48 protein-coding genes and 1 riboswitch (2 of these 49 cut by a window edge) are annotated in these 57,671 nt (G+C 41.1%); of the genes, 10 read left to right on the top strand and 38 right to left on the bottom strand.

What is annotated here, in order from left to right:
• On the top strand, positions 1-127 hold the end of the coding sequence (locus DWV68_RS01075; RefSeq protein ID WP_117699060.1) for a metallophosphoesterase family protein. The gene continues 326 nt to the left of window position 1, outside the view; 127 of the gene's 453 nt are visible here — the last part of the coding sequence; its start codon lies beyond the left edge, outside the window; the stop codon is at positions 125-127.
• A gap of 78 nt (positions 128-205) precedes the next feature.
• Here the strand turns inward: DWV68_RS01075 and DWV68_RS01070 are convergent, their stop codons facing one another.
• The 3 genes from DWV68_RS01070 to DWV68_RS14855 form a co-directional block, all read right to left on the bottom strand.
• A complete protein-coding gene (locus tag DWV68_RS01070; protein WP_118056588.1) occupies positions 206-1,153 on the bottom strand; it encodes a tRNA dihydrouridine synthase in 948 nt (315 codons plus the stop codon).
• A 200-nt stretch (positions 1,154-1,353) separates the two neighbouring features.
• Entirely contained in the window at positions 1,354-1,446 is a 93-nt protein-coding gene (locus tag DWV68_RS14935; RefSeq protein ID WP_330408422.1) for an MscL family protein, read from the bottom strand.
• Between the two features lie 20 nt (positions 1,447-1,466).
• The gene (locus DWV68_RS14855; protein ID WP_256385586.1) at positions 1,467-1,595 is read right to left on the bottom strand and encodes a hypothetical protein; all 129 of its coding nucleotides are present in this window, start codon (positions 1,593-1,595) and stop codon (positions 1,467-1,469) included.
• Positions 1,596-1,952: 357 nt separating this feature from the next.
• Here DWV68_RS14855 and DWV68_RS01060 point away from each other — a divergent pair, with 357 nt between their 5' ends.
• A complete protein-coding gene (locus tag DWV68_RS01060; RefSeq protein WP_118056589.1) occupies positions 1,953-3,599 on the top strand; it encodes a SulP family inorganic anion transporter in 1,647 nt (548 codons plus the stop codon).
• Between the two features lie 144 nt (positions 3,600-3,743).
• On the opposite strand, the gene DWV68_RS01055 is transcribed toward DWV68_RS01060, so the two are convergent.
• The 11 genes from DWV68_RS01055 to DWV68_RS01005 form a co-directional block, all read right to left on the bottom strand.
• Positions 3,744-5,099 carry a sodium-dependent transporter gene (locus DWV68_RS01055; protein ID WP_118056590.1) on the bottom strand — a complete coding sequence of 452 codons (1,356 nt, stop codon included), beginning with the start codon at positions 5,097-5,099 and terminating at the stop codon, positions 3,744-3,746.
• Positions 5,100-5,177: 78 nt separating this feature from the next.
• A complete protein-coding gene (locus tag DWV68_RS01050; RefSeq protein ID WP_118056591.1) occupies positions 5,178-6,623 on the bottom strand; it encodes an alanine/glycine:cation symporter family protein in 1,446 nt (481 codons plus the stop codon).
• 57 nt (positions 6,624-6,680) lie between these two features.
• Entirely contained in the window at positions 6,681-7,061 is a 381-nt protein-coding gene (locus tag DWV68_RS01045) for a DUF4186 domain-containing protein (protein WP_118056592.1), read from the bottom strand.
• A gap of 35 nt (positions 7,062-7,096) precedes the next feature.
• Positions 7,097-8,605, bottom strand: coding sequence for a ribosomal protection-like ABC-F family protein (abc-f, locus tag DWV68_RS01040; protein ID WP_117841348.1), 1,509 nt, complete (start codon positions 8,603-8,605; stop codon positions 7,097-7,099).
• 274 nt (positions 8,606-8,879) lie between these two features.
• Positions 8,880-9,890, bottom strand: a complete 1,011-nt coding sequence (locus tag DWV68_RS01035; RefSeq protein WP_118664799.1) for a hypothetical protein — start codon at positions 9,888-9,890, stop codon at positions 8,880-8,882.
• A 38-nt stretch (positions 9,891-9,928) separates the two neighbouring features.
• Positions 9,929-10,774, bottom strand: a complete 846-nt coding sequence (locus tag DWV68_RS01030) for a GIY-YIG nuclease family protein (protein ID WP_242988679.1) — start codon at positions 10,772-10,774, stop codon at positions 9,929-9,931.
• 195 nt (positions 10,775-10,969) lie between these two features.
• A complete protein-coding gene (gene rlmD / locus DWV68_RS01025) occupies positions 10,970-12,220 on the bottom strand; it encodes a 23S rRNA (uracil(1939)-C(5))-methyltransferase RlmD (protein ID WP_118664797.1) in 1,251 nt (416 codons plus the stop codon).
• Positions 12,221-12,569: 349 nt separating this feature from the next.
• Positions 12,570-12,707 (bottom strand): hypothetical protein, encoded by a 138-nt coding sequence (locus DWV68_RS14850; RefSeq protein ID WP_279222408.1) that lies wholly within the window; start codon positions 12,705-12,707, stop codon positions 12,570-12,572.
• A gap of 208 nt (positions 12,708-12,915) precedes the next feature.
• A complete protein-coding gene (locus DWV68_RS01015; RefSeq protein ID WP_118664795.1) occupies positions 12,916-14,208 on the bottom strand; it encodes an ATP-binding protein in 1,293 nt (430 codons plus the stop codon).
• Positions 14,209-14,344: 136 nt separating this feature from the next.
• Positions 14,345-15,544, bottom strand: coding sequence for a class I SAM-dependent rRNA methyltransferase (locus DWV68_RS01010; protein WP_117946160.1), 1,200 nt, complete (start codon positions 15,542-15,544; stop codon positions 14,345-14,347).
• A gap of 1 nt (position 15,545) precedes the next feature.
• The gene (locus DWV68_RS01005) at positions 15,546-16,499 is read right to left on the bottom strand and encodes a DMT family transporter (RefSeq protein WP_118664793.1); all 954 of its coding nucleotides are present in this window, start codon (positions 16,497-16,499) and stop codon (positions 15,546-15,548) included.
• Between the two features lie 163 nt (positions 16,500-16,662).
• Here DWV68_RS01005 and DWV68_RS01000 point away from each other — a divergent pair, with 163 nt between their 5' ends.
• Together DWV68_RS01000 and DWV68_RS00995 are read left to right on the top strand one after the other, a co-directional pair.
• Entirely contained in the window at positions 16,663-17,691 is a 1,029-nt protein-coding gene (locus DWV68_RS01000) for a glycosyltransferase family 2 protein (RefSeq protein ID WP_118664791.1), read from the top strand.
• 78 nt (positions 17,692-17,769) lie between these two features.
• Positions 17,770-19,110 (top strand): butyryl-CoA:acetate CoA-transferase, encoded by a 1,341-nt coding sequence (locus DWV68_RS00995; protein ID WP_118664789.1) that lies wholly within the window; start codon positions 17,770-17,772, stop codon positions 19,108-19,110.
• Between the two features lie 98 nt (positions 19,111-19,208).
• Here DWV68_RS00995 and DWV68_RS00990 read toward each other — a convergent pair whose 3' ends face one another.
• The 5 genes from DWV68_RS00990 to metK all read right to left on the bottom strand — a co-directional run bounded on the left by DWV68_RS00990 (position 19,209) and on the right by metK (position 24,687).
• A complete protein-coding gene (locus tag DWV68_RS00990) occupies positions 19,209-20,285 on the bottom strand; it encodes an AI-2E family transporter (RefSeq protein WP_117698664.1) in 1,077 nt (358 codons plus the stop codon).
• 18 nt (positions 20,286-20,303) lie between these two features.
• Positions 20,304-21,077, bottom strand: a complete 774-nt coding sequence (locus tag DWV68_RS00985; RefSeq protein ID WP_118664787.1) for an RluA family pseudouridine synthase — start codon at positions 21,075-21,077, stop codon at positions 20,304-20,306.
• 9 nt (positions 21,078-21,086) lie between these two features.
• Positions 21,087-21,776 carry a response regulator transcription factor gene (locus tag DWV68_RS00980; RefSeq protein WP_022243614.1) on the bottom strand — a complete coding sequence of 230 codons (690 nt, stop codon included), beginning with the start codon at positions 21,774-21,776 and terminating at the stop codon, positions 21,087-21,089.
• Positions 21,769-23,256: a sensor histidine kinase gene (locus DWV68_RS00975; protein ID WP_022243615.1), complete on the bottom strand. Its 1,488-nt coding sequence runs from the start codon at positions 23,254-23,256 to the stop codon at positions 21,769-21,771. The genes DWV68_RS00980 and DWV68_RS00975 overlap by 8 nt, the downstream gene beginning before the upstream one ends.
• A gap of 243 nt (positions 23,257-23,499) precedes the next feature.
• Entirely contained in the window at positions 23,500-24,687 is a 1,188-nt protein-coding gene (gene metK, locus DWV68_RS00970) for a methionine adenosyltransferase (RefSeq protein WP_022243616.1), read from the bottom strand.
• A gap of 153 nt (positions 24,688-24,840) precedes the next feature.
• A riboswitch (SAM riboswitch) is annotated at positions 24,841-24,942 on the bottom strand.
• Positions 24,943-25,191: 249 nt separating this feature from the next.
• Here metK and DWV68_RS00965 point away from each other — a divergent pair.
• Positions 25,192-26,322 carry an HD-GYP domain-containing protein gene (locus tag DWV68_RS00965; protein WP_117698661.1) on the top strand — a complete coding sequence of 377 codons (1,131 nt, stop codon included), beginning with the start codon at positions 25,192-25,194 and terminating at the stop codon, positions 26,320-26,322.
• 275 nt (positions 26,323-26,597) lie between these two features.
• Here DWV68_RS00965 and DWV68_RS00960 read toward each other — a convergent pair whose 3' ends face one another.
• From DWV68_RS00960 to DWV68_RS00915, 10 genes are all read right to left on the bottom strand, one after another.
• Complete coding sequence (locus tag DWV68_RS00960; RefSeq protein WP_117841358.1) at positions 26,598-27,890, bottom strand: UDP-N-acetylglucosamine 1-carboxyvinyltransferase; 1,293 nt, start codon at positions 27,888-27,890, stop codon at positions 26,598-26,600.
• 150 nt (positions 27,891-28,040) lie between these two features.
• The gene (locus tag DWV68_RS00955) at positions 28,041-29,672 is read right to left on the bottom strand and encodes a M23 family metallopeptidase (RefSeq protein ID WP_243089414.1); all 1,632 of its coding nucleotides are present in this window, start codon (positions 29,670-29,672) and stop codon (positions 28,041-28,043) included.
• A gap of 3 nt (positions 29,673-29,675) precedes the next feature.
• Positions 29,676-30,179 (bottom strand): shikimate kinase, encoded by a 504-nt coding sequence (locus DWV68_RS00950; RefSeq protein ID WP_117946148.1) that lies wholly within the window; start codon positions 30,177-30,179, stop codon positions 29,676-29,678.
• 89 nt (positions 30,180-30,268) lie between these two features.
• Complete coding sequence (locus tag DWV68_RS00945; protein WP_022243620.1) at positions 30,269-31,366, bottom strand: peptidyl-prolyl cis-trans isomerase; 1,098 nt, start codon at positions 31,364-31,366, stop codon at positions 30,269-30,271.
• A gap of 75 nt (positions 31,367-31,441) precedes the next feature.
• A complete protein-coding gene (mfd, locus tag DWV68_RS00940; protein ID WP_118664785.1) occupies positions 31,442-34,990 on the bottom strand; it encodes a transcription-repair coupling factor in 3,549 nt (1,182 codons plus the stop codon).
• A gap of 12 nt (positions 34,991-35,002) precedes the next feature.
• Positions 35,003-35,563: an aminoacyl-tRNA hydrolase gene (gene pth, locus DWV68_RS00935; RefSeq protein WP_117698657.1), complete on the bottom strand. Its 561-nt coding sequence runs from the start codon at positions 35,561-35,563 to the stop codon at positions 35,003-35,005.
• Complete coding sequence (locus DWV68_RS00930; protein ID WP_022243623.1) at positions 35,551-36,303, bottom strand: sugar phosphate nucleotidyltransferase; 753 nt, start codon at positions 36,301-36,303, stop codon at positions 35,551-35,553. Before DWV68_RS00930 ends, pth begins: the two co-directional genes overlap by 13 nt.
• Before the next feature lie 435 nt (positions 36,304-36,738).
• The gene (spoVG, locus tag DWV68_RS00925; protein ID WP_117698655.1) at positions 36,739-37,008 is read right to left on the bottom strand and encodes a septation regulator SpoVG; all 270 of its coding nucleotides are present in this window, start codon (positions 37,006-37,008) and stop codon (positions 36,739-36,741) included.
• A 39-nt stretch (positions 37,009-37,047) separates the two neighbouring features.
• Positions 37,048-38,166 (bottom strand): glucose-1-phosphate adenylyltransferase subunit GlgD, encoded by a 1,119-nt coding sequence (gene glgD / locus DWV68_RS00920; RefSeq protein ID WP_117698654.1) that lies wholly within the window; start codon positions 38,164-38,166, stop codon positions 37,048-37,050.
• Positions 38,163-39,437 (bottom strand): glucose-1-phosphate adenylyltransferase, encoded by a 1,275-nt coding sequence (locus tag DWV68_RS00915; RefSeq protein WP_118664783.1) that lies wholly within the window; start codon positions 39,435-39,437, stop codon positions 38,163-38,165. The genes glgD and DWV68_RS00915 overlap by 4 nt, the downstream gene beginning before the upstream one ends.
• A 292-nt stretch (positions 39,438-39,729) precedes the next feature.
• Here DWV68_RS00915 and murC point away from each other — a divergent pair, with 292 nt between their 5' ends.
• The 4 genes from murC (at position 39,730) to DWV68_RS00895 (ending at position 44,707) form a co-directional block, all read left to right on the top strand.
• Entirely contained in the window at positions 39,730-41,109 is a 1,380-nt protein-coding gene (murC, locus tag DWV68_RS00910) for a UDP-N-acetylmuramate--L-alanine ligase (protein ID WP_118664781.1), read from the top strand.
• Positions 41,110-41,392: 283 nt separating this feature from the next.
• On the top strand, positions 41,393-42,421 hold the full coding sequence (locus DWV68_RS00905; protein WP_022243628.1) for a DnaD domain protein: 1,029 nt from the start codon (positions 41,393-41,395) through the stop codon (positions 42,419-42,421).
• A 34-nt stretch (positions 42,422-42,455) separates the two neighbouring features.
• Positions 42,456-43,448: an ATP-binding protein gene (locus tag DWV68_RS00900; protein WP_118664779.1), complete on the top strand. Its 993-nt coding sequence runs from the start codon at positions 42,456-42,458 to the stop codon at positions 43,446-43,448.
• A gap of 71 nt (positions 43,449-43,519) precedes the next feature.
• Entirely contained in the window at positions 43,520-44,707 is a 1,188-nt protein-coding gene (locus DWV68_RS00895) for a ribose-phosphate pyrophosphokinase (RefSeq protein ID WP_022243630.1), read from the top strand.
• A gap of 63 nt (positions 44,708-44,770) precedes the next feature.
• On the opposite strand, the gene DWV68_RS00890 is transcribed toward DWV68_RS00895, so the two are convergent.
• The 9 genes from DWV68_RS00890 to DWV68_RS00850 form a co-directional block, all read right to left on the bottom strand.
• Positions 44,771-45,253, bottom strand: coding sequence for a DUF6465 family protein (locus DWV68_RS00890; protein WP_117698652.1), 483 nt, complete (start codon positions 45,251-45,253; stop codon positions 44,771-44,773).
• A 20-nt stretch (positions 45,254-45,273) separates the two neighbouring features.
• A complete protein-coding gene (locus DWV68_RS00885) occupies positions 45,274-45,528 on the bottom strand; it encodes an HPr family phosphocarrier protein (RefSeq protein ID WP_117698651.1) in 255 nt (84 codons plus the stop codon).
• A gap of 185 nt (positions 45,529-45,713) precedes the next feature.
• On the bottom strand, positions 45,714-48,248 hold the full coding sequence (locus DWV68_RS00880) for a hypothetical protein (RefSeq protein ID WP_117841364.1): 2,535 nt from the start codon (positions 48,246-48,248) through the stop codon (positions 45,714-45,716).
• A 194-nt stretch (positions 48,249-48,442) separates the two neighbouring features.
• A complete protein-coding gene (locus tag DWV68_RS00875) occupies positions 48,443-48,832 on the bottom strand; it encodes a hypothetical protein (RefSeq protein ID WP_117946135.1) in 390 nt (129 codons plus the stop codon).
• Positions 48,833-48,905: 73 nt separating this feature from the next.
• Complete coding sequence (locus tag DWV68_RS00870) at positions 48,906-50,213, bottom strand: patatin-like phospholipase family protein (RefSeq protein ID WP_118664777.1); 1,308 nt, start codon at positions 50,211-50,213, stop codon at positions 48,906-48,908.
• 41 nt (positions 50,214-50,254) lie between these two features.
• Positions 50,255-52,558, bottom strand: a complete 2,304-nt coding sequence (locus DWV68_RS00865; protein WP_118056607.1) for a glycoside hydrolase family 31 protein — start codon at positions 52,556-52,558, stop codon at positions 50,255-50,257.
• Between the two features lie 21 nt (positions 52,559-52,579).
• The gene (locus tag DWV68_RS00860) at positions 52,580-53,431 is read right to left on the bottom strand and encodes an EamA family transporter (protein WP_118056608.1); all 852 of its coding nucleotides are present in this window, start codon (positions 53,429-53,431) and stop codon (positions 52,580-52,582) included.
• Positions 53,432-53,660: 229 nt separating this feature from the next.
• Positions 53,661-54,578 carry a SufB/SufD family protein gene (locus DWV68_RS00855; RefSeq protein WP_117698645.1) on the bottom strand — a complete coding sequence of 306 codons (918 nt, stop codon included), beginning with the start codon at positions 54,576-54,578 and terminating at the stop codon, positions 53,661-53,663.
• Between the two features lie 14 nt (positions 54,579-54,592).
• A complete protein-coding gene (locus tag DWV68_RS00850; RefSeq protein WP_117698644.1) occupies positions 54,593-55,318 on the bottom strand; it encodes an ABC transporter ATP-binding protein in 726 nt (241 codons plus the stop codon).
• Positions 55,319-55,580: 262 nt separating this feature from the next.
• On the opposite strand from DWV68_RS00850, the gene DWV68_RS00845 reads away from it, so the two are divergent.
• A protein-coding gene (locus DWV68_RS00845; protein ID WP_197420789.1) for an LTA synthase family protein crosses the window boundary here: on the top strand, positions 55,581-57,671 show its 5' portion. 174 nt of this gene lie beyond the right edge of the window; only the first 2,091 of its 2,265 coding nucleotides appear in the window; it begins with the start codon at positions 55,581-55,583; the stop codon falls past the right edge of the window.

Here is a 57,671-nt window from a genome sequence, read left to right as displayed (position 1 = left end):
AAGGGGAACCACTACTTTCATCAATCCGGGCAGTGCCGGTCGAAGCCGCAGTGGTTCCTCCTGTACTATCGCTATTCTGACTTTGGATGGGGACGATGTTTCTATTTCACCCATTTATACCGAATAGCAATTTATATCGTGTGATAATTTTTATTGCATATCAATTGATATTACATCATGATTCTATGTCATTTGACTCTTTCGGTTATTTTCCAGCACCAGTTGAAAATATCTCTGAAACAGCAGCCTGGTATTCTATCAGGCTGTTTGCTTTCTTTATCTTCTTCAACGGTTTTTCAATTCCGGTAAACTGTGTGCCAAGATAAAACCACAATTCTTTCATTTTAAAGAGGACATTTTTCTCCCCGGACATTTCTTCCTGATAGCCGGCAACCAGCTTATTGTGAAATGTATAAAGCCGCTTTAATTCAGCAGCCCTGTCTATTGTGCTACCGGAGCGGATTTTCTCTATGAGTGCCGGGTCTCTTATAACACCACGCCCTAACATAATGGCATCTATCGTTGGAAAACGTTCTGTAAACCGCTCATAATCTTCCACTGTAAAAATATCTCCATTGTAAACCAGCGGATTCCTGCTGTACTCCAGTGCATACTCTACCATCGTCCAATCCGGCTTATTTTTATAATAATCTTCTCTGACACGGGGATGTAAAATCAGCTCCTTTATCGGGAAACGATTGTATATTTTTAAAATGCCTTCAAATTCATCCGGATATTCCATGCCAAGTCTTGTCTTAATGGAAATCTCTGCATCCGTCTTTTCAAACATTTCATCCAGGAAATGAAGCAAGGCTCTTTCATCATCTAAAAGTCCGGCACCTCTTCCCTTCGATACTACCGTTCCGGAAGGGCATCCGGCGTTGATATTAATTTCCTGATAGCCAAATGCTTTCAGCTCTTCTGCAATTGCTGCCACATCTTCTCCGCTCTTTGACAGCACCTGTGGCACGGTATACATGCCAGCATTATGCTCTGGGATTAAATCATTTCTTTCTCTGGCATTGAAGCTTCGCTTCGTATGTGGAGCTAAAAATGGTGTAAAATATTTGTCGGCATCTTCATAGCATGCATGGTAAGCCTGCCGGTATACATATCCTGTAATTCCCTCTAAGGGAGCTAAATATAGTTTCATTGGTACATCCTGTTTTTTATTTCATTTTTCAATTCTGTTTTCAAATTCTGCTTTTTATCTTACCCTTCGATTTCAAGCATGCTTGTACAATGTGGACAGCGTGTTGCTTCCAGTGGAATAAACCAGTTACTGAAATCCAGTCTTCCAACTACAAGACTAAGAATCGGCATAATTACATTGTCTACCAGCGAGCTTACCAGTTAATTAAAAGCACCACCGATAATCTCACCGACTGCAAGGTCTAACATATTTCCTCTTACTGCAAACTTCTTAAACTCTTTCCACATCTTCATTCTCCTTTGTTCCTGGCACACTATTTAGCAGTTCTTCCTTCTGCTTTTCCATTGGACATATAATGCATATAGTAACTCTTCAAATCATTTCCAAAGGCTGCCTTTATATCACCATTGTTACTAATATAATAATTATAATCAAAAACCATACTATAGTCTACTCCATTATGTAAACTTCTGATTTTTGATATCCTCTTTTGCCATCGTTATAAAAGTTTCCCTCTCATGCATTGCTCTTCCTCCTTTCACTTGCTAGACGGATGAAAAATGGATGAGGTTTTAAAATTTCCAAAAAAATTTTATTTTTTCAAATTTGTTGACCAAATGGCTGAAACTTGGATTTTGTCATTGAAATAAGACTATAAGAGTGCTAAACTTTTGAATTGCGTGTTTAGTGGGGGAAAGTGAAGTTTTCGCTGTATTCTGGAATATCTGTGCAGATATCCTGACAAAACAGAAATTTCATCTTCCACTATAAACAAAGGAACAAATGAGGAGATTTTATTATGAACGAACTACGACCAAAGCTCTTTGATGTGATGAAGGGCTACACGAAGGAGCAGCTGATGAAGGATATCATTTCCGGTATCATTGTTGCCATCATCGCTCTGCCACTATCGATTGCCCTTGCGATTGCATCCGGTGTTGGTCCGGAACAGGGGCTTTATACTGCAATTATCGCAGGATTTTTTATTTCATTCTTTGGCGGAAGCCGTGTACAGATTGGCGGTCCGACTGCCGCTTTCGTTGTTATCATCTATGGCATCGTTGCAGAGTATGGAACCGACGGTCTGATTGTTGCTACCATTCTTGCCGGTATTATCTTAGTAATTATGGGAATCTGCCGTTTTGGCTCCCTGATTAAATACATTCCCTATACCATTACCACCGGATTTACCTGTGGAATCGCAGTTACTTTATTTGTAGGACAGTTAAAGGATTTCTTCGGTATGGATATTGCCTCTGTTCCTTCTGAATTCTTAGATAAAGTAATTGTATATGCAAAAAATATCCGCTCCATCAACCTGACTGCAACCCTGATTGGCATTGCGGCTGTTGCAATTATGCTGCTCTGGCCGAAGGTTACCGATAAGATTCCGGGGTCTCTGATTGCGATTATCGTAACAACAGCAGTGGTTTATTTTGCCAAGCTTCCGGTCAATACCATCGGAAGTGTTTACGGGGAATTAAATTCTGCATTTCCAGGTTTTCATGTTCCATCCCTTTCCATGAAGCTGGTACAGGAAATGTTGTCCCCGGCATTTACCATTGCAATCTTAGCTGGAATTGAGTCCTTACTGTCTGCTGTTGTTTCCGATGGTATGATTGGCGATACCCATAAATCCAATGCTGAGTTAGTGGGACAGGGGCTTGGAAATATTTTCTCCGGTCTCTTCGGCGGAATTCCTGCCACCGGAGCCATTGCCAGAACTGCTGCCAATGTCCGAAACGGTGGACGTACTCCGATTGCCGGAATCACCCACTGCATCACTTTAACCATTATTCTTCTGGTGTTGATGCCGCTGGCTGCACTGATTCCTATGACAACACTGGCTGCCGTACTTTTAGTAGTTGCCGCTAACATGGCAGACTGGTCCTCTTTCTTCCGCCTTTGTAAGATGGCACCTAAGAGTGACATCATCGTTCTGGTTGCAACCTTTTTCTTAACAGTATTTTTCGACCTTGTGGTTGCCATCGAAATCGATGTTGTATTAGCAGCTCTGCTCTTTATGAAACGTATGGCAGAAACAGCTGATATCAAAGCATGGAAATACACAGATTCTCCTGACATTACACCGGGTGAAGCGGAAAAACTGCGTGACATCCCGCATTCCATCAGTGTTTTTGAAATCTGCGGTCCGATGTTTTTCGCCGCAGCAGACCAGATTCTTAATATCAACAGTAACCATCATACGAAGGTTGTTGTCATCCGTATGCGTAGCGTTCCTGCCATTGATGCCAGCGCAATGCGTTCTCTCCATGAGCTTGCCAACCGTGCAAAACGCAAAAATATCACGCTGGTATTCTCCCATGTCAATGAGCAGCCAATGCGCGTGATGGAAAAAGATGGTTTTATTGAATTAGTTGGAAAAGAAAATTTCCATCACAATATTGTGGATGCACTGGATTATGCAGAAGCACTGGTAAAATAAAATTTGAGAATAAAGAATGTGCCCTGGCACCTTCTTGCGCCTGCGGCGGTCGCTTGCGACATCTACCTTATACGCCGCAGTGCACACTTTATTTTTAATGATGCAATCGCATATGCTTCCTGTAATTACAATCTTTTTCCTCTTTTATAACAATCCCTGAATCAAAATAAACAGAATCAGTATCGGAAGGATAAACTGGAAATATGGCTTTAATCTTCTTGCAATCTTAATGCCTTTTCCGGTATTTGCTTCCTCTAAGTAGTTGTCAAATCCCCAGCCCCACTTCGTCACACAGAACAGCAGGTAAACAAGAGAACCGATTGGCAGCAGCAGGTTACTTACAATAAAATCCTCGCTGTCCAGCACATCCCTTCCGCCAATCAGATGGAGATTGCTCCACACATTGTATCCTAAAACACATGGCAGACTGGCAATAAGAATAATGATTCCATTTACCAGTGCCGCTTTGTTGCGTTTCCAGCCAAACATATCCATGCAGAAGGACATGATATTTTCAAATACGGCAATTACCGTAGAAAAGCTTGCAAATGTCATGAACAGGAAGAACAGTGCGCCCCAGATTCTGCCGCCACCCATATTTACAAAGACATTTGGCAGTGTCACAAAGATAAGGCTTGGTCCTACGCCTACTTCCACGCCATAGCTGAAGCATGCCGGAAAAATAATCAATCCTGCCATAATCGCCACAAAGGTATCCAGTGCACAGATACGTACTCCTTCTCCTGCCAGCGTATGGTCTTTTCCCATATAGCTTCCGAAAATCTCCATTGCTGCCACGCCAAGGCTCAAAGTAAAGAATGCCTGATTCATGGCAGAGGTTATTACATTTTTCAAACCGACTTCCCGGACACTGTCCATATTTGGCACCAGATAGAACTTTAATCCCTCGCCGGCTCCGGAAAGTGTCAGGCTGTGTACTGCAAGGACAATAATCAGTATCAGCAATGCACTCATCATAACTTTACTGATTTTTTCCAATCCGTTCTGCAAGCCGCGGCTACATACAAAGAATCCAACCACAACAGTCAGTATCATCCAGAATGCCATCTGTTTGGGATCTGCCAAAAGATTGCTGAACACAGCTCCGGTCTGCTCGACATCCATTCCCGGGGTAAATTCACCTTTTACAAACTTATAGAAATAAGTTACCATCCAGCCGGAAACCGTTGTATAATACATCATCAGCATATAACAGCCGAAAATTGCCACCCAGCCATGAATATGCCATTTACTCTTTGGCTTCTCCAACGCCTTATATCCTAAAACTGCACTTTTTCTGCTGGCTCTTCCGACTGCTAATTCCATTGTCAGTACCGGAAGCCCCATGGCAATCAGGAATATAAGATAGAACAGTACAAAGATTCCTCCGCCATTCTGTCCTGCCACATACGGAAATCTCCACACATTTCCAATTCCGATTGCGCATCCTGCGCTTACCAGTATAAATCCCAGACGGGACTTAAATGATTCACGACCCATATCTATAAATTTCTCCTTTTGTAGTTTTCTCCCTAGTATAACATGGAATCACCGGTTTTGATAACTACTTCTTTTTTATTACTTTTCTTTTTCTAAAAAGATAATTCCCGGTGCCGGATTTTGATTACTGTCTTTTTCTGTCTTTTTCTCTTTCTCATACTCCGACAGTGCCTTCAATGCCTGTCCCCCCATAAGATACAGCATTCCGATATTAAATATCGTCATCAGTCCGATTCCCACATCGCCTAAATCCCATACGAAGGTATAGGTTGCAATTCCGCCGATAAAAAGCATAATCAGTGCAACGACTTTATAAAGGGTCTGCCAGATCCATTTATCTCCAAATAAATATGCCACATTGCTTCTGGCATAAAACAATATTCCAAGAAATGTGGAAAAGCTGAACAGAAATAAGGTCAGTGCAATAAAGATAACTCCGAATCTGCCCAGATGATACTGCATGGTGGACTGCAGCAAATCCATACCAGCTTTTCCTGCAATTATCTTTTCCGGTGCAATAAGCATAATCATAGCGGTACAACTGCAAATGATAATCGTATCGATAAATACGCCCAATGCCTGTGTCAGTCCCGCACGTACCGGATTATCGCATTCCGCTGCTGCCGCTGCACAAGGTGCAGAACCGGAACCTGCTTCATTAGAAAACAGTCCTCTCTTAACTCCATTCATAAGCACTGCTCCAAATCCACCGGATACTACCTGCCGGATACCAAATGCCTCTTCAAAAATCCTGCCAAATACGCCCGGAATACTGCGGAAATTTACGATAATAATAAATAATGTAATAAAGAAATAGCACACTGCCATAATCGGTACTATCATATCCAATACTTTTACAGTTGCATTTTTCCGCAATACAATCACCGCCGCAACTGCCACCAGTACAATTGTTGTATACAAAGGTGGAATATGAAATGCATTTTCAAAAGAAGATACCACCGAATTACTGATTACCTGGCTGATTCCACACCAGCAAATCAGACCGGATATGGCAAATAACACTGCCATCAGCACATGTTTTTTCTTCTTTCCAAGCTTTTCTTCAAAAAAATGATGGATATAATATGCCGGACCACCGCGGTAACCGCCATACAGCGGATCTTTTTCCTTATGCAGCTGTGCCAGAGTTGCTTCAATAAACGCTGTAGCAGAACCGATCAGCGCTGTAATCCACATCCAGAATACCGCTCCGGCTCCACCTGCCGACACTGCTGCAACTACACCTACCAGATTTCCCATTCCCACACGGGTTGCCGTGGACACAATCAGCGTCTGAAAAGTTGACAGACTGTCTTTATGCTCCTTCTTTGCTACCAGTGCCCGCACCATATCCGGGAACAGTCTTATCTGTAAAAACTTTGTCCGAATCGTAAAATAAATTCCTGTCGGAATCAACAGAATAATCAGCAGTGAAATGCCAAGACTTCCTCCCCCCGGAAGCGGAATTTTAATCCAGTCTCCCCATAAAAATGAATACACTTTTTCAATAATTGAAACTACCATTATAAAATACCTTTCTCTCTTCGTAATAACCTTATTGTGGTATTTTAACATTTAATTTCACATTTGGCTATCATAATGTGACAACTCTTTTTCTATCCAGGTCATAATCACATCCACCAGATAAGCCTGCTGCACCTGACTCAGTTCTTTCCCCGGCTGTATCTTGTGCCACTTCCGAATACACTCCCGGCAGCAGGTTGCCGTTGCATGCTGGGCGACAAAAACCGGATGTCCCCGCATGGGCGTCTGCTTTCCATCGTTTGGAATTACTGCCGGTGCCTCCCTTTTGGCAATAAAATCCCTGGCATGCTCCCGGATTACATCCAGTCCTTTTTCCTTTATATATGCAATATCTTTTTGTTTTAAATGAAAGCTGCTTCTGAATTTAGAGGCTGATAAATGTTCAAAAAGCTGCCGGTACCATTCTTCTTTGGTCATATGGTGGGTCCTCTTTTCTAAACTATAGTTACATTTTACAACCAGACTGTTTTCGTTGCAATCTTCTCCCGAAACCGCACATCATGGTCTACCACCAACATAGTTGGCTGATATTTAAGAATCAGATTTTCAAGCTGCATTCTTGAAAAAACATCAATATAATTCAGCGGTTCATCCCAGATATACAAATGCGCCGGTTTCAAAAGGCTGGCTGCAATCACTACCTTTTTCTTCTGTCCTTCGGAATATTCTTCCAGCTTTTTGACAAATTGTTCCCGTCCGATATCAAGCTGCCGCAAAATACTGCAAAGCAGACTTTCCTCTAACTGGTGCTCCATGCAAAAAGAGTGCACGGTTCCTCTAAGATGCGAAGTGTCCTGATTGATATAAGAAATCTCTATTCCGGACGCAATTCTTAAATCTCCCTGTTCCAAAAAATTTTCTTTTTCTCCTAAAATTGCTTTTATCAGGCTGGTCTTTCCGCTTCCATTTTTTCCACTGATAAATAAACGGTCTCCGTTTCTGATTTCAAAGGTCTGGTTTTCAAACAGCATTTTATCGGCATCTTGATACCGCAAACCATACTGATATGCCGACACCAGTACTTCTTTATGATGTGTCAGGGGATTCAGTTTCAAATCAATGGGCTGTTCTAAATCCACCAGCAATCCCTCTTTTTCCGCAATCTCAGTCTGTATCCGCTGCTCCATCTGCTTTACTCTTGCCTGCATTTTCTTGGTTTTCGAACCGATATATGCCCGGGTGCTGATGCTCCGGTCATTTTCCTTTATGGGGTCAAAACCGATTTTGCTGTTCTCGCTCCTTTCCGACCAGTTGCGCACTCTCTTTGCTGCTTCGTTGAGCTTACTTATTTCCTTTTTATGCTTTTCATTTTCCGCTACTGCAAAATTGTCTTTCTTCTCTTTATTTTCCCACCAGGAGGAAAAGTTGCCCGCCTGCACCTCAATGGTACTGCGATTCAGCACCAGCACATGGTCTACGCAGGCATCCAGTAAATCCCTGTCATGGGAAACAAGGATAAAGCCCTTTTTCGATGCAAGATACTGTTTTACCATTTCCCGGCTCCCATCATCCAGATGATTGGTGGGTTCGTCTATCAGCAGGAAATCATTTCCTTGCGAAAACAGGACTGCCAACATAACTTTGGTCTGCTCTCCAAAGCTTAGTGTTTTCCATGGCCGATACATGATTTCTGCATCTGCCTGCAGCTTCGAAAGCTCCGCATAAACTCTCCACAATTCAAGATTTGCCTTGAATTCTTCTACAAATTCCGCCGCCGGAAATTCCCATTTTTCCTCTGAAATATCATATGGGAAATAATCAAAAACGGCATTCGAAGTAATAGAACCGGTATATTCATATTTTCCCATCAGTAAATTTAAAAACGTGGATTTTCCTTTTCCATTTCTTCCGATAAATCCAAGTTTCCAGTCCGTATCAATAGAGAAAGAAACATTTTCGAAAATATTATCAAAGCTTCCCTCATATGCAAATGTTAAATGATTTACTCTAATCTGTGACATATAGCCTCCTATCTGTCACCAAATAGTGGTTACGTTCTGTCACCAGCAGTTTCTTATAATATGCTAATTAAGTGCAACAAAAAAAGAGTGGTCATGAGAACATAATCCACTTTTGGCAACACGAAATAGCGGTACGATTACCGCAGTTAAAATCTTCATGCTCTCAAAAGTCAATTATTTTCTCATTGGACACTCTCCCTTCAAAATTAAATCTAGGGTTAGTATACGGCAGGGTGGGGTGATTGTCAATGCAAACTCTTAATGCTATTATAAACTAAACATGGTATGCTAATAATTTATATTTATTTAAAATATTTACAAGCATTACATATTCCTTATTTATCAAATCTCCCTCTCCCTTATCATTATCTTTCGGTTCTTTTTCTTTATTATATACTAAATATGCCTTATTCCCATTAATATATACTTGTTGCTCCCAGCAATTGTAATTATCATAATTAGTTAAATCCAACTTACTAATTTCAACAATATCTTTTTCAACAACTTTTTTCTTTTTTCTGTCTTTTTCCCCATCTTTAATCTTAATAAGTTCTTTTAATACCATATTTTGCATTTTTATAATTTTTTCATTTTCAGGAGAAAACACTAATTTATTTGACAATTTTTCTATTTTTTGTTTCAACAATTTACTTTCATATTCATAAAGCATATATTTATAAGAACCCATTTGACCTCTTTCAGCATAGCGAAAAAAAAGAACACTACCGAACAACATTATTACCAGTATTATTACGCCCAGTATTACTAAAATGTTTTTCTCCTCACTTATCATACTATAAACAAATGACGCAATCACAGATATTATCAATGAGGACGCACATGTTACTATATATTCAAAAAATGCACTTTTTTCTTTCAAAAAATCGTAACGCTCATATAATCTTTCTATTTCCTCTTTTTTTACTAATTTATCAACTTCCCCTCCTTCTTTATAATATAAATTAATAATTTGAAGTTGTCTTCTATAATATCCCTTTCCCTCCTTCCAATACAGCCTATATTTATCAATCGTTTTAAATAATGGATCATTACACTCATTTATATTGTGTAAAACTAGTTTTATACCAATGCAGGAAACAATAACAAAATACACTACCACCATTAGCATAGCGATAAGCAACGTTATCAGTACAACTACCGCCAAACTTTTACAAATCTTTTCTGGTACATATTGCCCTCTTTTCATAACAAAAATTCCACCTGCTATATCTGCTATTGAAATTAAAATAATTACCAGCCAGTAGTTCTTTTCCCATTTTCTCATAACTTTTTCCTCTCAATTCTGTATTTTTATAAACATTATTAATTCTGTTCCTCTTGCTCTATTATTTCTCCAAGTGTAATTCCAGTTTCTGTTTTCCACATTTTCTTTCCACTGGTACTGTTTCCTGTTACCACATCAGATGCTCCTGAAGATGATGAAAATAATTCATTCCTCAGAAATACACCATTTTTAATCGTCCCCTCAGAAATCAATTGTTTTCGTTTTTTCTTAGCCCATGATGGAGTAGACTTTGTATCACTTTCTCTTATTTTACTTCCTTTAAGAACTACATATCCTTCTACTGTTCTAATCATTTTAGCATTAACAGAGCCATTTTTTGTTTTAATATAAAAAACCTGTTTCTTTGACAAATCATCAGAACCCATGTCTTTCTTAATCAACGGTTCAAAAACCTTGTGCCCCATTCCAAACGTCAACACTGTAATATTATCAATAAAATCTTCCATTTCAGCCTGTTCATCAATTGCGATTGCTGCTGATGTCGGTTTCTGAGTATTCATTACAGTATATCTATCCACCTGAATTGCAATATCATATAAACGCCCCTCAAGATATTTTACATGTGCCTTATTAAAATGATCATCCTGGCTCACAAAAACAATAGCTTCACTCCAATAATCTTTCTTATCTTCATGATCCTTTAAACGAGTATATGCATCTTCTGTTTCTCCAATATATACCACCGGCCTTCCACTATCATCTTCATCCCCAAACAGCAAGTAAACTGCGGGTCTTTTCAATTCATTAATATAACTGCATTTTTTATATAAGGCTCTTGGTATTCGATATGCCTTTGTAATTCTACCTGCCAAAGTACAAATCCATCTTCCTGCAACATCTCCATCCATCATAAAGATTTTCAAGCTCTTTCCCCTAGCCATATCAGTCAGCTCCTCTCCTAATAAACACTCCATTAATCATTACATAATCTACTCCCTTGGAATATCTATAATAGCAATCCTATTTTGTAGTTATATTTCTATATAAAATAAATTAGATTTCCAAGTTAACATCTACTATTTAGCAATAGCTTCTTATGAATTTTTTTAACTAATTAATTACTTTTTAGTTGTTATCCTTGTCAGCAATACAATATTTTCTATATGATACGTCCACGGGAACATATCCACCGGCTGGCACCGCTCCACCCGGTAGCCATGGCTTGTAAGATACTTCAAATCCCGTGCCTGGGTGACTGGATTGCATGAAATATAGACCACACGCTTTGGAGAAAGCTGTAGCAGTGAAGATAGGAAAGCCTCATCACTTCCGGCACGAGGCGGATCCATGAATACCACATCGGCAGTCTCGCCCTGTGCTGCCATCTTGACCATGAATTCTCCGGCATCCTCATTGTAAAATGTGATATTTTTCATGTTATTGCGCTTCGTATTGGTCACGGCATCACGCACCGCATCACGGTTCACTTCCACGCCAATGACAGAGCCGGCTTTGCCTGCTGCTGCCATGCCAATGGTACCAATGCCGCAATACGCATCAATTACCTTTTCTTTTCCGGTCAGTCCGGCAAACTCAATGGCTTTGCCATAAAGGATTTCTGTCTGTACCGGATTCACCTGATAGAATGAGGATGGAGAAATGCGGAAACGAAGTCCGCACAGCTCGTCCTCGATAAATCCTTTTCCATAAATAGTAATATTCCGCTCCCCTAAGACAACGCTGGTGCGCCGGTCATTCACATTTACCACCACCGTTGTAACTTCCGGATGCTTTTCACGAAGTGCTTTTACAAAATTGTTTTTTGACGGCAGAATTGGGGATGCCAGCACCAGAACAACCATAACTTCGCCAGTACGGAAACCTCTTCTTACCAGAACATGGCGCAGTAATCCATACCCGCTGTCCTCGTCATATACTTTTATTTTAAAAGAGCGAAGCATTCCACGAATATCATAAATGATGCTGTCTGCAATCTTATCCTCAATCTGACATTCATCAATCTTTACCACTGAATGTGTTCCCTGCTGATATGCCCCTGAAATCACTGTTCCGTTTTTGAGCCGCTGAAATGTAGCATTGACCTTGTTCCGATAATGAAATGGCTCCTGCATTCCGATAACCGGCTCCACTTTTCCAAAGCTGCCTAAAAGCTCTTTTACTTCCCGATGTTTCTTGTTGAGCTGCTTTTCATAATCCATTCCCTGATACTGGCAGCCGCCACATTTTTTTGCAAGATCACATTCTCCCGGTGGGCAGATGTGTTTTTCCGGACGTTTCGATTTCGAACCATGCTGCTTTTTTGCATTTTCCTTTTTTCTAAATTTATTGTTCTCTCCTGACTTTCTCATTTCCTGTACCGTTCCTTATTTTTCAAATACTATACTATTTTTTAGTTTAACGCATTTAGCAGCCTTTTTCTATGGTTATTGCAGAAATATTTTCATAAATGAATTAAAATAAAATGCGAAATAATGGCACCTGCCGAGCCTGCTACTTGCAGCTTCTTACAAATACACAAAAACGCCGATACAGGCTGTACCGACGTTCCTTCAACACTTCACACTATTTAATTTTTGCAATCAAACTGCAATCATCTCTTTTTGTAAAGAAGTAATTCCGGATTTTCGCCATTTTCCTACCAGTGCATTTAATTTTTCAACCTTAGGAAGCCCGTCTATGTGAAGTTCATTTATTTCCTTATATTAGCTGTTTCTTAAACTCCTCAAACTCTCCATTGTCGCTAAGTTCATCATATCTTTTCCAATAATCTAACTTTGGGAGCATTTCTTTCATATATGCGCGCGCCTGCTCCTCTGTAAAATCATCGCTTACCATGTTTTTAACGCATATGTCGATTAATTCATCCATATCGTTATAGGTATATGTTCCGTCGGCTCATTCTGGGACATTCCTCTTTGTGTACGAAGTTCCAGAATAATATTTTTTGTCTCCATCGTTGCTACCTCCTTTATCCATATCATACCGGTAAATTCAGTTTCAGAAAAGCAACTTACTGTTGCTGTACGATAAGGCAACTAAAACTTTAGATGCAAAATACACTATATAGCGGAACTGATTTTATTCCTTTTGCCATCCCAAAATTTCTTGTTGAAATCCGGATTGCATACGAAGGATTATATTTTTCCATATAAACCATCATGCTTTTGGCTTTTACATGGTTACCAGCCTTACACTCTACCGGAATAACGTGACTTTCTTTTTGTATCAGGAAATCCACTTCCGCCGTATTATCAGACTCCCAATAATGAAGATCATAACCATTTGTTTTCAAAGCAATTGCAACATAGTTTTCTGTCAGTATGCCACGAAAATGCTCTGTTTCCATGCTTTGTAATGCTTCCAACGTCATTCCTATTCTTGCAGACATAATACCCATATCACTGTAATATAATTTGAATGCACTTACATCCTGATATGCCGCAACCGGATAAAATCCCTGACTGCACTTCATGCATTTATTCACAATTCCAGCCCGAATCAGCCAATCAATTGCATCTCCATATTGAGATGCCCGTGCTCCTGATTTTATCAGCTTGTATTGAAATTTTTTTGCATCTTTTGCCAACTGTGCCGGCAGGGAATCATACGCTTCAAAAATACGCACGGTGTCCGTCTGATTTGCATATTTTGTCATGTCTGCAATATAAGAATTTAACAGCATCTGACGAATTTCCGTCTGCTCCAATGGACTGTCTTTTGCAAGGTCTACCTTTACTGCTGCCGGCATTCCTCCCACGACGCAATAATGATAAAATTCCTGCAAAGCTTCCTCGTGCAATATCTCATCTAACGGCTGATTATTTTCATAATGTTCCCGTATGGTATCTGAAAGCATCTGCTTTCCCTTAGCCCACAATACCTCTTCCAAATCCATCGGGTACATGGTAACCATCTGAACTTTTCCTACCGGAAATGAATATTTTTCACGGTTGACTGCTACACCCAGCAAACTTCCGGCAGCTATTACATGGTATTCCGGTGTCTCTTCTGAAAAATATTTTAAAGAAGTTAATGCTCTTTCACACATCTGTATCTCGTCAAAAATAATGAGCGTATTTTCCGGTACAATCTTTACCTGATAATATTTTTCTAATATGGCGATGATATAATCTGCATGAATATCTGTATCAAAATACTTCCCAATTCTTTCGTCCGTTTCAAAATTTACATAGACTGTATTTTTATAATATAATGCTCCAAATTCACGCATTTCAAACGTTTTTCCAACTTGTCTTGCACCATAAATAAGTAACGGCATTCTGCCTTTTTTCATATTTTTCCATTCATATAATTTAGCAGTTATTTTACGCTTCATGTGTGTGCTCTCTCTCTTCTTTAAAATATCATCGCGTCTTTTAATGTATTATATTACATTTTTCCATATGAATCAATGTGTTTTTTGCACACAAAAAAGTGGCAATCCACTTATGACCTGCCACTTTCAAAAATTTTTACATCTCATCAACAACCTGGAACACATAGAACTTCAGATAATAGGATTCGTCCGCCGCCCAGAGAATCGGATGATCCGGTGCCTGGGTGCGGAATTCCACCTGACGCAGACGCTTGTGGACGCTGTGAGCCGCCTGTCCGATTGTCTTGGTAAACAACTCATACGTCATAAAATGGGAGCAGGAACAGGTCGCAAGAAATCCGCCATTTTTCACAAGCTTCATGGCACGAAGATTAATCTCACGATAGCCCTTGATGGCATTTTTAACAGAATTTCTGGACTTGGTAAATGCCGGTGGGTCTAAGATTACCACATCATACTTTTCGCCTGCTTCCTCTAATTCCGGCAGCAGTTCAAAGACATCCCTGCACAGGAATTTTACCGTGCCGGAAAGACCGTTCAATGCTGCATTTTCTTCTGCCTGATGTACGGCAAGTTCCGAAGCATCCACTCCGGTGACTTCTTTTGCTCCGGCAATTCCGGCATTTAATGCAAAGGAGCCGGTATGGGTAAAGCAGTCTAACACTCTTGCATCCTCACATAATTTCTGAATGGCAAGACGGTTGTATTTCTGATCTAAGAAAAATCCGGTCTTCTGACCATCCTTTACATCTACGATATAATGCACACCATTTTCTACAATTTCCACATTGGTATCAAATGTTTCTCCGATAAAGCCCTTCTTAAGCTCCATGCCTTCCTGCTTGCGGACTTTTGCATCACTCCGCTCATATACGCCGCGGATTGTAATGCCGTCCTCTGCCAAAATTTCCTTTAAACACTTTACAATAAGCTCTTTGTAACGGTCGATGCCAAGTGCTAAGGACTGCACTACCAGCACATCCGAAAACTTATCGATAACCAGTCCCGGCAGGAAATCTGCCTCTCCAAATACCACGCGACAGGATGAGGTGTCTACCGTCTTTTTCCGGTATTCCCATGCCTGCTGCAATCGTGTCCGGAAAAATGCTTCATCAATAACTGTATCTTCTTTTCTGCTGAAAAGGCGCACCCGGATTTTGGAATTGCGGTTGATAAATCCAATGCCCATCGGATATCCGTCAAAATCGTGTACCAGCACCAGATCTCCGTTTTCAAATGTTCCCATGACACTTTCTATTTCATTATCGAAAATCCACATGCCACCGGATTTTACCATTCTTCCTTCGCCTTTTTTCAATGTTACAACTGCACTCATGTTAGTCCTCCTTCGTAACCTCTTTCTTATAATTTACCACAAATATACCAATGCATACCAGTATCAGGGCAATCACACTTTTGATGCCTGCTGCCTGCTCTTTTTCTCCCAAAAGCCATGCAGAAAGAATCACACCAAACACCGGGTTCATAAATCCAAATACCGCTACACGGGAAATCGGATTGTATTTTAATAAAATGCCCCACAGCGTGTATGCGACGGCAGAAATGCATGCCATGTAAAATAACAGCCCAAAAGATGATGCCGTAAATCCGCTCACCCGTCCACCTGCTGCAAAGCCGCACAATGCCATAATAATTCCACCCACCAGGAACTGGTATCCACTCAGCATGACAGGATTTTCGGATTTGGAATACCACTTTAACAACACGGAAGAAAATGCATACGCTACCGTTGACAGGAAAATAAATCCTTCTCCGGTCACGCTCATATGAAAATCAAATCCGCTGCTTCCCATATTTACCAGTGCCACGCCTGCAAATCCAATGATACAGCCTGCTATTTTCCGCGCCGATAATTTTTCCTGATGGAATAAAAGACTTGCTACCAGAATTGCCACGAATACATTTAACGCTTCGATGATGGATGCTTTTACCCCGGAGGTGTGCGCCAGTCCGATATAGAAAAGCAGGTACTGTCCCACAGTCTGCAGACTGCTTAATTTAAAAACTTTTCCAATGGAGCCCTTTGTCGGACGCAGAAACCGTCTGCTTCCAAGACTTCCCAATAATATTGTTAAAATTCCCGCCAACGTAAACCGATAGCCGGCATACAGAATCTGGGACGCCACCTCATCCGATGCAATGTGCATCATCTGATAGCCGATTTTAATGCACGGAAATGCACTGCCCCACAACAGGCAGCACACCAATGCTCCCAGCCAGACTACGATGGTTTTCTGCATGAATTTTTCTTTTGTTTCCATTGCTTTCATCCTTTTCTCAAGCTTTCGCTTTTCTTCTCATTCTTGTCTCATTTCATCATAGACACCAGTGCCGGCTCTGTCAAATAAATTCTGTCCCTACTGATATACTTTTTCCTTGAAATATGCGATAATAAATATGTTTGTATAGGTGCTTGCGAAAGGAGATCATTTGATGATAACAATAAGCCTTTGCATGATTGTAAAAAACGAGGAGCGGCTTCTCTCCCGCTGTCTGGATTCACTCGCCGGTCTGATGGATGAAATCATTGTCGTGGATACCGGCTCTTGCGACCGCACCAGGGAAATTGCTGCCCGCTATACCGATAAAATCTATGACTATATCTGGAAGGATGACTTTGCAGATGCCAGAAATTTTGCTTTTTCCAAAGCTTCCATGGAATACATTTATACCGCAGATGCAGATGAAGTCTTAGATGATGAGAACCGGGAACAGTTCCGGCTTTTAAAAGAAGCCATGGTTCCGGAGGTCGAAATTGTACAGATGAAATATGTGACCAAAAATGAATTTAATACGGTGCTTAACTTTAAAGAAGAATACCGTCCGAAGCTCTACCGGAGACTCCGTACCTTTACCTGGATTGACCCGATTCACGAAACGGTGCGCTTAGACCCGGTTGTCTTTGACAGTGATATTGCTATTACGCATCTTCCGCAGTCCCTGCACAGCAGCCGTGATTTCAAAGGCTTCTTACTGGCATTTGACCGGGACGGACGGCTTTCCGAAAAATTGCACCGGATGTATGCCAAAGAGCTCCTCATGACCGGGGAGAAAGAAGATTTCATTGCCGCCGCAAAAGTATTTCTTGCTACCCTGCAGGATGAAACCGCTTCTGGGGATGCCCGCAAGGAAGCCGGCTGTATCTTAAGCCGCTGCTACCGGATTACCGGAAATGTCAATGAATTTTTCAAGCTGGCACTGAAGGATATGATTACTACCCCTTGTGCAGAAATCTGCTGCGAATTGGGAAATTATTTTTTTGACGCAGAAGATTATGATGAAGCAGCCGTGTGGTACTACAACGCAGCCTTTGAAACTGCCAGCATTCTTGATGTCCATACCAGTGGAAATATTCCGCTGAACGGGCTGGCTGACTGCTATGAAAAATCCGGGAATGCAGCCCAGGCGGAAGAATATAGAAATGCAGCCAGACAATGGCAGCTCCCAGACGATAATTCTTAGTCCCTTCGACTTGAATAATCATGTACGAAGTGGTACTATGATAATAATTTAACAAACAAAATATACAGGAGGTTTTTCATGGATTACACACAGGAATATAAACAGAAATTAGTCTCCGCAGATGAGGCTGTCAAAGTCATCAAATCCGGTGACTGGGTAGATTATGGATGGTGTACCGGAACTCCGGATGCACTGGATAAAGCCCTTGCAAAACGTACGGATGAATTAAAGGATGTCAACTTAAGAGGTGGTATTCTGTTAAAACCGTTAGCTGTCTTCGAACGTGAAGATGCCGGCGAACACTTTACCTGGAACTCCTGGCATATGTCCGGAATCGAGCGTAAATATATCAACCGCGGTTTTTCTTACTACGCTCCAATCCGTTATTCCGAGCTTCCAAGATACTATCGTGACTCCGCTACTCCGGATGATGTAGCAATGTTCCAGGTTGCTCCAATGGACAAACATGGATATTTTAACTTTGGACCAAACGCTTCTCATATGATGGCAGTTTGCGAGACTTCCAAGAAAATTATCGTTGAAGTAAATAAAAATATGCCTCGCTGCTTAGGCGGATTTGAAAACAGCATCCATATTTCCGATGTTGATTTCATCGTAGAAGGCGAGAATCCGGCTATCGGTGAATTAGGTGGTGGCGGAACTGCTACTGAAATCGATCAGGCAGTTGCAAAATTAATCGTAGATGAGATTCCAAATGGTGCATGTCTCCAGCTTGGTATCGGTGGAATGCCAAATGCTGTTGGTTCCATGATTGCAGAATCTGATTTGAAAGATTTAGGTGTACATACCGAAATGTACGTTGATGCATTCGTTGATATTGCAAGAGCAGGAAAAATCAACGGTTCCAAGAAAAACATCGACCGTTTCCGTCAGACCTATGGTTTCGGTGCAGGAACTCAGAAAATGTATGACTACTTAGATGAAAACCCGGAACTTATGAGTGCTCCGGTAAGCTATACCAATGATATCCGTTCCATTTCCGCACTGGATAACTTTATTTCCATTAACAATGCAGTAAATGTAGACCTCTTCGGTCAGGTAAATGCAGAGTCTGCTGGAATCAAACACATCAGTGGTGCCGGCGGACAGTTAGACTTCGTTCTGGGTGCGTACCTTTCTAATGGTGGTAAGAGCTTCATCTGCTGTTCTTCTACCTTTACAACCCGGGATGGTCAGTTAAAATCCCGTATCCTTCCTACCTTAGATCCAGGATCTATCGTAACCGATACCCGTGCCAACATCCACTATCTGGTAACAGAATATGGTAAAGTCAACTTAAAGGGACTTTCTACCTGGCAGAAATGTGAAGCAATTATCTCTGTCGCACATCCGGACTTCCGTGATGAATTAATCGCAGATGCAGAGAAAATGCATATCTGGAGAAGAAGCAACAAATAACCACGTAACTTTTAAAAATCCCATGGGATTATCCCATGGGATTTTTGCAATATGATAGGTGGAACCCTTATGATTCTGTCCATAAATGCACACAATTTTCATGTTATCTCTTTTTCCTCTCTTCCACAGATACTGCGATAAATTTCCCAGATTAAAAATCCGGAAAGTGGACCTAAAATAACACCGGCTGTTCCATATATTTTCAGACCTGCATAAATACTGATGATAACCGCCAGCGGATGCACGCCCAGCCCTCTTCCCATAAGCCTTGGCTCCATAAATTCCCGGATAAAGGTACTCAATATAAACAGTATACCATATATCACTGCCGCAAAATACTTTCCACGAAACAAATCGATAATCAGCCATGGAATAAAGACAAGTCCTGTGCCAATAAAAGGCAGTGCATCACTTACTCCAATCAGCACTCCCACCAGAATGGCATAAGAATTTCCGGTAAGGAACAGACCTGCTATACATACGCCACTAATCAGTGCCAGAATAGTAAACTGTGCTTTAAGATACGTTCCGCCGGCATGACACATATTTTGAAATATCCGTCCACCCCAGGAATAAAAGCTGCTTTTTCTCCAACGCTGCACCAGATTATCATAATCACAGAGTATCAATACTGCCGCCACAACAGTTACAATGCAGATACCAAAGAATGCTGCCAGTCCCCGCAAAGATGCCAGCGAGCCATTCATCATTGCCGGAATCAGCTTCGTTTCTGCCTGACTGCTGACATATGCCGCGCAGTTTTTTCCCCACTGCACCATTGTCTCTGCTTTCATGCCGGTGATTTCCGCAACCCGCTCACAGCAACTGCACCAGAGCGTATCTGCTTTTCCAAATAATTCCGGATAATTCGTTATCAATGATGCAAGTTCGCAGATTCCCTTGTATACAAGATAGCCCATCGGCAGAAAAATCACTGCCAGCAGCAACAGCACTGCCGCCGTACTTACAATTCCTTTGGGAAGCTTTGTTTTCTCTGACAGAAAAGCTACTGGTTTACATAATGTTCTTGCAATAAGGATTGCCAGTAAAAAAGGAATTACAATCGGCAGTGCGAAACGCATTCCCAAATATACTGCAACTGTAATCCCTGCTAAATATATAATCTTTTTTATAAGTTGTCTTGTTTTTCCAGTCATACCATCAGTATGTGGCATCCCGGACTTTTTTATGTATTATAAATCTGAAAATAAATGAAATGCCTGACCTTCCGGTGTTATCTGAAACTGCATCTTCTTTTTGCTAGTGGGATGCAGAAATTCCAGCTGATAAGAACAAAGTGCCAGTGGCATCTGCCTCATTCCCGGCAGACTTTCATTCTTCCTTCCATACTTTCTATCTCCCACCAATGGCCAGCCATGATGCGACATCTGCACACGGATCTGGTGATGCCGCCCGGTCTCTAATTTTACTTCAAGAAGACTGATTTCTTCCGCAGCTTCAGTTTTTTCCGATGTTCCATCCGCTGTACCCGCTCCTGAAGCAGCTTTTCCATCTCTGCTATCTCTATCATCAAGCGTACTACATTCCAGCACCCGATAGGTTAACGCCGCCCGCTTTGCATCTACGGTTCCCTGTTTTACGACAGAAGAAGTATTACTTCTGCCATCCTTCTTAAGAAAGTCAATAAGCTGTCCTTCTTTCGGTTCTGCTTTTCCATATACCACTGTCAGATAATATTTTCCAAAACCGTTTTTCTGCATCTGCCGGTTCAGCTCTGCTGTGGCTTCTTTGGTCTTTCCAAAGACCATTACGCCTTCCACCGGCTGGTCTAAGCGATGGATGATTCCAATAAAGGGAGTCTCTCCTTTTGCAGCAAGATAATTCCGAAGCAGGCTCTCCATATCCTGCTCGCCCATACGCTTCGTCTGCACTGCAATCCCTGCCGGTTTTACACAGACAAGCAGCTTGTCATCCTCATATAAAATATGTTCTGCAATCTTATACATATGTTTTTCCTATAATTTGAAACGGTAACCTACCCCCCAGATTGTCTCGATATACTGAGGCTTTGCAGTATCCATTTCAATCTTCTCACGAATCTTTTTGATATGTACCGTTACGGTTGCGATATCACCAACGGATTCCATATCCCAGATTTCTTTAAACAGTTCTTCCTTGGTAAATACATGATTCGGATTCTGTGCTAAGAATACCAGTAAATCAAATTCCTTTGTGGTAAATGCTTTTTCCTCGCCATTTACCCAGACGCGGCGGGCTGTCTTATCAATCTTGATTCCACGAATCTCAATAATATCATTTTCCTGCACATTGCTTCCAATCAGTCTTTCATAACGGGCAAGGTGTGCCTTTACTCTTGCTACCAGCTCGCTTGGGGAGAATGGTTTTGTGATATAATCATCTGCACCTAGTCCCAGTCCGCGAATCTTGTCAATATCATCCTTCTTGGCAGATACCATAAGAATCGGTGTATTCTTTACTTCACGAATACGTTTGCAGATTTCGAAGCCGTCCATGCCCGGAAGCATCAGGTCTAAGATATACATGTCAAAATCAGATGCCAGTGCTTTCTCCAAGCCCCTTGCTCCATCACTTTCGATTTCGACATCGAAACCGCTTAACTCTAAATAATCCTTCTCCAGTTCTGCAATTGAAACCTCATCTTCAATAATCAATACTTTACTCATTTGGAACCTCCTGATATTTTCTCAGTACAAAATACATGATTGTACCTGTTTCTTCTTTACTGGTTGCCCATATCTTTCCGCCATGGTCTTCAATAATTTTACGGACAATGGATAAACCGATACCGCTTCCGCCGGTTGCAGAATTTCTTGAAGTATCTGCCCGGAAGAACCGGTCAAAGATATATGGCAGGTCTTTCTTTGCAATTCCTTTTCCATTATCTTCTATCTCTACCTGGATAAAATCACCCACATCCTTTACACGAATATTGATAAAGCCCTTCGGCTTATCCAGATATTTGATGGAATTATTAATAATATTATGAATGACACGCTTTAACTGCTCCGGGTCTGCAATAATCTGCACATCATCCCCGGCGTAATTAAAATACGATAAACCAATATTTTTTGCCTCTAAATCCAGGCCGATTTCTTCTACGCAGTCATCGAAATATTCCATTACATTTATCTTGCTAAAATTATATGGAATTCGATTAGTATCAATCTTTGAATAAAGTGTCAGCTCATTTAATAGTAAATCCATCTCATTGGCTTTATTATAAATGGTCTTGATATATTTATCCCTTTTTTCCGGCGTATCTGCCACACCATCCATCAGACCTTCCGAATAACCTTTCACAGCAGTAATCGGGGTCTTTAAATCGTGGGCAATATTACTGATTAAAACACGGTTTTCTTTCTCTGATGCCAGCTTCTCTTCTGCAGAATCTTTCAGTCTCTGCCGCATCTCTTCGAAGTTCTGGCACAGCTCGCCAATTTCATCATTGCTGTCTATTTCCAAAGTAAAATCAAGGTTGCCCTCTTTAATATTCTGGGTTGCCATCTCTAACTTCTTAATCGGAGTAATGATGCTCCGGTAATTCCATATGGTAAGCATACCTGCCGTCAACAAAAGTATCAATAACACAGAAATAATAATATCTATCAGAAGTTCCTTCATTTCCGGCACAAGTGATTTAATAGATGTAATTACAAACAACGTTCCTTCCGAACCATCCGAAAAATCAAAGTCAATCCGCTTAATCATTTCCTGTTTATCACTGTCAATGAAATAGCCGGTCTCTCCCCCTGTCTTTGTATCCATGTAATCCGGCAGATTTTCCGGAACCGTATTCAAATCATTCGTTCCCACATAGACTTCTTCATTATCCCTCATGACAATCAAGTAGGAGTTTTTCCCCTGCAGAGTCTCATTAACCTGCATTAAATATTTCATGTCCAGGAATTTGTCCGGGTCGCTTTCCGCTGTATCCAGTAACTTCTGACAACTGTCCTTTGTCACCCGGTTCCACATCTGCACCGTATTGGTCAGATAACTAATATTTCCATCTTCCACCTGATAGGTGTTGGCAATATCTCTTAACTGAAAATAACGGAATCCGCACATTGCCAACGCGGCCAATGTCACCGGCACAAATATGATAATACAAAATGATATAATCAGCTTTGTCCTTAGTTTCATTCTCAAGCCTCCAGTTTTTCATAATCATAGTATACCACATGCAGTCTCTTTTCCCATGAAAATTCTGAGAATTATTCTAAAGAATTTATAAATTATTTTCCAACCACCCAAAACTCTTTGCTGGTTTTCTCATTAAAATGCCAAAAGACCTCTTTCCGGCATTTCAATCATTTCCCTTAAGAAATAAATCTTTTCCGAAAAGAGGTCTTTCTTCTTTATACTATTCTGGAATCTATTCCAATATTATAAGTGTTTCTTTAATTCATCAACTTTGTCCAACGCTTCCCATGGAAGTGCAACATCGGTTCTTCCAAAGTGACCATATGCTGCTGTCGGGCGATAAATCGGTCTGCGTAAATCAAGCATCTTGATAATTCCTGCCGGACGAAGGTCAAAGTTCTCACGGATAATTTCTACTAATTTCTCATCAGAAACTTTTCCGGTACCAAAAGTATCAACCATAACAGAAGTAGGCTGTGCTACACCGATTGCATAAGATAATTGAATCTCACAACGCTCTGCAAGACCTGCTGCTACTAAGTTCTTAGCAACGTAACGTGCTGCATATGCTGCTGAACGGTCAACCTTGGTGCAATCCTTACCGGAGAATGCTCCGCCGCCGTGACGGGCGTATCCACCGTATGTATCTACGATAATTTTACGTCCGGTAAGACCTGCATCACCGTGTGGTCCACCGATTACGAAACGTCCGGTTGGGTTGATGAAAAATTTAGTATTCTCATCAACTAATTCCTTTGGAAGGACTGGGTCAAAAACATATTTCTTAATATCCTCATGAATCTGTTCCTGAGTTACATCCTCGTCATGCTGTGTAGAAAGTACAACTGCCTCTAATCTCTTTGGTTTTCCAGCCTCATCATACTCTACAGAAACCTGTGATTTTCCGTCTGGTCTTAAGTATTTTAAAGTACCATCTTTACGAACTTTGGTTAACTGTAATGCCAGTTTGTGAGCTAAAGAAATCGGATATGGCATATATTCCGGTGTCTCGTTGGTTGCATAACCAAACATCATACCCTGATCTCCGGCACCGATTGCTTCAATCTCCTCATCGGTCATTTTATTTTCTTTTGCTTCCAAAGCCTTGTCAACACCCATTGCAATATCCGGTGACTGCTGGTCTAATGCTACCATAACAGCACAGGTATGTCCGTCAAATCCGGTTTCTGCATGGTCATAACCGATTTCATTTACAGTATTTCTTACAATTGCAGGAATGTCTAATTTTGCCTTTGTAGTAATCTCTCCTGTTACAAGTACAAATCCGGTACAGCTTGCTGTCTCACAGGCAACACGGCTCATTGGATCCTCTGCCATACATGCGTCAAGAATTGCATCTGAAATCGCATCACACATTTTGTCTGGATGTCCTTCTGTTACGGACTCTGATGTGAATAATCTTTTTTCCATCGTTTTCTCCTCTCGTTTTGTTGATTCCCTTATTAAGTATCTGGCGGGTGCGCTTGGCTCCTCTTTCTTCCAGACCTTTTTTCGCTGCTCGCGTAAAATAAAAAAACCGCTTACATCATAAGCGGACCCGATAACGGTAAAGATAATCAAATCCTCTTATTGTTCGACTTGCTCGCTCAGGTTGGCACCTTCCTTATGCTGTGGGGTTGCCGTGACTTCATTGATCCTATGTATCTCCATCACTCTGAATAAGAGAAATTACAATATTGAATTTTCAAATCTCTATGAGAGAGAATACACCTATTATATCGAAATGTCAAGCACCATATTTTCTCATCAACAGAGAAAACATTCCTTATTACTTTTTGTATCCTTTTGACAAATTTTACCTGTTTTTGCTGTTAAGATTGACATTTTTAGCAAAAAGAATATACTTAAATAGGAATATAATTGTGATTTGTTCTATCATAATTATAAAATCCATCCAGAACGAGGACCACATGCATGAAAGAATATCAGACAAAAGATTTGTTACCAGGTATGGTTACAGCAATTCCTGTCCGCACCAAGCGTGGACAGCTTATTATTAATCCGAATGTAGAACTTACGCGTACCCTGATTTCCAGACTGGAATTTTATGGCATCGCCAGTGTGCAGATTACAGAAAATAAACAGACCACTGCTCCAATGGAAGAGCCAAAAGATCCGGCATATTTTCCTGCCAAAAGCCCTGTTTCTGCACCAAGTCCGGTTTCTGATGCTTCTTACTCACAGAAGCTCAAAAGTTCTCCGGAATTCCAGCGTTTTCAGGTGGATTTCACCCTGCGTTCCCAGGATTTAAAGAACTGTTTTGATGCTTACCTTTCCGATGGAGGAACCGTAAACAAAGAAGAGCTTTTATCAAAGACCATTTCTTTAGTAAGTCCAAAGCAGACCACTCTGGATGTCTTTGATATGTTACATAATATGCGTCAGGTCAACGACAGCACCTATGCACACAGTCTGAATGTTGCCATCATCTCCCGTATTATCGGAAAATGGCTGCATTTTTCCAATGAAGAATTAGACACTCTCACCCTTGCCGGTCTGCTTCATGACATCGGTAAGACAAAAATTCCGGATGAGGTCTTAAATAAAGACGGAAAATTAACAGATGAAGAATTCCAGATGATTCGTAATCATCCGAAATATGGCTATGATATTTTAAAATCCCAGCCATTAAATTCCCATATTAAAAAGGCAGCTCTCATGCACCATGAACGTTGCGATGGTTCCGGTTATCCAATGGGGCTTACCATGGAAGAAATCGATGACTATGCACTCATCATTGCGATTGCCGATGTTTACGATGCCATGACAGCAGCACGCTCCTATCGTGCTCCCCTTTGTCCGTTTGAGGTAATCGCCGAATTTGAAAAAGATGGTCTGCAGAAATATAAGCCAAAGTATATTCTGACCTTCTTAGAGAATATTGCCAATGCATACCAGAACAACCGGGTTATGTTAAGTGATGGTACTTCCGCCCGCATTGTTTTATTGAATCATCGTCGTCTTTCCAAGCCACTGGTTCAGTTAGATGATGGAGCCTGTATTGACCTTGAGAAAAGTCCTTTATATATCAAAGCAATCATATAAAAAGAATGTGCCTTGGCACATTCTAGCGCCTGCGGCGGTCGCTTGCGACATCTGCCTTATACGCCGCAGTGCGCATCCTCGCGGAGCGTTTTATACTTTACAGGAAAGCAATTTCCTGTAAAGTATAAAAGATATCTGATAACTATGCCTCATTTGCAGCATATTTACCAGATATCTTTTTTTGGTTATGATAACGCTTTTTAACACTTCTGTCTCATTGCAATATTCATATTAGTATTTATATTCAGAACTTTCTATATTGTGATGCTCTTATCTTATGATACTTTCAATGTGAATTTCTGGATTTCTTTCTCGGAGCTTACTTTTTCAATCATTGCACCAAGGGAAGCTAATTTCTCTTCAAAATGTTCATATCCACGTTCAATATAATAAATATCATCTACAATGGTGATGCCTTCTGCTGCAAGACCTGCAATTACAAGGGCTGCACCTGCTCTTAAATCCGGAGCACTGACTCTTGCACCTGTGTATTTTTCAACACCGGTAATAATTGCAATATTGCTCTCTACTTTCACCTGTGCACCCATACGGGTCAGTTCATCTACATATTTGAAACGGTTTTCAAAAATACTCTCCGTTACGGTACTTGTTCCTTCTGCTAATGCTAAAAGCACCGACATCTGTGGCTGCATATCTGTTGGAAAGCCAGGATACGGCAAAGTAGTTACCTGGGTATGATGCAATGGCTTGCTGGATACCACACGTACTGCATCATCAAATTCTTCCACTTCACAACCAATTTCAATTAATTTTGCTGTGGTTGCCTCTAAATGCTTGGGAATAACATTTTTAACAGTTACATCACCTTTGGTTGCAGCCGCTGCAAACATAAAAGTTCCCGCTTCAATCTGATCTGGAATAATAGAATATTCTGTTTTATGAAGCTTCTCTACACCCACAATACGGATGACATCTGTTCCTGCACCACGGATATTTGCTCCCATGCTGTTTAAGAAGTTTGCTACATCTACGACATGTGGCTCCTTAGCTGCATTTTCAATAATAGTCTTTCCCTCTGCCATGGATGCTGCCATCATAATGTTGATGGTTGCTCCTACAGAAACTTTATCTAAATAAATATGGTTTCCCACCAGATGCTCTGCAGTAGCAGAAATTAACCCATGCTGAATATCAACATCGGCTCCTAACGCACGGAAACCTTTCAGATGAAGGTCAATCGGACGGGTTCCGATTGCACAGCCACCCGGAAAAGCTACTTCTGCTTTCTTATATTTACCAAGTAATGCTCCTAACAGATAGTAAGAAGCTCTGATTTTATTAATATATTCATAGTCCACGCTCAAGTCATGAATCAGTGAACCGTTAATCTTTACCTTATGTTCTCCAAGACGCTCTATCTTAGCACCAATTCCCTCCATGGCACTTAATAACACATTAATATCACGAACGTTTGGTAAATTATCTATTATTACGGTCTCATCCGTCATAATTGCTGCCGCAAGAATTCCCAGTGCAGCATTCTTAGCTCCACCAATCTCAACTTCGCCAACCAAAGGATTTCCACCTTTAATCACATACTGTTCCATCTCGCACCTCTATGCTTAGATTCCCTACAAAATTGCAAACAAAATATTATAGTAACTTATTTCCTCTTTTGTCAAGTATTTCTCGTACCTCAAAAGAATTATCTACAATAGTATTATTATATTATATATTCACTGACTTGTAAATCGAAATTAATTCAGATAGTTCACCGGATTTACCTGGGAACCATTAATTAATATCTCAAAATGCACATGCGGACCTGTAGAACGTCCCGTACTTCCGCTTAATGCGATCACTTCACCCTGTGATACGCTCTGCCCTGCTTTTACCAGTAATTTACTGTTATGTGCATAACGTGTCATTCTTCCATCCGGATGGCTGATTAAGACACAGTTGCCATAACCGGAAACATAACCGGCACTGACTACTACACCATTGCTGGATGCAAATACCTTGGTTCCGGTCGGACATGCCCAGTCAATTCCTTTATGCATTCTGCCCCATCTTCTTCCAAAACCGGAAGAAACTCTTCCGCCAATCAGCGGTTTAATGTAAGTTGGCGGTATCTTGGTTCCACGCTCAATAACTGCCGGCGTTGACTCTGTCAGTATGGTCTGGTGGATCATACTCCGCTCCGTCTCAATTCCATTCTCTGTTGTCACCACCATATTAACCTCGCGATGTCCGGTAGTTCCCTCTGCAAGCACCACTTCGTCGGTCGTATACCAGGAATCATTCGGTACAATCTCCGGCTCTGCGGTATAATCCTCTTCATATACTACGCCTTCGCTAATCCGTAAGCTGATGTCCGGCTGAGGCACCGACAGAATCAGTTCTTCACCGGCACTGATTACTGCATCTTCCCCGGACAATCCATTGAGTGCGATAATTGCTGCCACCGATGTATCATGCTCCTGTGCAATGACCGACAGACAGTCTCCCGGCTGTATCTCATATATTTTATTCGTTTCTTTCTCTTTTGTTACTTCTTCCACCGCGGCATCTATATCCGTCAGAGTGTCCGCTGCTACCAGATTGGTGAACACTTCCACATCCTGTGCAAATTCCATCGAAAGAATTCCGGTTTCATAATTATTTTCCCCGGGATTCTCCTGTGCATCGGAAAGATAGATTCCAAGCTGCTGCACAATACCGGCATCCGCAGAATCTTCTGTTTTTTCTGAAACGCCTGCCTCTTTTAAGTTTGCAAGAAGCATTCCCTCCTGATGATCTGTTTCCTTTTTGAACTCTATCTCAAACCGATTGTCCGTATCCTGTTCTTCCTTCAAACGTCCTAAAAACGTTTCTACTTCATCTAAAGTTGCAAAAGAAAGCTGGTTTTGACCGGCACTTACCGTATATGCAAAGATTTCTCCGGAATTTTCTTTCTTAAGCGCCTTTGTAATCTTGTCTTTTAATGCAGTTTCACTTAACAGCTTCTGAAATGGCTTATGGCTTTCTGTTGTCTCATAAGAAATCTCCTGCATCAGATAGCCTTCACTCTCTTTTGCCATCTGCCGCCGGCTTTCGTGTACTGCCTTTTCCACATCTGTCTTGCTGCTGACACAGCCTACCACTTTATTATTTACGGTTACCACAAAATAATTCTGTCCCAGTGAAAATTTCTGCAAAAGTACCACCAGTACCAGACAGACGAAAAATATGCCTGCTGCCCACATGCGGATACGAATCTTTTTATCGACTTTTCCAATTCTATTTAAAGTTGTTGATTTCTTTTTCTGCTCCTGCATCTTATCTGACTTCTTCATTTTATCTGATTCCTGCATCTTCACAGGTTCCTGTGCATTCCCTGGTATCTGCATCTTTTATTCCATCCCGAGTTTTTCTTTTACTGCATCGATTGTTTCACGAATTGACAATCCCTCTTCGTTTACTGTTACATCCGCATATTTTTCATAGTATGCAGTTCTCTCATCATACAAATCTTTCAGCGTCTGGCCATCATTCAATACCACACCGCGGTTTTTCAAATCACCAAGACGCTCTTCTAATGTCTCATAAGATACACTCAGATAAAGTACGGTTGCAATTTCTTTATAATGCTCCATGGCATTTGCACAATATACTGCACTGCCTCCCGTGGCAATGACTGCTTTATGTCCTTCTATGCTGCTGTTTACCTCATCCTCAATCTCAAGAAATCCTTCTGTTCCATGCTCTGCAATCAGCTCACACAAAAGCTTTCCAGTCTGCTGCTGGATGACTAAATCTGCATCCACAAAATTATAGCCCAATGCCTTCGCCAACACGACACCTACAGTACTTTTTCCTACGCCCGGCATTCCGATTAATACGATATTGTCTTTCATTCCATACTCCTGTATCTATGTGATAGAAAAGAAGCAGAAAAATGAATTTTCTGCTTCTCTATGTTCTTGTCACTTTGTAATTTCTGCAATTATTCTGTTGCTGCCTCTGATGCTGTCTCTGTCTCACTTACAGATTCTGTTTCTGTATCTGTTTTCTTGATGGTATAGAGCTTATCAAAATTAACAGCTGCCCATACATCATCATTTACCGTCCATTCTTTTTCTTCCTTGTAGCTGTCGCATACTTCAGTATATTTATCGGACTGACGCTGGGAAACAATTGTTTCTTTCTCTTTGTCGGTTGCATCACGGTCAAATTCACTGTCTAAGCGGATAACATAATATCCTTTTCCATCTACGGAAATCATGGAAGAAACTTCTCCCTCTTTTAACGCATCTGCTGCTGTAATAATGGATGCATCCATACTTCCGGTTGCTGTTCCATCTTCACCGATTTCATCACTGCCGTATGAATAAGTGCTTACAGTATATCCGTTGTCTGTTGCTGCTGCATCAAAATCGGTTTTCGCTTCTTCTGCGATTTTCTCTGCAGTTTTTTCTAATTCTGCCTTCTCATCATCGGTATATTCCACATAATTCTTGCTGTCATCATAATGTGCCTCGGTAGAAACCTTGATATAACTGAAGGTTCTCTGTGCCGCTTCTTCATCAGAAACTTCGGTATCTACAGTTGCAATGATTGCATTATGCATCTTCTTCTGAATCAGGTTCAGTCGAAGCATTTCTGCTACATATTCTTTCTTGGCACCCATGGTCCTGATTGCTTCCTTGCTATTGTCATCCATGAACTGCTGTGCTGCAGTATCAATATCAGAAAGCTCCTCATCCGTTATTTCCACACCATAGTCTTTCATATGGTCTTCTAAGAGATAATTGGTCTGAATCTGTGTCAGGATTCCATCTTTTACATTATCCTGCATAGTCTTACCGTTTCCGGATAAATCCTGTGACCACATATTTTCCTTAGCATATCCCATGGTAATATAGCTGTCATAGGATACTGCTGTATATTGTGCCATAAAGTTGGCAAGTCCAAGTGAAATCTCTTTATCTCCTAATGTAGCAACAACTGCATCTTCATCGATTCTGCTGCCACATCCTGTCATAGCTACGGAAGCTGCAGTAACAACCGCCAATGCAAGTGCTGTGAATTTCTTAAATCTCATATCACGTTCCTCCAAAATATTTATCATCGTTCTATTATAGTGCTTTTTCGTACATGCCGCAAGATTTTTATGCAGTTAAGCATCCTTTTTTATGGTTTTTTCTACTAAAATCGTCTGCACATCCAACACAAACTGGCGGATATAGTCGATACTGCTGCCTGATACTGTCCGGCTGTTGGTTCCCCGGTTCAGCACAAAATACGGTCCTTTCTGATCCGGTATAAATTTCAACGCATGATCATATTTTGACAAAAGTTCCGGTATTTTTGCCGGATTCACCGCAGCTTTTTCATACATGACAAAACGCACCGTATTGCCACGCTCTACCACTTCCTTCATATACGCCTGATGCGCCAGCACTTTTATCAATGCAATGGAAAGAAGGTTTGTCACTGATTTTGGTGGGTCTCCAAAACGGTCTGTCAGCTCATCAAGCATCTCATCACTTTCCGAATCATTTTCAATGGCTGCAATTCGTTTATAAATATCCAGTTTCTGTGTCTCGTTTGGAATATAGGATGGCGGGATAAATGCATCCATTTCCACATCTACTGTTGTATCGAAGCTTTCTTCCACTCCGATTCCCTTTTCCTGCTTGACCGCTTCATTGAGCATCTTGCAGTAAAGGTCATAACCGACTGCCTCCATGTGTCCGCTCTGCTGTGCTCCCAGCAGGTTTCCGGCTCCACGGATTTCCAAATCCCGCATGGCAATCTTAAAGCCGCTTCCAAGGTCTGTATATTCCTTGATTGCAGCCAGACGTTTCTCTGCGATTTCTTTTAACATCTTATCCCGGCGGTACATTAAGAACGCATATGCCGTCCGGTTGGAACGTCCTACTCTTCCGCGAAGCTGATAGAGCTGTGACAGTCCCATATTATCCGCATCATGAATAATCATGGTATTTACATTGGAAATATCAAGCCCCGTCTCGATAATCGTTGTGGATACCAGCACATCAATCTCTCCGTTGATAAACTGATACATAATATCCTCAAGTTCCCGTTCCTTCATCTGTCCGTGGGCAAATGCCACATTGGCATCCGGCACCAGTTCTGAAATTTTCGCTGCCATTTCTGCAATCTGGTTTACCCGGTTAAATACATAATAAACCTGTCCGTCTCTTGCTAATTCCCGGCAGATTGCCTCCCGCACCATTTCTTCATTATATTCCATGACATAAGTCTGGATTGCCACACGATCCATCGGCGGCTCCTCTAAAACACTCATATCACGGATTCCGATAAGGCTCATATGCAATGTCCTTGGAATTGGTGTTGCCGTTAAAGTCAGCACATCCACATCCTTTTTCATCTGCTTGATTTTCTCTTTATGAGCCACACCAAAACGCTGCTCCTCATCGATAATGAGAAGTCCCAAATCCTTAAATTTCACATCCTCAGAAAGCACTCTGTGGGTTCCGATAATAATATCCACCATGCCTTTTTTCAAATCTTCGATGGTTTTCTTCTGCTCTTTTGGGCTGCGGAAACGGCAAAGCAAATCTACTCTTACCGGGAAATCTTTCATCCGCTGGGCAAAGGTATTATAGTGCTGCTGCGCCAGGATTGTGGTCGGTACTAAATAAACTACCTGTTTTCCCTCCTGCACCGCCTTAAAGGCAGCACGGATTGCCACCTCCGTCTTGCCATATCCTACGTCTCCGCAAATCAGACGATCCATAATCTTGGTGCTTTCCATGTCCTTCTTGGTTGCTTCAATGGCAAGTTCCTGATCTTCTGTCTCCTCAAATGGAAACATCTCTTCAAATTCCTTCTGCCATACAGTATCCGGACCATAGACATAGCCTTCTTTGTTCTGCCGGATAGCATAGAGTTCCACCAGTTCGTGGGCAATTTCTTTTACCGCACCACGCACTCTGGTTTTTGTCTTATCCCAGTCCGGGCTGCCCAGCCGGTTTAGTTTTGGTTTCTTGGCATCGGAACCGGCATATTTCTGAATCAGTTCCAGCTGGGTTGCAAGAATATAAAGATTGCCTCCCTTGGCATATTCAATCTTGATATAATCCTTGACTTTTTTATCGACTTCGATTTTCTCGATTCCACGATAAATGCCAAGGCCGTGATTTTCATGTACCACATAATCACCTACATGAAGGTCACGGAAGCTCTGTATCTTTTCTCCCTCATAGAGGCGGTGTTTCTTCCGTTTCTTCTTTTCCTGCCCGAATATATCACTTTCTGTGATAACCGCAAATTTAATCAGCGGGTATTCGTATCCACGTTTTACTTTTCCATAGGCAGTTAAGATTTCTCCCGGCTGCAATTCCCGTTCAAAATCTTTGGCATAATAACAGCTTACCTCTTCTTCCTGTAAATCCTTCGCCAGATGCTCTGCCCTTGTCTTAGATGCGGATAATACAACGACCCGGTATCCGTTTTTCCTATAATTCTTTAAATCCTTCACCAGCGTTGCAAAGCTGTTATTATAGGAATTCACACCCTGCACCTGAATATGGTAACGGTTCGTAATGTCTAACTCCCGCACCTTCATATCCAGTGCTGCCAGTGCAAGTCCGTGGAAACTCTGCATCTTCGCAGTAATTTCCTTTCCGGTAAAGAGCGTATCTGTCTGTCCCGGCAGGATATAACCCTTCTCCAAGCGCTGCTTCATGCTCTCTTCAAATTCCTGCTCTGTCACTCTGCCCTTTTCCATCAGCCGGGCAGGTTCATCCAGGACTAAAAGAGTCTCGTCCTTGCCAAAATAGTCCAAAAGGCTTACCGCCTCCGGGAAGAAATATGCAAGACTGCTGTCCAAATTAGCTGCACCACCTAATTCTTCTATCTCTTCTTCCAATGCAGCCGCCGTCTGTTTGATGCGATGGCCTTCTTCATTTTTCATCTGCTCGCGGAACTTCTTTTCTGCTTTTACCGCTTCCTGGCGGATTTTCTTTAAGCCTGCCTGCTTCCGTTCTTCCGTCAGCACCAGTTCCGTTGCAGGATACAACGTAATCTCTTCCAGATTCTCTATGGAACGCTGGCTCTCTGCCTCAAAACTTCGCAGGGAATCAATGGTATCTCCCCACATTTCAATACGCAGCGGATTTTCTTCCGTCAGAGGATATATATCAAGGATTCCTCCACGCACCGCAAATTCTCCCGGCATTTCCACCTGATAATTGCGCACATACCCCATCTGCAAAAGCCGCTTTGTCTCTGCCTCAAAGTCTAATTCGTCTTCCACCTTATAAGTACGCACCGCTTCTTTAAAGGCTTCCAGTCCTGCCATCCGGTTCATCAGTCCGTCAAAAGTCAATACCACTGTAACCGGCTTCTTTTCGGATAAACGTTTTAACAGGGCAATCCGCTCTCCGGTAAGCTGATTACTTCTGATATCCGACTGATAAAATAAAATATCCTTCGCCGGGAAATAGAGAGTCTCCCTGTCAAAAAAACGATAATCTTCTAAGATTTCCCTTGCTTTTTGCTCGTTAAAAGTAACGATGATTTTATTTCTAAAACCATCGTTCGCCGCAAATACCATATGTGCCTTCTGCGCATCCATGCATCCGGATATCTGAACGATACCCGGACTGCTCTTTAGCTGCTTTAAGGCATTTTGCAATTCTTCCAGTTCCGAAAGGGGCTGCAAAAATACATTCATAATGTTCTTCCTTTAATTATAGTCATTCATTGCCTGTTCGATTTTTCCATCGACAATCAGTTCTACCGCAGATACCGCATCTAAAAATGCTTCCTCTGCCAGTTTCCGGTCTGCCTTATCCATATGGCCAAGGACATGGTCTGCCAAATCCCAGCCCTGTGGTTTCTCACCGACACCTACCTTGATCCTAGCAAACTGCTCTGTTCCCACCTGCGCAATGATATTTTTAATTCCATTGTGTCCGCCGGCACTGCCTTTTTTACGAATCCGTATTCTTCCCGGTGCCAGGCTGATATCATCAAAAATCACTAACAATTCACTGGCCGGATCCACTTTATAGAAATTTACTGCTTCAGCGATGCTTTCTCCGCTTAAGTTCATAAAAGTCTGTGGCTTCACCAGAACAACTTTTTCACTTCCGATCATTCCTTTGCCGCAGATTGCTTTATACTTTTTTTCGTCCATCCTTATATTATATTTTTCTGCCAGTACATCCATGACATCAAAGCCAACATTATGTCTGGTATGTTCATATTTCTTTCCAGGATTTCCAAGTCCCGCTATAATGTACATTCTTTCTTCCTTCTTCTGATGATTTCTGCAGCTGATTCTAACTGCTTCTGGTCATTTACTCCATTGATGTCTTCCGGGCTTTCCAGTGCAAATGCATCTACACGAAGTCCTTTATCCTTTAATATCGTAAGCGTATCCGGCAGATAATATTCACCCTGTGCATTATTCGGCTGAATCTTATCCAATGCCTGTGATAATTCCCAGGTATTAAACACATACATTCCGGAATTAATCTCATGGGATTTCAACTCTTCCTCGTTTGCATCCTTATGTTCTACGCTCTTTATAAATTCTCCTGATTCATTGCGGATAATTCTTCCGTATCCGGTCGGGTCATCTATCGTTGCTGACAATACGGTTACTGCATTTTTATGCTGGATATGATGCTCCAAAAGCTGCTTTAAGGTTGCAGATGTAATCAGTGGCGCATCTCCAAAAAGAATCAGTGTATGTCCATCTTTTCCCAGAAAATCCTTGGCACATTTTACCGCATGACCAGTTCCAAGCTGCTGCTCCTGCAGTACAAATGTTACATCATCTTTATGTGAAATGGTATTCTCTACCTCTTCATGCTTATAGCCTACCACCAGACAGATATCCTCCGCTCCTGCTCCTTCTGCCGCTTCAATTACATAATCTACCAGACACTTTCCGTCTATTGTATGCACTACTTTCGGAAGGTCTGACTGCATTCTGGTTCCCTTTCCAGCTGCCAATATTACCGCTTTTAATGCTTCCATATTTTTATCCTCTTTATTCCTCTCCGGCTTTCTGCCGAAAATACTGTTACATTTTAGTATACTTCTTTCTCAGAAATTTGTCATCCTTTTTTCCAAAATATGAAATAGATGACAATGTAAATCTGCCGTGGGGCAAATGGAAAAGCGAAAAAGACTATAAGGAGCACTAAGAATTTTGAAAAAATTTTTATCAGTTCTGACAACCGGCGCAAATCAACATCCATGTTGCTTGCTCCTCGCCGGCACTTCCCTGTGCCGGCGTTGTCTGTTTTCGCCCGAAATTCCAAGTGCTCCTAACAGTCTTTTTCATGCTTTCTCATTTGCCCCACGGCATATTTATACTTCATTCTATCAATTGTTCAAAAAAAGAAGTGTGAAAAACAGGCTGCCACATTTCTGTGACAGCCTGCTCGTCTTCCTTATTCTATGTACGTGTTACGCCTCCTCAGCTGCGATTTCACTTTCGTACTTTTCTAAAATAATCTGCTGTATCTTATTTCTGGTATCTGAGTTAATTGGATGTGCAATGTCTCTGTATTCCCCATCAGCAGCCTTGCGGCTTGGCATTGCAATGAAGAGTCCCTTCTCTCCGTCAATCACCTTGATATCATGTACAACAAATTCTTCATCTATGGTAATAGATACCACAGCTTTCATTTTACCTTCTTTTTCAACTTTACGTATTCTTACATCTGTAATCTGCATTATGTTACCCCCTTCACGCCTTTCTCTTAAGTCTTCTGCCTACAGTGCATATCTGTCATTGCGCTCAAGTACAACCTTTACTCCGTCGTCACCGCAATAATACGTGTTGGCTTTCAGCGTTCCACGGCTTTCCACGATACAGTTTTCAATATGCGTATTATCTCCAATGTATACGTCATTGAGAATAATGGAATTCTTGATTACACAATTCTTTCCTACAAACACATTTTTAAACAATACAGAATTTTCTATTTTACTGTTGATGATACATCCACTGGAAATCAGGCTGTTCTTCACATCAGAACCTGCATTGTATTTTGCTGGTGGATAATCATCTACTTTCGAATAGATATGCGGTGTCTCACGGAAGAAGTAATTTCTCACATCCGGTTTCAGGAAATCCATATTTGTATTGTAATATGAATCTACTGTTGCAATATTGCTCCAGTAATCTTCCATTTTATATCCATAAATTCGTTTCATATTCTTATAACGAATCAGAATATCTGTAACGAAATCCCATCTGTCTTCCTGACCGCTCCGCTCTAACATTTCAATCAGCTGTCTTCTGCGGATGATATAAATACCGGTAGAAATTGTATTAGAGCTGGATACCATAGGTTTCTCTTCAAACTCTGTGATTCTGGATTCTTCATTCATGCGGATTACACCAAAGCGGCTGATATCTGCGCCTTCCGGCATATCCTTGCACACAACAGTTATATCAGCTTTCTTCTCAATATGGTAATCCAATACCTTATTGTAATCCAGCTTGTATACACAATCACCACCTGTAATAATTACATATGGCTCATGACGTTTTTTCAAGAAATCAATGTTCTGGTACATTGCATCTGCAGTTCCTCTGTACCACCAGCTGTTGTCAGCGGTTACAGTAGGAGTGAAGGTATAAAGACCTCCCTGTTTTCTTCCAAAATCCCACCATTTGGATGAACTTAAATGTTCATTTAAAGAACGTGCATTATACTGAGTCAGCACTGCAACGGTCTGAACATGTGAGTTGCTCATATTACTCAATGCAAAATCAATGCATCGGTAACTTCCACCGATTGGCATTGCTGCAATTGCACGCTTGCTGGAAAGTTCCTGCATACGATGATTGTTTCCACCTGCTAAAATTAATCCTAATGCCTTCATATTCTGTCACCTTCCTTAATAATAGCTCCACCGCCTGCTAACATTCCATCTGGATAATCTGACGGTTCCGTCACTCCGGAAATCGCTGTATTTTTTCCAATTGAAACTCCGTCTGGTATTACAGAATCTTCTCCGATAGTAACCAGATCCGATGCATATACTTTCTCATTTAATGTGCTTGGTGCATACTCACCTACGCCTAAGTGGCAGTCTGCTCCAACAATGGTCTTATCTGCAATAATGGATTTCTCCACCACAGTATTCTCTCCAATCACACATTCTTTCATGATAATGGAATTGTGTACCACCGCACCCTTTTCAATCCGGACTCCTGCACCAATTACAGAATTCTGCACTTCTCCATAAATTTCAGCACCTTCTCCGATAATGCTGGTATCCACCTTGGACTCTGCTGCAAGATACTGCGGAGCTACATTATCGCTCTTGGTATAAATCTTCCAGTATTCTTCATAAAGGTTAAATTCCGGAATCAGATCAATCAATTCCATATTTGCTTCCCAATAGGATGAAAGTGTTCCAACATCCTTCCAGTAACCATTGAATTCATAAGCAAATAAACGCTTTCCATTCTCGTGGCAGTATGGAATAATATGTTTTCCAAAGTCACAATTGCTCTGATCCTTCATGGCAATTAAACTGTCACGCAACACTTTCCAGTTGAATATGTATATTCCCATGGATGCGAGGTTACTTCTCGGATGTTCCGGTTTTTCCTCGAACTCTTTAATTTTTTTATTTTCGTCTGTTATAACCACACCAAAACGGCTTGCTTCTTCTATTGGAACAGGCATTGCTGCAATTGTTACGTCTGCATTATTTTCCTTATGGAAATCAAGCATTACTTCATAATCCATCTTATAAATATGGTCGCCTGATAAAATCAGCACATAATCCGGATTATAAGTCTCCATATATTTCAGGTTCTGGTAAATCGCATTTGCTGTACCAGTATACCATTCACTGTTATCACTTCTCTCATATGGTGGAAGAACCGTTACTCCTCCGTTATTACGGTCTAAGTCCCACGGAATTCCAATTCCAATATGTCTGTTTAATCTCAATGGCTGATACTGTGTCAGCACTCCGACGGTATCAATACCTGAGTTGATGCAGTTGCTCAATGGAAAGTCGATAATACGATACTTTCCTCCAAATGCGACTGCAGGCTTCGCTACACCGGAAGTTAATACTCCAAGACGGCTTCCTTGTCCGCCCGCCAAAAGCATGGCTATCATTTCTTTCTTAATCACGTCATTCACCTCTCGTCATAAAATCAGGTCATTTTGGTATAACAAAAGTATAACACACTGCCCATATGTTGTACAGCATTTTGTATAATTATTTTATCTTTTTTTGCAAATTTTAGTCATTTTAGACAATTTTCAAACATTTCTTGTCATTTTTACAAAATCACCTCCATTATTTTGCATTCTTTTTTCCTGACAGACAAAATAGATTTGCAAATTCCCTGCATATGGTTATAATATTAGGAAGAAATCTTTTCTCAAGAAACGAAATTATAAGTCAGGCAGGTAAAGAATTATGTATTCATTAAATTTTGAAGAACCTATTCATGTACATTTTATCGGTATTGGCGGTATCAGTATGAGTGGTCTTGCAGAAATCTTGCTGGAAGAAGGTTTTACCATTTCCGGTTCTGATGCAAAGCAGTCTGCGCTTACCGACAGCCTTGCAAAAAAAGGCGCAGCCATTTACATTGGCCAGAAAGCATCTAACTTATCCATCCGTCCTGCACTGGTTGTCTATACTGCTGCCATCCGCGAGGACAATGAGGAATTTAAAGCAGCCGTAGATGCCGGTATTCCAATGCTTTCCCGTGCAGAACTGCTTGGACAGATTATGGATAACTATAAGAAATCCATTGCAGTTGCCGGTACCCATGGAAAAACCACTACCACATCCATGATTTCACAGATTCTTCTTGTTGCAAAGGCTGACCCTACAATCAGTGTTGGTGGTATCTTAGAAGCAATCGGTGGAAATATCCGCGTAGGTGGTTCAGAAGTATTCATTACCGAGGCCTGCGAATATACCAACAGTTTCCTGCATTTTCATCCGAAATACAGTATCATCACCAGTGTGGAAGCTGAGCATCTCGACTTCTTCAAAGATATCGATGATATCCGCCGTTCTTTCCATGAATTTGCCGGAAATACTGCACCTGATGGTGTATTAATCATCAACGGCCAGATTGCAGCTTTAGATCAGATTACCAACAATTTGTCCTGTAGCGTCACTACTTATGGTTTATGCGAAAACGATGACTTTTATGCTAAAAATATTACTTATAATGACCATGCCTGCGGCACATATACTCTGATGCACAAAACCGAAGACTTAGGAACCGTTTCCTTAAGTGTTCCAGGCAAGCATAATGTCTCCAATTCACTGGCTGCCATTGCGCTTTGCTTAAATCTCGGTCTTCCTTTGGATGTTATCAAAAAGGGACTGCTTCAGTTTGGCGGCACCAAACGTCGTTTTGAATACAAAGGAACAAAGAACGGTATCACCGTTATCGATGATTATGCCCATCATCCGACTGAAGTAGCTGCTACATTAACCGCAGCCCGGAATTATCCACACGGACGGATTATCTGCGTTTTCCAGCCACACACTTATTCCAGAACCAAGGCATTCTTAAGTGATTTTGCCCGGGTACTTTCCATGGCAGATATTGTAGTCCTTGCAGACATCTATGCCGCCAGAGAGAAAAATACGATCGGAATTTCTTCCAAAGACCTTTTGGCAGAGCTTCAGAAAAACGGTCAGGAAAGTTATTACTTCCCGTCTTTTGATGAGATTGAAAAATTTTTATCGGAAAAATGCATAAACAATGATTTGTTGATAACTATGGGGGCCGGAGACGTGTATCTTATAGGAGAACACCTGCTTCAGCAGTAGTTATCCACATTATCCACATCGTAATTCACATTTTTGTGAATTATGGATGTGGATTTTTTTGTTTACATAATGTATTTTTGAAAATCGCCATTCTATCTGCATTAACCGCCAAACTGCTCCCATTTCAGTTACCATAATGCACTTTCAAAAGAAAGTTATCCACATTATTCACAATTCTGCGCAAATGTGGAAACCCTTGATTTTACTGGATTTTTGGTTAAAATAAGACTTCTCAATTTTAGATTCATATGCTATAATGTGGTCGGTGAAAGAGGGAGTTCTTATGACAGACATAACATTACATACGAAAAGCAAATCCACGGTTACCTGCGTATCCAATACCTTTATTGATGAGTATATGGCAGATGCCAATGGAGAATTTGTAAAAATTTATTTATATTTACTCCGCTGCATCAACGCAGCTGAGAATTTTTCCATTTCTAAGATGGCTGATAAATTCGACCATACAGAAAAGGATATTAAACGTGCCTTAAAATACTGGGAGAAGAAACACTTACTCCAGTTAGAATATAATTCCGGCGAACAGCTTACCGGCATCTGCCTGTGTGAGCCTGTTTCTGCGGTTACGCAGGATTCTGAACATGCAGAAAAGCCTACGGAAGCATCTTCTGTAGATATCCGTCCATCCTATACGAAAGACCAGATTCTGTCTTTCCAGAATGATGAGGCTTCCAGCGATTTATTATTCATTATTGAACGCTATATCGGACATCCTTTGTCCATCAAAGATTATGAAACCATTCTTTACTGGTCAGATGAATTAAAATTCTCCACAGACCTGATTGAATATCTGGTAGAATCCTGTGTGGACAACGGTCATAAGAGCATCCGCTATATGGACAAGATTGCCCTTTCCTGGTCTGCTTCTTCTATCCGTACTGCGGAAGATGCCAGACGTTCTTCCAGTGCCTATAAGCAGACACATTATGGTGTCATGAAGGCATTTGGAATCAGCGGCAGAAAACTGGCTGAATACGAACTTGAACTGGTAGATAAATGGACCAGCCAGTTTGGATTTACACTGGATATCATTTCCGAGGCATGCAAACGGACACTGCAGGCGACAAATCAGCCAAGCTTCCAGTATGCCGATACCATCTTAGAGAACTGGCATAAATGCAATATCCACCATTTAGAGGATATTGCTATATTAGACACTGCTTACAAAAAAAGCAAGGCATCTTCTTCCCGCAATGTCACCGTAAACAAGACTGCCGCCAACCGGTTTAACAATTTTTCACAGCGTACCTATAATTTTGAACAGCTTGAAAAACAGCTCTTAAATAATTAAGACACTTTTTTCAGGAATACTAAAGGAGCATTTCATGTCTCTTAATAATTCACAATACGATACTTTAATCCGGCAATATAATGCCAGACAGTTTCACAATCAGCATCTTCTGGATGAACGCATTCAGGAAGTCTACGGAAAATGTCCGCGCCTTACAGAAATAGACAACGAGATTTCTTCTATCTCAGTAGCAAGTGCAAAACAGCTTTTATCTGATGATGGAGCAGAAGATTCCTCTGTTCTCTCTTCATTAAAAGAACAGCTTGCTGCTCTTCGCAGGGAGAAACGGAATCTGATTGCTTCTCTGGGCTATCCGGCTGATTATCTGGAACCGGTTTATACCTGTAAGGACTGTAAGGATACCGGTTATATTGGAAATGAACGCTGTCATTGTTTTGTACAGGCTGCCATTGATTTAGTCTATACGCAGTCTAATGTAAAAGATATTTTAGCAAAAGAGAATTTTTCGAATTTCTCTTATGCATACTATTCCAAAGAGCAGATAAATCCCACAACCGGATTATCTGCTTATGATACTGCAAAAAAAGCTGTTGCAGACTGTAAGTCCTTTATCGAGCATTTTGACACCTCTTTTGAAAATCTCTTTTTCTATGGAGCAACCGGTGTCGGTAAGACTTTTCTTTCAAACTGCGTTGCCAAAGAGCTTTTAGATAAAGGTCATTCCGTTATTTATTTTACAGCTTTCCAATTATTTGATATATTTGAAAAGGACACTTTCCAGAAGGACGCTGCAGCTTCTGCTGCCGGACAGAATATCTTCGACTGTGATCTTTTAATCATTGATGACCTTGGAACCGAGCTTGCCAACTCCTTTACGGCATCCCGGCTTTTCCTGTGTCTGAACGAACGTATGCTGCGTCAGAAATCAACATTGATTTCTACGAATTTAAGTATTGACCAGCTTGCTGATGTATATTCCGAGCGTATCTGCTCCCGCATCTTCAGCAGCTATACGATGATTAAGCTTTTTGGGGACGATATCCGTCTTAAGAAAAAGCTGCATTAATTACGCATTCAATTAGATGCTATATCTATTGAACTATATAAGATAAATTATTTCTATGGAGGAACCTATTCATGTCAAACAGTGAAAGAAACTTAGAAACCCTTCCTACTGGTTCTCTTGGAATTATTCCATTACAGAGCTGCCAGGAATTAGGAGAAAAAGTTGACAAATACCTTGTCAAATGGAGAGACGAAAGACAGCATCAGCACCAGAATGATGCAGCTTTTATGGGCTACAAACGTGATTCTTATATCATTGAAGCAGTTACCCCTCGTTTTGGTTCAGGCGAGGCAAAGGGAATGATCAAAGAAACTGTTCGTGGTTATGACCTTTATCTTATGGTTGATGTCACCAACTACAGCCTTACTTATTCTCTGTGCGGTCAGACAAACCATATGTCCCCAGACGATCATTATCAGGATTTAAAGAGAATTATTGCTGCAATTGGCGGCAAGGCAAGAAGAATTACTGTTATCATCCCATTCCTTTATGAAAGCCGCCAGCATAGAAGAAGCACCAGGGAATCTTTAGACTGTGCACTGGCTTTACAGGAACTGGTTGCCATGGGCGTTGACAACATTATTACATTTGATGCACATGACCCTCGTGTCCAGAATGCAATTCCTTTAAAGGGTGGTTTTGAAACTGTTCAGCCTGCATACCAGTTTATCAAAGGTATCTGCAAAAACGTTCCTGACTTACAGATTGATTCTGACCACATGATGATTATCAGCCCGGATGAGGGTGGTACCGGACGTGCAATTTATCTTTCCAGTGTACTTGGTCTGGATATGGGTATGTTCTACAAACGTCGTGATTACAGTAGAATTGTTGACGGACGTAACCCTATTGTCGCACATGAATTTTTAGGTTCTTCCGTAGAAGGAAAAGATGTTCTGATTATCGATGATATGATTTCTTCCGGAGAAAGCATGATTGACGTTGCAACCGAACTAAAGAAGAGAAAAGCAAACAGAATCTTTGTCGTTGCAACCTTCGGACTTTTCACCAATGGTCTGGAAAAATTCGATAAAGCTGTAGAAGATGGAACTATCTACCGTGTAGTTACCACCAACCTGACTTATCAGACTCCGGAGCTTTTAAGCCGTCCATATTATATCAACTGTGACATGAGCAAATATATTGCTTATATTATTGATACATTGAATCATGATGCTTCTATCAGCGAGCTCTTAGATCCAAACGAGCGTATCCAGAAGCTTATAAAGAAATATAAAGCTAATCAGAAAAAGAAATAAATAACAACAGCAAAAATGGCTTCGGAATTCCGAAGCCATTTTAATATCATGGGCAAAATAAAACTAGAATAAGTTAACCTTGCCTGCATATGTATCGTTTATAACATAGTATGCTGCATATTCTTCCGGTTTTAAATAAACCTTTAAAGACTTGATGCTGGATGCTCTGTGTCCGTCTGCTGTGAAAGCTTCTTTTGCTCTCTCAATCACGTTTGCAACAACATCTTCATTACCATCAAACTGAACAAATACTTCCGGTACAAGTTCTTTCTTCTCTACCTTAGTAGTTTTCTTAGCCGCTGCTTTCTTGGTTGCTTTCTTTGCGGTAGTCTTTGCTGCTGCTTTTACAGTTGTCTCTGCTTTCTTTGCTGTCTCCTCTGCCTTCTTAACTGTCTCTTCTGCTTTCTTTACTACGGTTTCTGCTTTCTTCGCTACAACTTCTTTTGCTTCTGCCTTAACCTCTTCTGCCTTAACTACTGCCTTTGTCTCTGTAGCTTTTACTGCTGCCTTTACTTCGGCTGCTTTCTCAACTGGTCTCTTCTGCATTATAATTCCCTCCCTGAAAATTAATCACACACTAAAAACTTCTCCATTGCTAAAAGAGCTTCTTCTTCATCATTCCCCTCTGCAACAATGTTAACCGTCATTCCTTTGGACGGATTAAATGCCATAATTCCCATGATGCTCTTGGCATTAATTTTACGGTTATCACTTTCCAGAGTAATATTGCTGTCAAACTGGCAGGCAACCTGAACCAACTCTGCAATTGGATTATCGTGTTTTTTTGAAACGTTTGAAACTGTAACTTCTTTTCTACTCATGTTATCTTCCTCGCTTCTAAGTAGTACAATTAGTACAAAAGTTAATATATCCTACACGAACAGATTTTGCAATAGACTTTGTGAAAATACAGCACTAATACCGAAACTGCCAAAAAACTTCGGCTTTTTTTAGGCAATTTTATACGTTTTTTGCGTCTTTTTCACGCCTGTCTCTGCCTGCATCCCTATTCTGCCATTTTCATATAAGCAAAATATACATTACCTGCTGTATCAAATAAATTCTGTGCATCCGTCATTGACATCTTCTCTGTTGCACCGGTTGCCGGATTATAAATATAGACTCCTGCGTTATCATAGCCTGTAATCAATACAGCTTCGCTTCCACTGTTCATGGCAAATACCGGTGTTCCCAGATTGACATAATATAACACTGCATCCAGATCGCTTCCGGTCAAATCAATGACTACAGAGTCCTGCAGGGTATCCTTTAAAATTTGTTTTGGTGTATTTCCGGATGTCATCAATTCTCCTACACCAACATTTAATCCCTGCATCGAAAGCATACCATTGATTGCTTTTGCTATCGTTGTTCCGGATGCGTCTGCATCACCTATTGTAATCGTCAGTGGTGACTGGGAAGATTTTCTTGCCCTCTTCCAGATATACTGCTGTCTGCTTCCTACCACAACGCCCACATTATCATTTGCCACTGCAATGGCTTTTGCCGCATTATCTGTTGCCAGCACTACTCTTCCGGCAGAATAAGCATAATAATAATCTGTCTCTTCCGGCTCTTTCAGATTCACATTTCTCGGTGACTCCAATACAATCCGTTTCGGAGTCAGAAGACGATCCGAGCTTATCTCTTCTTCCTGTAATAATTGCAGCTGCAGCTGCGTCTGTTTTCGTTCCGTTACCGTACTGTGAATGCTGACTACTTCTGCAGAATCTCCCTCACGATTCATAATCGTATCCTGTTCTGCCGGAACATAAGCCATACCGTTATATTGTTCCCGGTTCAGATAAATAGTATAATCCACAACTTCTACAGACGCTACATAATATCCATCCTTATGATAATCTTTTAACACTCCGTGTTCTTCATCATCCGTATCTACAATATAAATATGATTCATCGGGAACTGTACATTTCCGGCAGAATCTGTATACACATCACTGTCATCTGCCTCTCCATAGATAAAATCATCTTCCATAAATGCCAGTGGCCGGATATACGTTCCTGCTGCCGCTGCCACTTCAAAGCTTTTCGAATTCTCCAGATTCAGAACAGTAATTTTCGAACCGCTGTCACTGTTGCCATCTGCAATATAAGCAACAAACTGGTTATTCTCTGATACCGCATAATTTCCTGTTTCAAATCCGCTGACTACTTCCTTTTCTTTGGTAGTAGCAAGATTAATCTCATACAGTGTCCCACCCATCATAATGTAGAACATTCCACTTTCATTTTCATACATCAGCTGTCCCAGTTCTGATTTCAGCACTTCGTAAGAGTGGGTGGATGGTATAAACAGTTCCTCTTCTACTGTATTTGCCACGCTGTCATAATGATAAACACCTACACCCACCTGACCTTCGTGGTTTCCCCTGTTCATATAACCATACACAACAAAATCAGCACTTCCTGTTTCATCCACCTTAATAATCCGGATATCATGTTCCTTATGATTTTCCCTGGAATCAATCCCCTCATAACCACGGAAGCTGAACACCTGGGAAAGCTTTTTTTCTGTCGCATTGTAACACCAGAGTTCTCCTTCTTTTACAAAACAGAGAATACTTCCTGTCTCATTACTCTTATATTCCACATCGGACGAACATATTCCAAGCTGTAAATAATTCTCATAAAAATCATCATTCTCTGCCCGGAAAATTTCATCCATGGTTCTCTCAAAATTCAATAGATACATCCGGTCATTGGTATAACGGACACGGTAATATTCTTCTACATTATAATATTCCAGTTCCCCATTATCTCCGGTTGCCGTCACTACATAATCCAATAGAATTACATTATAGGAATTATTGATTTCTTTGATGCTTACCGATGGGTCCGTCAGAACGGTCCCATTGAATTTATCCCATGTTACCTGTCGCAGTGTGGAATGAATACTGACATTGGCAAGCGTGGTATTATCCGCAGAAGAATCCGGTTCCATATAAGTTGCCAGAGAGCCGCTTCCATCCTCCTGAAATGTTTTTTCATGGAAATCTTTTGCAAAATCAATGCTTTCCTTCACATAACAATCCTGCGGTTCAATAATCCTTGTATAATAATTTAAAGTATCATCCCCATGCAGTAAATGTATAATCAACAGATATTCTGCATTGGAATCCAGAAGATTCTGAATCGGAAGGTCTGCTGTAATCACTCCATTCTTCTGGGAATAACTATCTACCTTCGCATCTGCAATAAGACGCTTAGTATCCATACTCCGGATCTCATAGGAAAGTTCATCCACTGCATAGCTTCCATTCTGAACGCGGATTGGAAGCAGCCTGTCCGTATCAATCGGCGTAATGCTGTCCCTCATGTAAACTGCATTCATTTCATCTACATACCCGTAGAGTTCATTGATTTTCTGCTCTTTATAATAAAGCTGGACAGTCGGCAGCGTTGCCTCCTCCAGTTCCGTTGTCATATCGGGATTTGTTTTATTTGTCAAAAAGCTAAACACTACGGTTGATACCAGAAACACACCTGCTAACACCAGTGCCCGAATCATTCCTTTATTCATCTGTATTCCTCATCTTCCTAAACTACGAAAAACACGCTTTGCGAGTTCTCGAGTTATCGCGGCGCTCGTCAAATCTGCATGCAGGCATGCGATTTTTCTCGCTACTCACGTAAACAAACAATATAGCCATCAAAAAACGACAGCTATATTGTAATTCCTTTTTTGTAAAAGCTCAACCTCTATTTTATTATCTGCTACCAGCATCTGCGGCAGCGTCTGTAACGGCATCTGCGGTGAAACATCTCATGAAACAGAAGAATTTCCGGAGCATCCATGTCTTCCCGGCTTTCCCCAAGTCCCGCCTTATCACGGATTCTCTTACAAATCTGCCGCAGCATCAGCCGGTCCGGATACTCGTCAAACATGAGACTTCCCTCATATTCCATCTTATCGCATTCTTCTTCCACCAACTCCTGTACTTTTCTTATCTCCAGCGGATACATCTCTTTCATGCGGTCTAAATCCCTCTGATATTCTAACTCCGTCATGTAAAGATTCTGGATTGGATTTGTCATGTAAAAGGGCTGTTTGCCTGGCATCTGCTGCTGTTGCATCTTAAAGAAAATATCCTGATTATAATCCAATGTTTCCTTCTCTCCTGATTCTCATCAGTATAATATATGCAGCAGAGACTGTTTGTTGACGGCAAAAATGCTGTTATCTGTTTGTTTCCAACGACATCAGAAATAATACCGCTGTCAGTTCCTTTGGGAACATGGCATGCAGTTTCAGAATTTCTTTTGACGTCAGTGTGTCCTGTTGTGCCGCATAATATGCAGCCGCAGCCACCAGCATTTCTTTTCCAAAGTTTTTAACCTCTGCAATCAGTCCTGCCGGCTCTCTTAATTTATGTGCAACGATACATTCTGTCGCCTGTCTTAACTCTGCATCAGCTAACTTCTTATGAAGTGTTTCCACAAAATGTTCCATGGAATATTCAATTGCTGCATCTGCATCAAATACCTCTCCACAGATTTCTGCCGCTGCAAGGAAATATTCCCTCGGTGACATTTTCTCCTTTTCGCTTCGTTCTGCCAGAAGTGTATGTACTTTATTAAATTCGCTTTTCTTAGCAAAACGTTTTACCGGAATTTCATCCCTGACCAGTAAATCCAGTTCTGTCATCCGATACAGAAAGCGTTCTATTGCCCTGCGGTATTTCTCTATGGATTCCTTTTCAAAAGTATATACATAGCCATAATATTTTCCATAAACCTTCATGGTATCCTGGTATCCCATTCTGGCATTTGCCATTAAAAGAGCATGGTCAAAATTCATCATGGTTCCAAGGGAGCGTCTTGGCTTGATATAAGTTACATACGGCCGCTTTGCATAGGCATCGTGTGCCGGTGATGTATGTAAATCAACAGCAATAATCTGCTGTGCTCCCATTCGGATAGCAAGGTCAATCGGAAGATTATCATAATAGCATCCATCCAGATACGTTGTCTCTCCGATTTTATGCATCGGAAATAATGGAAAAATTGCAGAAGATGCCAGAATATAATCTTTCATAAGTCCTTCCGGAATGTCACGCTTTGTCAGTTCGCAGGGCTTTAAAGACGGAAATTCCACCGTAACCAATCCGAAATCCGTCTTTGATTTCCGAATCTTGTCCTCTTCTATCAGTGTTTCAATAAAAGCAGTAAAAGGTGAAATATCTGCACCTTTATTCTTGACATATTTTTTCAGGAATGGACCAATTGCCTCTCTCTGGTCATACATGCCCTCTATGGTATCCGTCAGATTGATTCCATCCTCCATCATATCTTCCATGGTTATGGTGCTCCATAGTTCATAAGCCCTGTCATAATCTCCCGTTGCCATTAAGGCTCCGTTAATGGAACCTATGGATGTTCCGGTTACAATCTGATAATCGATGCCAAGTTCATTTAATGCTTTCCAGACTCCCAGTTCATAAGAGCCTTTCGTACCGCCTCCACTTAATGCAATTCCACGTTTCATATAAGTCCTCCTCCGGTTATCTCCCGGCTTCTGCCTTTCTTTTAAGAAAGCCAGACTGTCAGTTTCTCGCCATTGAATGCGAACTCATTTTTACGTCCTTTGTAACATATCACAAATTTCTTATATACTTTTTCATAACCTTTATGCAGCATCCGGACCGTGAATGTCTCATCCTTTGTGATGGTCATCTCATATTCATTATATACACCATCCTGATATGTAAAATCTTCTCCGTCATCCTGATAATGCACATAACGGTCTTCTCCCGGATATACATCAAGAATCAGGGTATCCAGTTCAATCTCTCCCACATACTGCATCGGTTCAAAACATGGGATAATGCTTCCTGCTTTTACAAAAACCGGACATACATCAAGAGGTGCATCTTTTACAATATACTGCTTTCCGGTATATTTTTCCCTTGTATCATAGTCATACCAGATTCCCTCCGGCAGATACAAAAGCTTCTTCGTCATTCCCTGCTCTACTACAGGGGCTACCAGCATATGCTCTCCAAACAGGAATTCTCCATTGAGATTCCAGGTTTCTTTATCTTTCTCATAATGCAATACCAGTGGACGGATTACCGGCATACCATTCTGCTCCGTCTCATGGAATAAATCATAAAGGTATGGCAGTAATTTATAGCGAAGTTCAATATATTTCCGGTTAATATTTAATGTCTCTTCTCCGAAAAGCCACGGCTCCTGTCTGGTAGAGCCCTTGGAAGAATGATTCCGGAACAACGGTGAAAAACAGCCGACCTGTACCCATCTTGACAACAGCTCCGGCGTCACATCTGCACCGAATCCACCTACATCTGTTCCGATAAATACCATACCGGATAATCCCAGATTGCACATCTGCGGAATTGCCATCCGCAGGTGCTCCCACAGGCTCTGATTATCTCCTGTCCATGCTGTGGTATACTTTTGGGAACCACTGTAACAGGCACGGGTGATTACAAATGGTCTTCTGCCGTCCTGTTTCTTCAAGCCTTCATAGGTAGCCTTTGCCATCAGATGTCCATAGACATTGTGCATCTGGCCATGGTCACATGGTCTGTCTTCGTCTGTAAATACGACATCTTCCGGCAGTTCTCCACGAAAGCTTGCCGGCTCATTCATATCATTCCATACACCGCGGACGCCTAAGTCCACAAGATATTTCTGCTTCTCTCCCCACCACTGTCTTACCTTCGGATTTCCAAAGTCAGGGTATACCGCATCTCCAGGCCATACTGCATTTACATAGGTATCTCCTTCCGGTGTCTTGGCAAAATATCCCTGTTTCATGCCTTCATCATACATATCATAACCTGGGTCTAATTTGACACCCGGGTCAATGATGGTAACAATTTTAAATCCTTTTTTCTTTAAATCCTCAATTACTTCACCAGGTCTGCCAAAGTCCTTTTCATTCCAGGTAAAGACCCGGTAGCCATCCATATAGTCAATATCCAGATGAATCGTATCAATCGGAATCTTTAATGCACGGTATTTATCCGCAATTGCGCGGATCTCTGCGGAAGTCTCATATCCCCAGCGCGACTGATGATAGCCTAATGTATAAAGCTGCGGAAGCGGTGTTCTTCCGGTCAGATAAGTATAATCAGCTACTACCTCCGGCATATTATCCCCGGCAATAAAATAATAATCCAGATTGCCACGGTCTGAGCCAAAGAAATAGTATTCCGCATTTTCTTTTGCCAGATCAAAATAAGTCTTACAGGTATTATCAAAAAAGATTCCGTATACGCAGCTTTCACGCAGTGTTATAAAGAACGGGATTGATTTATACAATGCTTTAAAGGCTTCCGTATGCGCCGCCGGATTATCCGTATTCCACATCTCATAATCATAATTCTTCTTATTTAATACCCCTGCTTTATCACCAAAGCCATAGAAGGCTTCGTCTCCTTCCATGCGTTTTACAGCCTGCACATGATAATTCTTATCTGTCGCCTGTGGCACCTCATGTCCCTCTGCTTTTAAGAATTCGATAAATTTCTCACTAATCTGTGTTGCAAATTTCCTTCCACCACGATAGTCCGCACAGAGAAGCTGTCCATTCACATCATAAAAATCCACCATAAAATTATCATATACGCGTATGATTAATTTTGCAGTCCGAACCTCAAGATAGTCAATTCCTTCCTGCACATCAAAATGTATATGCTTTGACTTTTCTCCCTCGATGGCTTTTGAACGATGTTCCTCACATTCGAACGGAACAAACACATTTACAATGTTATCTGTCAGAACCTCTAAACTTCCCTTGCCATATTCAAATGCAAAATGAATGATTCCATTCTCCACATAATAAGATTTTCTTTTTCCCAGCATACTTTTTTCCTCCGCTTTTGCTTATATCAGCAGCAATGTGCCACCCACTATCATAAGTAATCCAAAGAATGCCTTTGGCTGTAGTCTTTCATTTAAAAACACAGATGAAAATACAATTGTAACTACAATACTTAGTTTATCAATCGGCACCACTACACTGGCTTCGCCCAGCTGCAATGCCCGGTAATAACAAAGCCAGGATGCTCCGGTCGCTATTCCGGATAAAATCAGAAACATTCCATCCCGGAAGGTCATACTCCGGACCTGTTTCTGTTTCTTTGTCACAAATACTACCACCCATGCCATAACAAGTACCACTCCAGTACGATATGCCGTCCCGAGATTGGAATTCACACCATCTATTCCCACCTTGGCAAGGATGGATGTCAGGCTGGCAAATACCGCCGACAGCAGTGCATAGATAAGCCATGCCCGGCTCTTTGTGCCACTGCTTTTCTTTCTGGTAATCATGAGCATCGTTCCAACGCCAATCAATACCATGGCAATGATTTTCTTCTCGTTCAGTCTTTCATTTAAGAAAATGACTGCCAGAATCATCGTCAGGATTGTACTGGATTTATCAATCGGTGTTACTTTATTTACATCTCCTAGCTGCAATGCCCGAAAATAGCAAAGCCAGGATGCCCCGGTCGCTATTCCGGATAATGTAAGATAAATTAACGTCCGCGTTCCTATACTTCCGATTGGAGTATAAGATCCGGTAAGCCGTACCATAATCCATGCAAACATCAATACTACAATCGTCCGGATTGCTGTTGCAAGATTCGAGTCTATTTTCTTAATTCCAACTTTTGCCAATATTGCCGTAATACCTGCAAAAAAAGCAGAGCCACATGCATATGCAAGCCACATATCTATTCCTCTTTTCTATTATCCCGGGAAAATTCTGTCTTAATCTGCACTGCAGCAGACTTTATTTTTACCACCCACTTTTGCATCGTTCAAATACAGATGCCACTTCACTTAATATCCATACCCGTCATAATATTTCAAATATTATCTTATTCCATTCTTCCGCCTCTTTCGGTATTTCTCTTCTCTTGTTTGTTCTTTCCTGCACCCTTCATTCCCCATACATATCCTATTTCAGAAATCCATTTACAATCTGCTCCTCTGCCTCTTTTTCAGACAGTCCCAGTGTCATCAGCTTAATCAGCTGTTCTCCTGCTATTTTTCCAATTGCTGCCTCATGAATCAATGCTGCATCGATATCATTCGCTGCAAGAGACGGAATTGCCTCCACCTTTCCATTGTCCATGATGATGGCATCACATTCTGTATGTCCGCTGCATGCATTATTACCACGAATATAAGAAACAAACTTCTGGTGAGAATCTCCCTTTGCTACCGAACGTGATACCACATTTGCACTGGAATGTGCCCCATTTAAATCTACCGTAAAATCTGTCTCTGCTTTCTGCTGTCCATGAGTCATAATACGTTCATGAATCACAAGGGACGCATCTTCTTTAAGGTCTGCTTCGGTTGTACGGATTGTGGAGTCTACTCCTTTAATCTGAACACTGTCCATATCCATGAATCCGCCTTCTTCCATGTGGATCACGGTAGTTGGATTTAAGACTCTGGCTCCATTTCCATCCCCTTCACCATAATGCTTTTCTACATATTTTACTTTTGCATTCTTTCCTATATAAAAGGTGTGTATTCCATCATGCTGTGATGTCTGGTCTCCGCAGTTGTGGATACCGCATCCCGCAATGATTGTCACATCTGCACCTTCCCCGATATAAAAATCATTATACACCAGGTCCTTTAAGCCGCTTTCACTTAAGATAACCGGAATATGCATACTCTCATTCTTTGTTCCCGGTTTTACATAGATATCAATTCCCGGCTTGTCCTTCTTAGTTACAATATCAATATTTGCAGTTGTATTTCTTGCCTCCAGTTTTCCGTTGTTGCGGATATTATATGCGCCTTCCGGCACGCTGTGCAAATCTGATATCTCTGCTAAAAGATTCTTTTCTATACTGTCCATTTTCTCACCTTTTCCTAGACTAATTTTTCCATCAAAGTAGAGCAGGCTTCACTGCTGCCTAACAGCTTTGGAAGTACTTCTTCCCGGCTTCCGGCTGTGCTTACTTCTCCATCTGCAATTACAATAATCCGGTCTGCAATGTTTAAGATTCTCTCCTGATGTGAAATAATCAGAATCGAGCCATTGATTTTCTGATACATATTCTCAAATACCTGAATCAGATTGTTAAAACTCCAAAGGTCAATTCCTGCCTCCGGCTCATCAAATATGGATAATTTGGTTCCTCTTGCAATTATCATTGCAATCTCGATACGCTTTAACTCCCCACCGGAAAGGCTGTCATTTACCTCCCTGCCAATATAATCCTTTGCGCAAAGTCCTACTTCTGAAAGATAGGAACATGCCTGACTGATGGAAATATCTTTTCCCGATGCCAGTGTAATCAAATCCTTTACGGTCAATCCCTTAAATCTTACCGGCTGCTGAAACGCAAAGCTGATTCCCTTTCTTGCCCGTTCGGTAATGGATAATCCTGTAATATCCTCTCCATCCAATAAAATCTGTCCGGAAGTTGGTGTTACTATTCCGGCAATCAGCTTCGCCAGCGTGGATTTACCTCCACCGTTTGGTCCGGTAATTGCCACAAACCGGTCTTCTATCTTCAGATTGATATTTTTTAATATTTCCTTGTCTGCTGTTTCATCATTTACCTGAAAACTAATGTCTTTTAATTCCAGCATTTCTCTTTCCTCACCTTACTGTCAGATTCACCTATCTGCCTCTCTGCGAACCTGGTTTTTATAAAAAAAGGATAGCACAAAATGGCTTTTTTGCCAACTTCTTTCCCTTCTATTATACATTTTGGATTCTTTTTAATGAAATATTAATAAATTTTTATCGAGATTTACCGTTGTTTTTTTTCTTAAATAGATATATCCTTATTCAGTCAAAAGTAAATTATATGTAAAAAGTGTGTAATCTACTGGGAGGAGAACCATTATTATGAGAGAAAAACATTCTTTTTTAAGTAAGTGCAAGAACTTATTTTTTAAACTAAAAAACAAAATAAATACTTTTAAGAACCGGGAGAAGAAAACACATCCACACCTTGACCGTGCAGTTGTGATTATGAATAAATACTCTTTGGTATTCCATCTGTTACTGTCCTGTTTCCTCGTTCTGGTGATTGAATGTATTTCCAGACGAAATGTGCTTTCTGCATTTTCCTTTATTGCAGGACACACCATTGCTTACCTTTATAACTCATTTATTATTTTTGCAAGTTTATCCCTGGTCTATCTGATTCGAAGAAGAACACTTGCCCGTCTCTTAATCAGCGGCTTCTGGCTTTTCCTTGGAACCATCAATGGTGTTATTCTTTCCAAACGTGTAACTCCATTTGGTTTTACAGATTTGAAATGTCTGTCTGACTTATTTGCCATGCAGAACACCAAATACTTTACCTTTGGTGAAGCACTCGCCGTTATTATCGTAGTCGGTCTTTTCCTGCTTTTCTGTATCTGGCTTTTTATCAAAGGACCAAAATATCAGGGCAAAATCAACTGGATTGTAAGTCCGCTTATGGTTGCTGTTATCTTCCTGATGTTACCGGTAACTACCAAGGCAGCCCAGTCCAATAATATTGTTGCTTCCTATTTTGCCAATATTGCACAGGGCTATGAAAATTATGGTTTTGTCTACGGCTTCTCATCCAGCGTTGTTGACCGTGGTATGAGTAAACCGGACAGTTATTCCGAAGAGCGTATTGCCAAAATAGGGGCTTCCGTTCCGGAAGAAACTACCGAAGCTGCCGAAGATGCGCCAAATATTATTGTTGTTTTACTGGAATCCTTTGTAGATCCCTCTGATGTTAAGTTCTTACATACTTCAGAAGATCCGGTTCCAAATTTTCACAACTTATTAAACAACTATTCTTCCGGTTACTTAAAAGTTCCTGTTGTAGGTGCCGGAACAGCCAATACTGAATTTGAAGTATTAACCGGTATGAGCATGCAGTATTTTGGTACCGGCGAATACCCATATAAGACTACTTTAAAAGAAATCGACAGTTGCGAAAGTATTGCTTCCGACCTTGGAAGTCTCGGCTATGGTACACATGTTGTACATAACAACGGTGGTAACTTCTACAGCCGTGCCAATGCCTTCTCCCTGATGGGATTTGACAGCTTCACCAGTAAAGAGTGTATGAACATTCAGGAGTACACACCACTTGGTTCCTGGCCAACCGATAACATCTTAATCAGTGAAACCTTAAAGGCTATGGATTCTACCCCTGACCAGTCAGATCTGGTATATACCATTACCGTACAGGGACATGGTGATTATCCTACTGAAAAGATTCTTGAAAATCCGGAAATTGCAGTAAGCGGTGCTGCAGATGAGGCTTCTAACAATCGGTGGGAATATTACATTAACATGATTCACGAAGTAGATAAATTCATCGGCAACTTAACCGAAGAGCTTTCCAAACGGGATGAAAAGACCATCGTGGTATTCTTCGGCGACCACCTTCCTACCATGGGACTGACCGATGATGATATGGTATCCGGTGACATTTTCAAAACCAAATATGTTACCTGGAACAACTTTAATTTACCAAAACAGGATGCTGACTGTGCTGCTTATGAATTATTAGCAAACATCACCAACCAGCTTGACATCCACAAAGGAACCATGTTCTCTTACATCCAGAGCCAGAAGGGTTCTGCTTCTTACGACGAGAACTTAGAGAATTTACAATATGACCTTCTTTACGGAAAACGTTATGCTTACAACGGAACAGATAAATATCCAGCAAGTGATCTGGTTATGGGTATTGATGATGTAACGATTAACAGTGTATGGAAATCCGATGACAATAAGTTATGTATTTACGGCTCCGGATTTACTCCTTGGACGAAAATTTATGTCAACGGAGAGAAGGTATCCACTTCCTTCTTAGGAAGCACCATGTTAAAGATTAATCTTGACGACATTGAAGACGGCGATACGATTGTTGCTAACATTGTAGGTTCCAGCAGCACCATCTTCCGAAGCTCCAACGAGTTCCTCTATGAGGATCCGGATGTAGAA

It is taken from the genome of Roseburia sp. AF12-17LB (genome assembly GCF_003479605.1).
GTDB classification, from domain to species: Bacteria; Bacillota; Clostridia; order Lachnospirales; family Lachnospiraceae; genus Roseburia_C; species Roseburia_C amylophila.
The sequence above is the reverse complement of the archived record's forward strand: the minus strand, read 5'-3'. Positions and strand labels throughout refer to the sequence as shown.

What these genes read in the sequence shown, in the direction of transcription:
- DWV68_RS00895 (WP_022243630.1), top strand. Translation starts at nt 43,520, where the DNA reads ATGTCAAACAGTGAAAGAAACTTAGAAACCCTTCCTACTGGTTCTCTT.
- DWV68_RS14855 (WP_256385586.1), bottom strand. Translation starts at nt 1,595, where the DNA reads ATGGTTTTTGATTATAATTATTATATTAGTAACAATGGTGATATAAAG.
- spoVG (WP_117698655.1), bottom strand. Translation starts at nt 37,008, where the DNA reads ATGCAGATTACAGATGTAAGAATACGTAAAGTTGAAAAAGAAGGTAAA.
- murC (WP_118664781.1), top strand. Translation starts at nt 39,730, where the DNA reads ATGTATTCATTAAATTTTGAAGAACCTATTCATGTACATTTTATCGGT.
- DWV68_RS01000 (WP_118664791.1), top strand. Translation starts at nt 16,663, where the DNA reads ATGATAACAATAAGCCTTTGCATGATTGTAAAAAACGAGGAGCGGCTT.
- DWV68_RS00890 (WP_117698652.1), bottom strand. Translation starts at nt 45,253, where the DNA reads ATGCAGAAGAGACCAGTTGAGAAAGCAGCCGAAGTAAAGGCAGCAGTA.
- DWV68_RS00900 (WP_118664779.1), top strand. Translation starts at nt 42,456, where the DNA reads ATGTCTCTTAATAATTCACAATACGATACTTTAATCCGGCAATATAAT.
- mfd (WP_118664785.1), bottom strand. Translation starts at nt 34,990, where the DNA reads ATGAATGTATTTTTGCAGCCCCTTTCGGAACTGGAAGAATTGCAAAAT.
- DWV68_RS00990 (WP_117698664.1), bottom strand. Translation starts at nt 20,285, where the DNA reads ATGCCACATACTGATGGTATGACTGGAAAAACAAGACAACTTATAAAA.
- DWV68_RS14850 (WP_279222408.1), bottom strand. Translation starts at nt 12,707, where the DNA reads ATGGTAAGCGATGATTTTACAGAGGAGCAGGCGCGCGCATATATGAAA.
- DWV68_RS00980 (WP_022243614.1), bottom strand. Translation starts at nt 21,776, where the DNA reads ATGAGTAAAGTATTGATTATTGAAGATGAGGTTTCAATTGCAGAACTG.
- DWV68_RS00885 (WP_117698651.1), bottom strand. Translation starts at nt 45,528, where the DNA reads ATGAGTAGAAAAGAAGTTACAGTTTCAAACGTTTCAAAAAAACACGAT.
- DWV68_RS00880 (WP_117841364.1), bottom strand. Translation starts at nt 48,248, where the DNA reads ATGAATAAAGGAATGATTCGGGCACTGGTGTTAGCAGGTGTGTTTCTG.
- DWV68_RS00960 (WP_117841358.1), bottom strand. Translation starts at nt 27,890, where the DNA reads ATGGAACAGTATGTGATTAAAGGTGGAAATCCTTTGGTTGGCGAAGTT.
- DWV68_RS00905 (WP_022243628.1), top strand. Translation starts at nt 41,393, where the DNA reads ATGACAGACATAACATTACATACGAAAAGCAAATCCACGGTTACCTGC.
- DWV68_RS00945 (WP_022243620.1), bottom strand. Translation starts at nt 31,366, where the DNA reads ATGAGATTTAAGAAATTCACAGCACTTGCATTGGCGGTTGTTACTGCA.
- DWV68_RS14935 (WP_330408422.1), bottom strand. Translation starts at nt 1,446, where the DNA reads ATGAAGATGTGGAAAGAGTTTAAGAAGTTTGCAGTAAGAGGAAATATG.
- DWV68_RS01050 (WP_118056591.1), bottom strand. Translation starts at nt 6,623, where the DNA reads ATGGTAGTTTCAATTATTGAAAAAGTGTATTCATTTTTATGGGGAGAC.
- rlmD (WP_118664797.1), bottom strand. Translation starts at nt 12,220, where the DNA reads ATGAGAAAGTCAGGAGAGAACAATAAATTTAGAAAAAAGGAAAATGCA.
- DWV68_RS01035 (WP_118664799.1), bottom strand. Translation starts at nt 9,890, where the DNA reads ATGAGAAAATGGGAAAAGAACTACTGGCTGGTAATTATTTTAATTTCA.
- DWV68_RS00950 (WP_117946148.1), bottom strand. Translation starts at nt 30,179, where the DNA reads ATGAAAGACAATATCGTATTAATCGGAATGCCGGGCGTAGGAAAAAGT.
- abc-f (WP_117841348.1), bottom strand. Translation starts at nt 8,605, where the DNA reads ATGTCACAGATTAGAGTAAATCATTTAACATTTGCATATGAGGGAAGC.
- DWV68_RS00965 (WP_117698661.1), top strand. Translation starts at nt 25,192, where the DNA reads ATGAAAGAATATCAGACAAAAGATTTGTTACCAGGTATGGTTACAGCA.
- DWV68_RS00850 (WP_117698644.1), bottom strand. Translation starts at nt 55,318, where the DNA reads ATGCTGGAATTAAAAGACATTAGTTTTCAGGTAAATGATGAAACAGCA.
- DWV68_RS01055 (WP_118056590.1), bottom strand. Translation starts at nt 5,099, where the DNA reads ATGGGTCGTGAATCATTTAAGTCCCGTCTGGGATTTATACTGGTAAGC.
- pth (WP_117698657.1), bottom strand. Translation starts at nt 35,563, where the DNA reads ATGTACATTATAGCGGGACTTGGAAATCCTGGAAAGAAATATGAACAT.
- DWV68_RS01045 (WP_118056592.1), bottom strand. Translation starts at nt 7,061, where the DNA reads ATGACCAAAGAAGAATGGTACCGGCAGCTTTTTGAACATTTATCAGCC.
- DWV68_RS01015 (WP_118664795.1), bottom strand. Translation starts at nt 14,208, where the DNA reads ATGAAGCGTAAAATAACTGCTAAATTATATGAATGGAAAAATATGAAA.
- DWV68_RS00870 (WP_118664777.1), bottom strand. Translation starts at nt 50,213, where the DNA reads ATGAAACGTGGAATTGCATTAAGTGGAGGCGGTACGAAAGGCTCTTAT.
- DWV68_RS00985 (WP_118664787.1), bottom strand. Translation starts at nt 21,077, where the DNA reads ATGTATAAGATTGCAGAACATATTTTATATGAGGATGACAAGCTGCTT.
- DWV68_RS00855 (WP_117698645.1), bottom strand. Translation starts at nt 54,578, where the DNA reads ATGGACAGTATAGAAAAGAATCTTTTAGCAGAGATATCAGATTTGCAC.
- DWV68_RS01010 (WP_117946160.1), bottom strand. Translation starts at nt 15,544, where the DNA reads ATGAGTGCAGTTGTAACATTGAAAAAAGGCGAAGGAAGAATGGTAAAA.
- DWV68_RS00930 (WP_022243623.1), bottom strand. Translation starts at nt 36,303, where the DNA reads ATGGAAGCATTAAAAGCGGTAATATTGGCAGCTGGAAAGGGAACCAGA.
- DWV68_RS01005 (WP_118664793.1), bottom strand. Translation starts at nt 16,499, where the DNA reads ATGAAAGCAATGGAAACAAAAGAAAAATTCATGCAGAAAACCATCGTA.
- DWV68_RS00955 (WP_243089414.1), bottom strand. Translation starts at nt 29,672, where the DNA reads ATGCAGATACCAGGGAATGCACAGGAACCTGTGAAGATGCAGGAATCA.
- metK (WP_022243616.1), bottom strand. Translation starts at nt 24,687, where the DNA reads ATGGAAAAAAGATTATTCACATCAGAGTCCGTAACAGAAGGACATCCA.
- DWV68_RS00865 (WP_118056607.1), bottom strand. Translation starts at nt 52,558, where the DNA reads ATGCTGGGAAAAAGAAAATCTTATTATGTGGAGAATGGAATCATTCAT.
- glgD (WP_117698654.1), bottom strand. Translation starts at nt 38,166, where the DNA reads ATGAAGGCATTAGGATTAATTTTAGCAGGTGGAAACAATCATCGTATG.
- DWV68_RS00975 (WP_022243615.1), bottom strand. Translation starts at nt 23,256, where the DNA reads ATGAAACTAAGGACAAAGCTGATTATATCATTTTGTATTATCATATTT.
- DWV68_RS00995 (WP_118664789.1), top strand. Translation starts at nt 17,770, where the DNA reads ATGGATTACACACAGGAATATAAACAGAAATTAGTCTCCGCAGATGAG.
- DWV68_RS00860 (WP_118056608.1), bottom strand. Translation starts at nt 53,431, where the DNA reads ATGTGGCTTGCATATGCATGTGGCTCTGCTTTTTTTGCAGGTATTACG.
- DWV68_RS01060 (WP_118056589.1), top strand. Translation starts at nt 1,953, where the DNA reads ATGAACGAACTACGACCAAAGCTCTTTGATGTGATGAAGGGCTACACG.
- DWV68_RS01070 (WP_118056588.1), bottom strand. Translation starts at nt 1,153, where the DNA reads ATGAAACTATATTTAGCTCCCTTAGAGGGAATTACAGGATATGTATAC.